This window comes from Idiomarina aquatica, assembly GCF_004362895.1.
Lineage (GTDB): Bacteria > Pseudomonadota > Gammaproteobacteria > Enterobacterales > Alteromonadaceae > Idiomarina.
In genome coordinates, this window is the sequence record NZ_SNXI01000008.1 from 1 (window position 1) to 57,435 (window position 57,435).

The window sequence follows — 57,435 nt, forward strand, 5'->3', positions numbered from 1 at the left end:
GCGCCTTTATCTGAGTCAAGGTCGCAGACTGACTATAAAACCTACGCCTTATATCCCCGCCCTCATCGGGCGAGGGTTTACGGCGAAACTGCTAAAAGGAACTGGCCGTTAGTCACCACTTGCTCACCGTCAACGAGGCCCGATGTAACCACAACCTCATCACCCACCCGCAGGCCGGTCTTTACTGCTTTGACGGCAAACGCCTGGTCCCTGACCTGCACTAACACGCGGTTATTTTGCGCCGTGGTAATTAAGCTTTTGACCGGAATCACCAGGGCGTTTGTTACCGGCGACAGCTCGACATGACCGGTCGCCCACAACCCCTCGCGAAGGCAATCTATCGAGCTATCAATCGGCACACGCGCGGTCAGTGTTTGAGTCTGAGGGTCTATTTGCGGATAAATGTAGTCAATGTTATTCATCCAGTGACCACTCACCTGTTCAGAACTTAAATGAACCATTTGGCCAACGCTTAGCTGGTCTGCGTAGCGTACTGGTATATCCAGCATAAACCAGAGCTGCTGGTCGTCAGTAATGGTCATTAGTTCCAAACCTGGTTTTACGTACATGCTCTGTTGAATGTTGAGTTCGGTGATATAACCGGATTGCGGTGCATAATAGTCCACTTCGTAGGACGCTTGTTTGGTCTTTTCCAGCAAGCTAATTTGCTGCGCACTCATGCCAAGTAACAGTAAACGCTGCTTACCGCGGCGTTTAAACTGTTGCTGGCTCTCGGCATCACCCACTTCATTAATTGAATTAAGCAGCTGAAGGTAGTCGTCTTGCGCAACGACTAAGTCCGGTGCGTACACACGGTAGAGTTTTTCGCCCTGTTCCACCCACTGACCTTCAACATCGGCATAAAGTTCTTCCACCCAACCCTCGGCGCGTGAATGCACATGATACTTGGCAGATTGTTGCCAGCGCACCTGCGCTTGTGCCTTAAGCATGGGTTGCAGATCTTTACGGGTTGCTGTGGCCGTGGTGACTCGTATCGCTTGTTGCTGGGCTTTGGGCACATGAAAGCTTTGTTCTATACTTGAGGCTCTTGCTTTTTCTCGCGCTCCACTAAGTCCATACCGCAGATGGGGCAAGTACCTGCTTCGTCTTTTACGATTTGACTATGCATCGGGCAAACATACTCAACTTGCGCGTCGTTAAAGGGGTCGTTGTCACTGCTTTGCTGATGTTGGCTATGATCCTGAACTAGCGCATGTGCCGCGCTGACACTAGTATTCAGCGCTAATACGAATAGCGCTAACAATAAAACTCGCATGGTATTCCACCTTCTGATTGTGCATAAAAAAACAGACTCCCGGTTATGCAACAACCCGTTTTGGTGGACGAATAAGGCGCTCACTGCGCTGCCAAAGCGCCATTTGCTGGTGCTTAAACACAGTGAAAAATGAGGGTGAATTAAATTCGGTCAGTAGATTAACCAAGCCAATTTGGCCAGCACAGTGCTGTTCACAATACTGGCAAAATAAGCCTTCCTCGTCGCAATGTTCTGCCATCGACGGTTGCTCGACTTCGTCGCAACAATCATGCATGCCACTGCCTTCGGAGCTAACAACACCTACGGTGTCTGTCATTGGCATAGCGTGCATTGCCGGCGCGGAAAACGTCCCCGCCAGCAGGCTCACCAACAATGTCAAAACAACCGTAAGTGTTTTCATACTCTTTAGTTTAACAGAGCTATTACCAGATGGTCACGCGGTTTTCCGGCGCCACATAAAGCTCGTCACCTTCCTCAACGTCAAAGGCTTCGTAAAACGCCGGTACGTTAACTACGGTACCGTTTACACGATACTCTGCCGGTGAGTGCGGATCGCTCATCACCTGTTCACGAATCGCATCTTCACGGTATTTACCACGCCATACTTGTGCCCAGCCAATAAATACCCGTTGCTCGCCGGTAAAGCCGTCCAGTTCAGGCGATGGTTCGCCGTTGAGCGACTTTTTGTACGCTTCATAAGCAATCGTCAAACCGGCTAAATCGCCAATGTTCTCACCTAGCGTCAAGTCACCGTTAATATTCAGCCCTTCGATAGGTTCATAAGCGCTAAACTGAGCAGACAACTGTTGGCCACGCTCGTCAAATGCTTCGCGATCGGCGTCAGTCCACCAGCTTTGCAGGTTGCCATCACCGTCATATTTCGAGCCCTGATCATCAAAACCGTGGCCCATCTCGTGACCGATAACCGCGCCTATGCCACCGTAGTTAACAGCCATTTCGGCATTCATATCAAAGAATGGAGGCTGCAAAATACCAGCCGGGAAGACGATTTCGTTGCGTACCGGGCTGTAATAAGCATTCACCGTTTGCGGTGTCATGCCCCAATCCTCTTCGTCAACCGGACCACCAATTTTCTCGATTTCTTCCTGGTAATTAAACTCGGCATACGCTTTGTAATTGCCAACCAGGTCAGTCGCCGAGATTTGCAGGTCGCTGTAATCACGCCATTCATTCGGGTAGCCAACTTTTGGATCAAACTTAGCCAGTTTTTCCAGTGCTTTTTGTTTGGTGTCTTCTGTCATCCACTCGAGGTTACGAATGGAGTCACCATAGGCCTCACGCAGGTTCTCGATCAGCACTTCCATTTTTTGCTTAGCTTCTGGTGGGAAGTACTCTTTAACGTAAACCTGGCCTAACACTTCACCCAGAATGCTGTTGGTCGCATCAACACCACGCTTCCAGCGGGGTTCCTGCTCGGGGATACCACGCAAGGTCGTACCGTAGAACGCAAAACGACGCTCGCCAAACTCTTCGCTCAGAATAGTGGCCGCATCGTTTACCATGCGGAAGCTCAGATAATCCTTCCACGCTTGTAATTCAACGTCGGTGAACATCGCACCAAAGTCTTCGAAATACGACGGCTGGCGAATCACCATGTTGTCGACATCGCTTAACCCGGCAGTTTCTACCCAGGCTGCAAAATCAAAGTCACCCAGCATTTCAGCCACTTCGTCAACCGACTTCTTGTTATAGGTTTTGTCCGCATTACGGCTTTCTACCCGTGACCACTGAATTTCAGCCAACTTAGTTTCCAGCTCAAGAATGCGCTCTGCAGCGGCTTCGGCATCTTCAACGCCGGCCATAGCCAAAATATCTGCTGCATAGTCTTGATACGCTGCACGGAACTCCTTGAATTTCTCTTCATCGTTCAGGTAGTAATCGCGATCCGGCAGGCCCAGTCCTGATTGCGATACATACATGGCGTTGGTTTGCGGATCTTTGGCGTCCGGATACACGTAAAAGCCGAACGGCGTTGAGACGCTTTGGCGACTAAAACGTGCCATATGCTCGGCTACAGCCGAGTGGCTATCCAGCGCTTTGATTGCATCTAAATCGCTTTGAATCGGTGAAACACCCAGTTCGTTAAGCGTTTCTACGTCCATAAAGGCGTTGAAGAAGTCACCGACTTTACGTTCGCTGCTGCCTGCTTCAGGGTTTGAGTTGGCTGCGTTTTCAATAATGTCACGCAGACGTTTTTGATTTTGCTCGCGCAAATCATAAAACGAACCCACCGACGAACGGTCTGACGGAATTTCAGTACGCTCAATCCAGGCGCCATTAACGTGGCGATAAAGATCATCCTGTGGCTTAACGCTGTGATCAAAGTTTTCTAACACAACACCTGACGGCATTTGCTGTTGAGCTTGTTGCTCGGCAGAGGATTGTTGTTGTTCAGCATTGGCTTGCGTGTTGCCCTCGCCCTGCTGCGGTGAGCAGGCAGATAAGGCTAGCGCCATTGAGACACTAGCCGCAACGGTAGCTAATTTTAATTTCATGTGAGTTCCCTGAGTTTTTGTTTTAATCATGTTTTAGTGATTTATCGGTAAACAAGTAATCTTTTAGCTCTTCATCAAACTTTGGATCTTTGCGACGGATCCATTCCAGCGTCATGGCCGCATGCTCTTTTTCTTCGTCACGATTATGGATTAACACCGATCGTAACTCATCGTCTTTGCATACATCGATACGTTGGTTATACCAGTCCATCGCTTCCAACTCTTCCATCAGCGAAATTATCGCGCGATGCATATCGCGGGTTTCGTCAGACAGCAGTTCGTATGGTTCATGATATCCTTCGTTCGCCATAACAGGCTCCTTGTTGTTTGTATGAGTCTAAATTAGACAACCCATTAAAATTATCGCATTGTTACCGGACACGCAAAGAAAAACGGCCGCATTCGCGATGAATGCGGCCGTTTTGCCGTTAACTTAACGTAACAGAGTACTACAACTGACTATTACTTTTTCTTCTTAGCCTTCGGGTTTGGCATATCAGTGATAGAGCCTTCCTGAATCTCCGCGGCCAAACCAACTGATTCATGCAATGTCGGATGCGCATGTACGGTCAATGCGATATCTTCTGCATCACAGCCCATTTCGATAGCCAGGCACACTTCACCCAGTAACTCACCGGCATTGCTACCACACATAGCGCCGCCGATAATGCGATTGTTCTTATCAAAGATCAGCTTAGTCATACCTTGCTGAGCATTTGAAGCAATCGCACGGCCCGATGCAGACCACGGGAAAGTCACTGCGTCATACTCGATACCTTTCTCTTTCGCTTCTTTCTCGGTTACACCGGCCCATGCAACTTCCGGGTCGGTATACATGATAGAAGGAATAACTTTAGGCTCGAAGAAGTGTTTCTTACCCGCGATAACTTCAGCTGCAACATGCGATTCATGTACCGCTTTGTGCGCCAGCATGGGTTGACCCACAATGTCACCAATAGCAAAAATGTGGTCAACATTAGTGCGCATTTGGCTGTCAACATTGATAAAGCCGCGGTCATCAACCTTAACACCGGCTTTGTCAGCATCGATTTTGTTACCGTTAGGCGCACGACCCACAGCAACTAAAACAACGTCATATTTAACCGGTTTTTCCGGCGCATTTTTACCTTCGAAGGTTACATAAACACCGTCTTTTTTGGCTTCAACGTTAGTCGCCTTGGTGTTTAACATAACGTTTTCGAAACGGCCTTTAATTTGCTTATTAAAGTTTTTGATGATGTCAGCATCAGCCGGCGGTACCAGCTGGTCGGTCATTTCGACCACGTCTACTTTTGAGCCCAGAGACGCATAAACCTGACCCATTTCCAACGCGATAATACCACCGCCTAACAGCAGCATTTTCTTCGGAATTTCTTTTAATTCCAGCGCATCAGTAGAGTCCCACACACGCTCGTCATCGTGCGGAATAAATGGCAACTTAATGGCTTGTGAGCCGGCTGCGATAATGGCGTTATCAAACTCAACCGTGGTGTTACCGTCGTCACCTTCTACCTCGATGGTGTTGCTACCGGTGAACTTGCCGTAACCATTAACAATTTTCACCTTACGCATTTTCGACATCTGGCCCAGACCACCGGTCAACTGGCCAACAACCTTTTCTTTATGCTTGCGCATTTTTTCCAGGTCAATTTTCGGCTCGCCAAATTCAATACCTTCAGCCGCAAGATTTTTGGCTTCTTCGATATGTTTGGTCATGTGCAGCAGTGCTTTTGACGGAATACAACCGACGTTAAGACAAACACCGCCTAAGGTGCTGTAACGCTCAATCAAAACAACATCCTGGCCTAAGTCTGCGGCGCGAAACGCTGCCGAATAGCCACCTGGGCCCGAACCTAACACTACTACCTGTGTTTTAATTTTGTCGCTCATGTTAACCCCTTATTTGCTACGGCCGGTTGAGCCACCGGCCGAGGTCAGTCAACGCTAAAAAGTGGCGCTATTGTAGCGCGAATTTTTTCGTATTTCTTGTCAAATTGATCGTAGCTCGTGCCTTGGGCACGAGGTTTACAATACCAATTTGCGGATATCACCCAGAACCTGGCTTAAGTAAGCGGTAAAGCGTGCGGCTTCAGCACCATCAATTACGCGGTGGTCGTACGATAACGACAACGGTAACGTCAAGCGTGGCTCAAACTCTTTACCATTCCACTTCGGCTTCATCTCATTGCGCGAAACGCCCAAAATAGCTACATCCGGCGCATTGACGATTGGTGTGAATGCGGTTCCACCGATGCCGCCCAGACTCGAAATCGAAAAGCATCCGCCTTGCATATCGGCAGCTTTCAATTTGCCATCGCGCGCTTTCGAGCTGATTTCAACCAACTCTTCTGACAATTCATAAATGCCTTTCTTATCAACATCACGAATTACCGGTACCACAAGCCCGTTCGGTGTATCAACGGCAATGCCGATGTGCACATATTTTTTCATGTACAGCGATTCGCCGGACTCAGACAAGCTCGAATTAAAGGTTGGGAATTCCCGTAACGCTTTAGCACAGGCTTTCATAATGAAAACCAATGGCGTGATTTTAAAGCCTAAGTCCTGCTTTTTCGCCACTTCGTTTTCGGCCTTACGGAAGTTTTCCAGCTCGGTAATATCGGCTTCGTCAAACTGCGTAACATGAGGGATCGTCACCCAGTTACGATGCAGGTTAGGTCCTGACTTACGCTGAATACGCGAAAGTTGCACTTCTTCGACTTCGCCAAACTTGCTAAAGTCGACTTTTGGCGCGTCAATTACCTGAAGGCCACCACCGCCCTGTCCTGTTGCACCAGCAACCGCTTTCGGACGCGATAACTCGTACTTAACGTAGTCCTGCACGTCTTCTTTCAGGATACGACCTTTAGGACCATTGCCTTTGACCTGCGACAAATCAACACCGAATTCACGTGCAACGCGGCGTACTGCCGGCGACGCATGAATAGTGTGCTTGTCTTTGCGCTCGGTTGGATGATCCGGTACCGGCGGCTGACGCTCGCTGGTAGGCTTAGCGCGTGAACTGCCGGAATCTTCTGATGACTCGTCTTTAGGTTTTTCCTTCGATTCGCTTTTTTCTGTGTTCTCTGAGGTTTGCTCTTGAGAACTCTCAGATGAACCCGAATCGTCAGAACCACCAGCCACTTTCAGCTTGGCAATCACCGAGCCCTGCGAAACTTTATCGCCCTCTTTAACCAACATTTCGACGATCTCGCCGTCATCCGGGCAAGGCACGTCCATGGTCGCTTTATCGGTTTCCAGCGTAATTAAGCCATCTTCTTTGGCAACTGAATCGCCTTTAGAGACCAGAATTTCAATGATCTCGACGTCCTCTTCGTCACCAATATCCGGTACTTCTACCTCAATCACTTTCGACTCAGTCGAGCCGGACTTGCTGTCAGCGTCCGATGCTTGTTCGGCCTCGTCCTGCTCGTCATCGCTCTTGGCTTCCGCTTTATCTTCGCTTTTTTGGCTGCTATCAGAGGTGTCCTCAGCGCTTTCTTCGGCCTCTGCATCATCACCGTCAGATGAATCCTCAGAGCCGGCATCTGCCGCTTCGACGATCGCCAGCACGTCACCTTCGCTAATGGTATCCCCTTCTTTTACCTTCAGCTCAACGATTTTACCGCCGGCTGAGGCAGGGATGTCCATCGACGCCTTGTCACTCTCGACCGTTACGATACCGTCTTCTTTCTCGACGGTATCACCCTTGCTCACCAAAATTTCAATGACTTCGACTTCTTCACCGCCCACGTCAGGGACTTTGAGTTCGATTGTATCGGCCATCTCAGTACTCCTTATGCTAAACGTGGGTTAAGTTTGTCGGTATCGATACCAAAATCTTTGATCGCTTTGGTTACCACTTTCTTATCGATATCACCGGCATCCGCCAATTCTTTAAGTGCCGCCACAACAATAAATTCGGGGCTTACCTCAAAGTGCTTGCGCAGATTACCGCGGCTATCAGAACGACCAAAGCCATCAGTGCCTAACACACGATAAGGCGTCGGTACCCAGGCACGAACCTGGTCAGCGTAAAGTTTCATGTAATCAGTCGCAGCAATTGCCGGTCCTTTAGCATCTTTCATTGCTTTGGTGATATAAGCTTCTTTTGCTTCTTTATCCGGGTTCAGCATGTTGTGACGATCTACATCCAGACCATCACGCGCCAGCTCGTTAAACGAGGTAACACTGTAAACCGTCGAGTTAACGTCAAACTGTTCAGCCAGAATATCGGCGGCTTCACGAACCTGCTGCAGGATAGTCCCGCTACCTAACAACTGTACGTCAGCCTTGGCTTTTTTCTTGGCTTTAACGTTATCCAGCACATACATTCCTTTCAGAATGCCTTCTTCCACGCCTTCCGGCATTTCCGGTTGCTGGTAGTTTTCGTTCATTACCGTTAAGTAGTAGAAAACGTTCTCCTGATCTTCGTACATGCGCTTAAGACCATCATGCACGATAACAGCAATTTCGTAGCCATAGGTTGGGTCATAGCTGATACAGTTTGGCACCGTGCCAAACAGAATATGGCTGTGTCCGTCCTGGTGCTGCAGACCTTCACCGTTAAGTGTTGTACGGCCGGCCGTGCCGCCAATCAGGAAGCCGCGGGTTTGGCTGTCGCCAGCAGCCCAGACCAGATCGCCCACACGCTGGAAGCCGAACATGGAGTAGTAAATGTAGAACGGGATCATTGGCTCATTGTTCAGAGAGTAACTAGTACCCGCTGCAACCCATGACGCCATTGCGCCCAACTCGTTGATGCCTTCCTGAATAACCTGGCCTTTTTTATCTTCACGATAATAGGCAACCTGATCAGCATCCTGCGGCGTATATTTCTGGCCGTGGTGCGCATAAATACCAACCTGGCGGAACAGGCCTTCCATACCAAAGGTACGGGCCTCGTCCGGAATGATCGGTACGACGCGTTTGCCAATTTTCTTATCCTTTAACAATGCCGTCAGTACGCGTACAAACGCCATGGTTGATGAGATTTCGCGGTCGCCCGAACCTTTCAGCACGGCGTCAAACGCTTTCAGTGACGGCATCTCCAGCTCAACGTCGCTGTTAGCGCGTCGCACCGGCATGTAGCCACCTAAGGATTCGCGACGCTCTTTCATGTACTTCATCTCGTCGCTTTCGTCTTCAAACTTGTAGTATGGCAAATCTTCAAGTTCTTCGTCTTTAAACGGAATATTAAAGCGGTCACGCAAATGTTTGATCGCGTCCATATCCATTTTCTTAACCTGGTGGGCAATGTTTTTGCCTTCACCAGCTGCGCCCATGCCATAACCTTTGACGGTTTTGGCTAAAATAACCTGTGGACGATTTTTGGTGTTCACTGCCTTGTGATAAGCCGAGTAAACCTTGACCGGATCATGACCACCGCGGTTCAGGCGCCAGATGTCTTCATCTGACAGGTTGGCAACCATTTCTTCGGTTTCCGGATATTTACCGAAGAAGTTTTCGCGCGTGTATTTACCGCCTTTTGCTTTAAAGTTCTGGTAGTCACCATCAACGGTTTCCTCCATTAACTGGCGCAGCTTACCTTCGGTATCACGGTAAAGCAGCGGATCCCAATAACGGCCCCAAATGACTTTGATGACTTCCCAGCCTGCACCACGGAATGTGCCTTCCAGCTCCTGGATAATTTTACCGTTACCACGCACCGGACCATCCAGGCGCTGCAGGTTACAGTTAATCACAAAAGTCAGGTTGTCCAGCTCTTCACGGGCCGCCATGTTGATGGCACCCAAGCTTTCCGGCTCATCCGTCTCACCATCACCCATAAAGCAATAGACGCGCTGGTTAGAGCAATCTTTTATACCGCGATCCGTCAGGTACTTAAGGAAGCGAGCCAGGTAAATAGCCTGGATGGGTCCTAAGCCCATGGATACAGTCGGGAACTGCCAGAAGTCCGGCATCAGGTTGGGGTGCGGGTACGATGGTAAGCCTTTACCTTCGACTTCCTGACGGAAGTTGTTTAACTGCTCTTCGGTCAAACGGCCTTCGATAAAGGCGCGACCGTAAATACCCGGTGACGCGTGGCCCTGAATAAACAGGAAGTCGCCGCCGTCGCCTTCACTCGGCGCACGGAAGAAATGATTAAAACCCACGTCATACAGCATCGCAGATGACGCGAAGCTGGCAATGTGACCACCCAGCTCTTCGCCTTTTTGCGAGGCGCGCAGCACCATCATCACAGCGTTCCAGCGGATCGCTGAGCGGATACGTGATTCCATGGTCTGGTTGCCCGGCATGGTCGGTTCCTGACTGGCCGGAATAGTATTCAGATACGATGTGGTCGGACGGTATGGCAAATACGCCCCGTTACGACGCGCCTTGTCGATTAACTGCTCCAACAAGAAATGCGCGCGCTCGGGACCTTCGGCGTCGAGCACACCCTCAAGAGCGTCTAACCACTCCTGAGTTTCCTGCTGGTCAACATCTTTGTTTAATTCTTCACTCATAGCTATTCCTTACCGTTAAGTTATTCAGGAACGACGCAGCGAGCGCTGGATGCGTGATTGCTCTTTGGTCATTTCCAGCAATGCCTGTTCAATATAGGACAAATGCTGATGACATGCATCCCGCGCCTGCTCCGGTTGCCCATCAATAATTGCAGCTGCAATTTGTGAGCGGTGTTGATTTAATTGCTCTAACACCTGCGGGTGTTGAGCCAGTATGTCTAAATTTTGTTTTATATTATCTGCGAGCAATTCTTTCATACCCATAACCACATGCAATAGCACGACATTATGGGAAGCCTCGGCGATACGCAGGTAAAACGCGACCAACGCGTCAACCTGTGAGTCTATATCACTCGCTTGTGATTCAATGATGTTATTGATACTGCATTTAATCCGATCCAGATCGGAATCGGTGCCACGCAGTGCAGCATAAAATGACGAAATCCCCTCGAGCGCATGACGAAACTCCAGCAGGTCAAACTGTGACTCGGGATGTTTAGCCAATAACTCAAACAAGGGCGTCGCCACTTTGTCATTTAGCGTATCGGTAATAAAGGTGCCACCGCCTTGACGACGATCAATCAACCCTTTGGCCTCAAGCTTCTGGATGGCTTCGCGCAGTGATTGCCGCGAAACATTGAACCGTTGTGCCAACTCACGCTCTGACGGCAGTTTTTCACCCGCGCTAAAACGACCATCGACAATCATTGCCTCAATTTCAGCAACAATTTGATCGGATATTTTCGCCACTTTTATCGGTTGAAATGCCATTCGGTAAATTGGTCTGACCAAAAGATGGGATCATTTTAGTAGAAGTAACAGCAAAACCCAAATTTTTCTGGTCTGGTATGACCTCGAGTTAACGACTCAGCTAGTAAAGTCCGCCTGACAATGTCATCAGCGCAATCACGCACAACCAGACAATTTGCTGGCGTTTCATGAGTTTTAGCTGTGCCCCGGCGGCATCAGTTTTATCATCCGGGTGATGTGTCATATCCTCTGCTTTATCAACAACTGCAGCCAACACGTCGCGCTGATCGCAACGCAGGTCAGTTAATGAACTGAGCCACACCGGCAGTGCCCGCGAAAAATGCCCAACGATCAACAAACCAAGACCCGCCAGCCGTACAGGAATAAAATCTAAAGCCCAGCGTAACCGCTGTAAGGGCAAGCTGTTAAAGCGCGCCGACTGATGCAGCTCCGCACTACGAATTGCCGCGTAAGCAAGAACGCCAAACACGCCAAATACAACATAAAAGAACATCACCGCCACGTAATACTGAAAATTTAACCAACAGACCGTTTGGTTAATGGGTCGCGATGCGTCGCTGCCTGCCAGGAGATTGAGTTGTTGCTGGTAATGCGCGACCGCTTCATGGTCACCTTTATTAGCTGCCTTTAGATAATTTTTATAAGCACTGCGTGCGTCCGGGCAACTCATGCCAACCAGCAAAGCAATGATACCCGCTATAAAGGTGACCAGGCTATTGTCCAACAAGGTAACCAACAAACCTGCCAGCAGCGCCGGCAGCAATAACCAAATTGCCTGCGGCACGGGTTTGTCGAGCTGTTGTTGTTTTCCCGGTGATAACTTTTGCTGGCTCCAGTCTAACCACCGCGCCAGCAAAAAGTCCATTTGCCAAAATGCCGGCAAGTGGACAACCCGTTCAATGCTAAAAGCGATTAGCAGGGCAATTAAGATCATAGTTTCTCCTGCTCGGGGCAGCTGTTTTCCATTGCTTGTAATTGGTTACGATAACGCTGCCAGTCAAAACCCCGGCCCGGATCAGTCTTGCGTCCCGGGGCGATATCCTCATGTCCGACGATACGGTCTCGCCGCAACTGCGGATAGTGACTTAATAAAGCTGCTGTTATCAATGCCAACTGTTGGTATTGTGCTTCAGTATAGCGATCTTGATCGGTTCCCTCTAGCTCTATCCCAATACTGAAATCATTACAGCGTGTGCGACCACAATAACTGGATTTACCGGCGTGCCAGGCACGTTGGTTAAAAGGCACATATTGCTCCACCGCGCCATCCCGGCGTATAACTAAATGCGACGAGACACGCAAACCATCAAGATAAGCAAAGTCGCTGCCGGGCGAGGTGTCTAAGCTGCCCAGAAAAAGCTGCTCGACATACGGACTCCCATAGCTGCCCTCGGGCAGGCTAATACAATGAATAACCAACAGGCTTATATCATCGGCGTCGGGGCGTGCGTCAAAATGCGGACTTGGTAACTGCCGCGCTGTCACTAACCGGTGGTCTGAAATCGACACTGTACTGTTCAGTTTTGGCTCCATCGTGCTCTTCGTTAATGAATGTCTTTTCACAGCTACCGCAAACAGGTAAAGTTTGCCCCCTAGTATCCTCATTGTGCAACCAAAGGTAAAGCCGGCATGGAAGTGATGTCCTCAATCGAATTGCAGTCGTTAAAACAACAAGTCGCTCAGGCATTGGCGGAAGATTTATCAGCCGTTGATGCTGAGCTCGATATTACCGCACAGTTGATCGCAAAGGATACCCGCTCAGAGGCAACGATTATTACCCGCGAACCAATGGTAATGTGCGGAATGGCTTGGGTTAACGAGGTATTTCAGCAGCTGGATCCTGAAGTAAACATCGATTGGCAGGTCACTGATGCCGACCATGTTGATAAAAACACCGTGCTGTGTCAGCTATCCGGAAGCAGTCGTTCCTTACTTACCGGCGAGCGAACTGCACTGAATTTTCTGCAAACATTAGCCGGCACAGCGACCTTAACGGCCCGTTATACCGAGCTATTGGCCGGCTCTGGCACACGCCTGCTGGATACCCGAAAAACCTTACCCGGGCTGCGTCTGGCACAAAAATATGCGGTTCGCTGCGGTGGCGGAAAAAATCATCGTATCGGGCTATACGACGCCTATTTGATCAAAGAAAATCATATTGCTGCCTGTGGCGGCATTGCCAATGCGGTTACGCAAGCACACAAACTTAACCCCGGTAAACCAGTCGAAGTTGAGGTGGAAAACCTGACTGAGTTTGGTCAGGCGCTGGCAGCTAAAGCCGACATCATCATGTTAGATAACTTTTCGCTGGATGATATTCATCAAGCGGTTAAACAAAACCAACAGCAGGGCAAAACGGCGCAATTAGAAGTATCTGGCAACATAACCGATGCCCGCCTTAGCGAATTAAAGGACACGGGGGTGGATTTTATTTCCTCCGGCGCGTTAACCAAACACGTGCAGGCTATTGACCTGTCGATGCGCATTAGTTGATCGCTTACAGGTTAATCTGTTTGCGCAGTTAGCGCTCATCAACCATGCTTGCGGCTTTTATTGACGAGAGCCGCCATGCACTACCCCAACTCCAGACAATTTGCTTTTAGCCTTATCGAGCTGATGGTCGTTATTGCCATTATCGCAATACTTTCGTCACTGGCTATTCCGGCTTACCATCAATATACACAGCGTGCAAAAGCGACGCAGGCACTGCAACATGCACAACCGCTGCAACTCGCTATCGCGCTATGCTGGCAACTGGAGGGTAATCTTGATGCCTGCGCCAGCCCCGGTGTAAACGGCATACCCGAGCTACCCACACCGCTGCCGGAATCACTCAGCGACTTATCCTTGCAGCCGGCAGGCGTAATAACTTTGCAACTCAAAGAAGTTAAAGTTGATAACCAGCCTGTTTCGGTGAGCTTAGTTCCGGCCGAGCAACAAGGCATGCTGGCCTGGCAAACCCAATGTTCTGACTTTAACAGTGGACGTTCGGTTATCGCCAATTGCAACGCAGGTTTGATGCCGTGAACTGCGCCGGACAGCTCGCCGACATGCCCCGTTCCGAATCCCCCGCAGAGGCAACACTGCGTTCAACCATGGGCTTAGCCGTGGGCAATTTCTGTATCCTGTATCAAAATGACGAAATTGCCTTAGTGGCACTGGCTAAAACCGCAATGACAAAGTCTGCGCAGCTGCATTTGGCGTGGCAAACCTTATCCACGGCACGCGTTGTTATCATTGAATTGTGTCATCAACACCAGTGCTTGATTGATACCCGGGCAGCCGTCACGGACTGGTTGACCCAATTGATTACTTATACGCTGAGGCAGCAAGCGTCGGACGTCCATCTGGAACCAACCATTAATAGCCTTCGTATTCGCATCCGCGTAGCCGGTGAGCTGATAACCCTGCAACATTTAAGCGCAGATAACGGCAAACAGTTGATTGCTCATATTAAGGTTCTGGCGGATTTGGATAGTAGTGAACAGCGACGTTCGCAGGACGGGCGTTTTTCTGTAGCTGTTACCGTTGATGATAAGCAGCCGCTAACTGCCTACGACTTTCGGGTCAGCACCTGCGCTGTCATGTCCGGAGAAAAGCTGGTACTTCGCAGCTTGGGTATGCTGGAGCAAGTCAGTGCACTTTCCCGCTTAGGGCTAACCCAGACACAGTTGATGGTTACCTCACGAGCACTTAAGAGCGCACAGGGGCTTATCTTAGTCACGGGACCAACCGGCAGCGGTAAAACCTCCACGCTATACAGCCTGCTGCAGCGACTTAATCAGCGTGCCTTAAATATCTGCACGGTAGAAGACCCTATCGAAATACGTTGTCCGGGGATAAACCAGGTACCGGTGCGGCAACAACAGCAACTGGACTTTGCTACGATTCTGCGAACCTTGCTACGGCAAGATCCGGACGTCCTGATGGTGGGTGAAATTCGTGACAGCGAAACCGCCCGGGTGGCACTTCAGGCAGCTCAAACCGGGCACCTTGTACTCGCCTCGCTGCACACCAGTGGCGCGCTGGCAAGCTTTCAGCGCTTACAGGCTTTAGGGATTCCGGAAGCGGAAATAGCCAGCGCGTTAAGCTTAATCGTAAGCCAACGGCTACTACGACGCTTGTGCAAACGCTGTAAGGGAGTTGGTTGCACACATTGTCACAGCGGGTATCAGGGTCAATTACCCTGCTTTGAGGTTACTCCCTGGCAAGCCGACACCTTACTTAAGCTCCGCACTCAATCGCTGGCAGGAATGCTTAACGCACAGCAACTTCCGACTTTGGCACAACACGCTAACCAGCTGGTCAAAGCGGGTAAAACATCGGCTCAACAGGCAGCGAGATTAGAGCATGCCAGCGCGTAGAAAACCGATGTGTTATAAGCACCAACAGTTATTAATGGCGGCGTTTGAACAGCTCTGTCTGCTGCTGGAAAGCGGTCTTCCGATGCGCAATGCGCTGCAGGTTACCACCGCACAAACAACAGATAAGCTGGTGCGACAGGTATTGATAAGGTTCTCGCAAACGGTTAACCAGGGTTTACCCTTATACCGTGCCGCGCCCGAGCTGCCGGCGAAAATTCCGGTAAGCTTTACTGGTTACCTGCAATTAGCTGAGCAAAGCGGTCAGTTTGTTACGGTGTTAAATCACATGGTGGATGAGTTTAACCACGCCCATGCACAGCGTCAGCATATCAAAGCGGCCGTGCGTTACCCGCTTGCCATTCTGGCCCTGTCGATTGTTATTAGCGTCGGCCTGTTAGTTTTTGTGTTGCCGAAGTTTACCGCTTTATTTGGTGCCGGCCAGCTGCCATTGCTGACACAAAAGTTATTGGCCTTTTCGTTGTTGCTCAGCAACTACGGCAACATGTTACTGACCGCCTGCCTGCTACTAGCATTGGGCGCATGGTTAAGCCGCCGCTATTACCGGGGTATCTGGCAACGCAGTTTACTGTACTTGCCGGTTATCGGAACTCTGACCGAGCAGGCACGTCAACAACAGATGTTTCAGCGGCTGGCCCTATTGCAGCGTTCAGGTATGGCGGCAGTAGCGGCCATAAAACTTTGCGCTCAAAGTAGTGCCTGGTTAAAAACGCGCGATGATTGTAACAAGTTGGCCGACTTAGTTGCGGACGGCAATGCCTGGTCAGTGGCGCTTAATCATATCGGCCTCAATCATCCGTTAATTACTGCCTATATCAGTACCGGTGAACAAACCGGCCGAATTGACTTTATGATGACCAAACTAGCCCAACAGCTCAGTAACGATTTACGTCGCCGCAGTCAACAACTGGTTGGCATGATACAGCCCTTGCTGATGCTGTCGTTAGGCGGCATTATAGGCGTGATTTTACTCGCCATGTACCTACCAATTTTTACATTGGGGCAGCAGTTTTAACAGGAAGACATAATGGAAACTCTCTACGCCGCCGGCCAATGGCCTGCTGTACTCATCGGTATTCTGCTTGGCGCCTGCGTCGGTAGCTTTTTGAACGTCGTCATTGTACGCCTGCCAAAGCAGTTACAGCAGCAGTGGCAACGCGAGTGCGCGGAACTTAACGGACAACCCGTTAAAGAATTGGATCGTTATAACCTCGCACACCCGCCGTCGCACTGTCCGCAATGTCAGCACCGTATCGCATGGTATGACAATATTCCACTGCTAAGTTATGTCGTATTGATGGGCCGCTGTCGACATTGCCGCGATACCATTCCGGTTGTTTACTGGCTGGTAGAATTACTCATGACTGCAGTAATAGGTTATGCAGCCTGGACACTGGGTATTACCTTAACCTGGCTGGTGCTGTTAGTCGCAACCGCGTTGTTAGTGGCAATGGTGGTTATAGATACACGTCATCAGCTGCTACCTGACCAATTGACTTACTGCCTGCTTTGGCTGGGCTTATTGTGGTCAATCAGCGGGCAATCCGCCATTACCCCAACAACCGCGTTAATTGGTGCCGCAGCCGGATACCTGAGCTTGTGGCTAGTCTACTGGGCATTTAAATTGCTCACCGGCAAGGAAGGCCTGGGTTATGGCGATTTTAAATTGCTTGCCGCTATCGGCGCATTTACCGGCGCAACTTTGCTACCGGTAACCATCCTGGCCAGTTCGCTGGTGGGTATCGTTGTCGGTGTTATCGCGATGCTTAAACGCGGCTATTCAGCCCCGATCCCATTCGGACCATTTTTAATTGGTGGCGGCTTAATCAGTTATTTTTACGGCAATGAACTACTACTTAGTTACTGGCAGTGGATAGGCTTCTAACGATGGCAAATTATATTGTGGGACTGACCGGCGGTATTGGCAGCGGCAAATCAGCCGCCTCGGATTATTTCGCGACACTCGGCATCGATATTGTTGATGCCGACGTCATAGCCCGTGAGGTTGTAAGTCCCGGAAGCCCCTGCCTGAAAGAAATCGTAAAACATTTTGGTGATCATCTGCTGGATGACCAGGGGGCGCTTAATCGCAAAGCTTTACGGCAACTCGTGTTTAACAACGAAGAACATAAGCAGTGGTTAAATAACTTATTGCATCCGGCTATTCGAACGCGAATACTCGAGCAATTAAGCCATGCCAGCTCGCCTTATGTCGTCCTGGTGGCGCCATTGCTATTAGAGAACAACCTCGACCGATTCTGTCAGCGGGTATTAGTGATTGACGTCCCCGAATCGTTGCAAGTACAGCGGACCCTTGAACGCGACCAAACCTCAGCGCAGCAGGTAGAAGCCATAATGGCGTCACAGGTAACGCGCGAACAACGGTTGGCTCATGCCGATGACATTGTCCGTAACGACGGTAGCCTTGCACAGCTGCAGCAACAAATTAATCACTTACACGGCCTCTATCAGCAACAGGCAAGTAGTTGGCAGCATGATTGATTACATTCGTTAACAGTCCGGCCATTGCACCCCGATACTATTCAGTTATCATACTCGGAATAATAAAGAGCAGGGTTCCGGGACAACCAAATGAGCAGCGAGCAACAAAGTAGCAGCGTCTATGAGTATCCACTTCAGGAGCGTTTTCGCACCTATCTGCGGCTGGAACATAGCTTCGTGGAACTGAACAATGCGTTGGCACTAGCTGAGCACGCCCCTTTGGCGTTTTTTAATACGCTATTTGCTACCCAGGAGCTGATCGAACGCAACGATATCAAAACTGAGCTGGCAAAAGACCTGGAACTGCAACGAGCGACTATGGAGCGCTGGCAGAACCACCCCCAGATCGATCAAAATGCGTTACAGGGCGCCCTGCAGAGCATCACCATGGCCTCAGATAATCTGCAATATATCGGTCGCGCATTGCGCCAACTAAAGGACGACCGGTTTTTAGCAAGTATTCGATCGCGCTTGATACAGCCCGGAATAACCGGCTTATTCGAGTTACCGCAATTACAGCGTTGGTTAAGTCAACCGCTGGCGCTACAACAGCAACATTGGGATTACTGGCACGAGGCAGTGCAGCCACTGGCTGCCGCTATTCAATTACAATTGGAATTAACCCGCCAACAGGGTGAGTTTGACACGGTGGTTGCCCGTAACGGATTTTGGCAGGAAAGTTGCGACCCGCTCGCGCTACTGCGCATTCGCATGCCACCCGACAGCCCTTATTACCCGATTGTTAGTGGCCACCGCCAACGTTTCACGCTGCGGTTTATGGCAATACCGACATCTACCGATGCCGATGCCGCCAACGAGGACATCACCTTCGAACTGGCGCGCAGTCCGCTGTTAAGTACCACCACCAGCTAACCATAAAGATAAACGAGGATATTATGCCAACAACCGTAGATTGTCCGACCTGCCAAACACAGGTTGAATGGAGTGACAATTCTCCTTACAAACCCTTTTGCAGTGAACGTTGCAAATTGATCGACTTAGGCGAGTGGGCGAACGAGGAAAAGTCGATTCCGGGAGAACCCGCCGTTGTTCCCGAACAAGTTCCGGGCAACGACGATATCTATTAATAACTATTGAGGGTGTCGACTAAGCGTTCGACGATGGGTTGATTGGCGTCAGGGAATTGAAACGCGTCCAGCTGCGCAATATCAACCCAAAGCCATTGCTGGCCTTCCAGTTGTTTTGCTTCACCACGATATTTTAGTACCCACCAAACATCGAGTAACACCCGCTTATCCTGGTATTGGTGTTCTACTACGGTCAGTGGAGCACAGTCCTCAACTTCTATATTGCATTCTTCTTTTAACTCACGAGCTAGTGCTTGTTGCACAGATTCACCAGGCTCTACTTTGCCGCCGGGAAACTCCCATTTGCCACCCTGGTGTTGCTCAGGCAGGCGTTGGGCAATAAAGATCTCGCCATTATCGTTTTCGATAACCCCAACCGCGACATGCACGGTTGGGAGCTGACTGTCTGCTTCACTCATGAGTTATAGTTTACCGTGGCAATGTTTATATTTTTTACCCGATCCACACGGGCAGGGATCGTTACGTCCAACTTTAGGACCGCGCTGCGCCGGTGCACCGGCATTAGCATTAGGTTGCTCAGCCTGACCCGTTGCACTCGCTTGCTCGTGCTTAAATTCCCGTGGTGCTGAATCTGCCGCTTTGCGTTGCTGATCAACCGCATCGACGTCTTCAGGCGCACGAACCTTAACTCGGCTTAGAATGGTAACCACGTCAAGCTTCAGGTTTTCCAGCATCTCACTGAATAACTCAAACGCTTCGCGCTTGTATTCCTGTTTTGGATTTTTCTGAGCGTAACCACGCAAATGGATACCCTGACGCAAGTGGTCCATCGCTGCAAGGTGCTCTTTCCAATGCTGATCCAGGCTTTGCAGCATAATCGACTTTTCAAAACGGCGCAGCGTTTCGGCACCGACCATGTCTTCTTTTTCCTGATACGCTTTGGTAAGCGCCTCTAACACCCGTTCGCGTAGTACTTCCTCGTGGAAGTGATCATCTTCCTCCAGCCATTGCTGTAGAGGGACTTCCACGTCAAAGTCTGCCCGCAAGCGCTCTTCAAGCGAGGCAAGATCCCAAAGTTCGGCCAAAGACTGCGGCGGAACATACTCGTCAATCACCGCATTGATGACATCTTCACGGATAACCTGAATCGTTTCAGAAATATCACCTTCATCCAGCAATTCATTACGCTGCTCGTAGACGACACGACGCTGGTCATTGGCGACGTCGTCGTATTCCAACAGTTGCTTACGAATATCAAAGTTACGCCCTTCGACTTTACGCTGTGCGTTTTCTATCGCTCGCGTCACCCAGGGGTGCTCAATCGCCTCACCTTCTTTCATACCCAGTCGTTTCATCATTGACGCCATCCGATCGGACGCAAAGATACGCATCAGCGAATCTTCTAACGACAGATAGAAACGTGACGAACCCGGGTCACCCTGACGACCAGAACGACCGCGTAGCTGATTATCGATACGGCGTGACTCATGACGCTCGGTACCAATAATATGCAGGCCCCCTGCTTCAATCACTTGATCATGAAGGGTTTGCCATTCTTGCTTTATTGCGTCAATTTTTTCGTTAGACGGCTCTTCAAGCTTTTCGACTTCAGCCATCCAGCTACCTCCTAACACGATATCGGTACCACGACCGGCCATGTTGGTAGCAATGGTCACCGCGCCGGGACGCCCGGCCTGCGCAATGATGTCGGCTTCGTGGGCATGGAATTTTGCGTTAAGTACCGCATGCGGTATCTTTTTCTTCTTCAGTAGCTGCGATAATAATTCCGAGTTTTCAATCGACACCGTACCAACCAGTACCGGTCGACCCTGCTTACGACACTCATGAATATCTTCTGCTATCGCCTCGTACTTTTCTTTGGTCGTGAGGTAGATGAGGTCAGCGCGGTCGTCACGCACCATCGGCTTGTTGGTGGGAATGACCACGGTTTCCAGACCATAAATTGATTGGAATTCGAATGCTTCGGTATCGGCTGTACCCGTCATACCGGCTAATTTGTCATACAAGCGGAAGTAGTTCTGGAAGGTAATCGAGGCCAGTGTTTGGTTCTCGTTTTGTATCTCTACGCCTTCCTTAGCTTCTACTGCCTGGTGCAGGCCTTCTGACCAACGTCGGCCTTCCATGGTACGGCCGGTGTGTTCGTCTACAATGACAATTTTGCCGTCTTTGACGATATAGTCGACATCTTTCTGGAACAAGTGATGCGCCCGTAACGCCGCATTAATATGATGCAAAAGCGTAATATTGGCGGCAGAATAAAGCGAATCATCCTCACCCAGCATTCCGCGTTCTTTAAGTAGTGACTCAACGTGCTCCTGACCGTGCTCGGTCAAGTGCAGCTGTTTCGCCTTTTCATCGATAGTAAAGTCGCCGTCACCCTTTTCTTCTTCGGTATCTTCTTTTTCCTGACGGGTTAATAGCGGTACCAGCTCATTCATTTTGGTGTACATCTCGGAGCTGTCTTCTGCAGGCCCGGAGATAATTAACGGTGTACGAGCTTCGTCAATCAGGATCGAATCAACTTCATCGACTAGCGCGTAGTAAAGCTCGCGCTGCACGCGATCTTCCGGTGAAAACGCCATGTTGTCGCGCAAATAGTCAAAACCAAATTCATTATTAGTGCCGTAAGTGATGTCGGCTTGGTAGGCTTCTTTTTTCTGTTGCGGTGGCAATCCGGGTATATTAAAGGCAACCGTCATACCCAAAAATTCAAATAATGGGCGGTTAAATTCAGCATCGCGGCGCGCCAGATAATCGTTAACGGTGATGATGTGAACACCTTTGCCCGCCAGCGCGTTCAAATAAGCCGGCAGGGTCGCGGTTAACGTTTTACCTTCACCGGTTTTCATTTCGGCGATGCGATTTTCATCCAGCACCATACCACCGACCATTTGCACGTCAAAATGGCGCATTTTAAACACACGCTTACTAGCTTCGCGCACTGTCGCGAATGCCTCCGTTAACAAACTCTGTAGGCTCTCGCCATCGGCTAAGCGCTTTCGAAACTCCGCTGTTTTGTCTTTGAGTTCTGCGTCGGATAACGCTTCGAATTCAGGCTCCAGCTGGTTAATTTGGTTAACCTTTTTGGATAGCGCCTTCAGAATGCGGTCGTTACGACTGCCAAATACTTTACTAAACAAACTGCCTAACATGAGTACGGAATTTCCTGTCTTGTAAAATTACAACAAAAGCGACGCCTACAGTACCGGCGTCGCTCGCGTTTATCTGTTTTTATTCATCGTCGAGTTTGCGATAAACAAACTGATTGGGGTCAATTTGCTGGTCATTGCGCAACACTTCATAATGTACGTGCGGTCCGGTTGAACGGCCCGTGTTACCCATTTCGGCAATCGCCTGGCCGCGCGTTACCACGTCACCGACTTCAACTAACAACGTGTCGTTGTGCCCATAGCGCGTTTTTAGCCCGCCACCATGGTCGATTTCAATGAGTTGACCGTAGCCCCATCTATCGCCGGCCCAGGTTACAACGCCGGCACCGGTTGCCACCACTTTGACGTCCTCGGCATAACTGGCAAAATCGAGGCCCTTATGCATTGCCGGTGTGCCGTTAAACGGATCTTTTCTTACTCCGTATTGCGATGATAGCCACCCCTCGCTAATGGGACGCCCAGCTATATAACTCGCATTAGAGACATTGTGGTTCATCATTACAGATTCAAGGAGGGAAAGCTGTTTTTGTTTATCCGAGATGTGATTCAATAACTGGTCGATTTCCGCTAATACATCGGTCCCCGACGCTTTGGGAAGCTCAGAGGTGACGGCTTCGGGGCCGCCCAGCGGAATGTCACTGTTAAAGTTAAACTCTCCGTTGCTGAGATTGGCTTTTTCTGCCAAACGCTCACCGAGCGCGTCTAAGCGACGCACCTGTGCTCGTAGTTCGCCTAAATAAACAGTCATTGCGCCTAATTTTTTTTCGGTTTTTTCGCGCATCTCGGCAACAACCTGCTGCTGAACCGCTAAATTACGCTGCTCAGCCGTTATTTTTTCTTGTGCCAGCTGTGGATCGATTCCCTGGTATTCCCACGGTGACCACGCAGCCAACAGTACGACACTCAGTAAACCAGTGTAAGATAACAAGCGTCGTCGCGTCAGACTAAAACGAAATCGTATTTTTGAGCCTCGGTAAAAGACTGATAAACTCATGAATACTCTCTTTTATAGGGTTCTTAATCGAGCGCCAGGTATAAACAACACCATGAGTCATAAACCCAAAACACCCAAACAATGGCTCCGTTCCAACGTCGAGCCGCAATCGCAAGCACTGCAACGATACGCACAGTTTGCCGTTCAACTGAAACAATGGCAACAATTGTTTGCTGAAGCGGCACAGCGACCGCTTATCGAACACTGTCAGCTGATTAACGTGCGCGATAACAAACTCATTGTTGAGGCCGATTCGGCTACTTGGGCAACCCAATTAAAGTTACAACAAGGGCGCATTATAACGCATTTCCAACAGGATGCGACGGTTGCTGTTCAGACAATCGAAATCAAGGTGAAGCCGCAATTGGATCGCAGTGCACTAGCCAGCAGCGAGAAGGCGTCGCGTCGCGAACGCATTTTACGTTTGGCGGAAAACAGCCAGGAGCCATTAAAATCGGAACTATTAAAGATGGCAGATAGGATGTGGTAGCCCGACTAATGCAGGCTACCGTAAATACATTAAGCCAGGCTTGGCGCCCAATAGGTGATTGGAGACTCGGCTTCAGCGTCATCAAATGTTACAAATTCCCAGGCTTCCTGCTGTTGTAACAGCGCTTGCAGTAGCTGGTTATTTAACGCATGCCCCGATTTGTATGCACGTAAGTGGCCTAAAATACTATGCCCACCCATATACAGGTCGCCAATCGCATCGAGCATTTTATGCTTAACAAACTCGTCGTCGTAACGCAGGCCATCAGTATTCAGCACACGGAACTCGTCTAACACCACGGCATTATCGAAGCTCCCGCCCAAGGCAAGATTGTTCTTACGCAAATACTCGATATCTTTCATAAAGCCAAAGGTACGCGCGCGGCTGATCTCTTTGATGAAAGCGCCGCTGTTGAAGTCCATTGACACTGCCTGACCCGTCTCAGCAATGGCCGGATGGTCAAAGTCGATGGCAAAATCAATGCGGAATCCATCGTAGGGTAGCAGTTCCGCCCATTTGCCATCTTCCTCTTCAACACGAATTGGCGATTTGATACGAATAAACTTCTTCGCCACAGACTGCTCTTCAATCCCCGCACTTTGTAGCAGGTAGACAAAGGGATGTGAGCTGCCATCCATAATCGGAATTTCGTGTGAATCGACTTCGATAATGCAGTTATCAATACCGACGCCGGCAAGCGCAGCTAATAGGTGTTCAACGGTCGATATGCGAACATTCTGTTCGTTTATCAAACACGTACACAACTGTGTGTCCCGCACCCAATCGGCTCGCGCAGGAATATCCACCGCCGGGTCTAAATCGACACGGCGAAATATCAAGCCAGTGTTTGCGGGTGCCGGGCGCAACGTCAAATTGACTTTATTGCCCTTGTGCAGCCCAACACCGGTCGTTGAGATCGCTTGTTGTAATGTACGTTGTTTTACCATTAGCTAAACTCACCTCTTTAAACAGCGACTGGCTATACTCAACGTCAATGCCAGCGCGGCCGCATAGTATACGACATTTGTCATGGTGCAAGCAAATTTTGCTTATTTTTTACGCATCAATCGACTTGTTTGCGCAAAAATGCCGGAATATCTAAATAATCCAGCTCTTTATCCTGCTGCTTTTTAGGCGCAGTTTTACGAGCTGCCTCGGCCTGCGGTTCCGCTTGTTGCTCCTCGACTTCTTCGTAACGCGGTGCTGCAGCGCTGCGATCAAGGTCTGCACGGTAACTTGGTGCCGCATCGCGCTTGGTAGCCTGACCGCTGTTTACCAGCGAGATATCAGGTTTGCGCTCAGCACCTATACCTGTGGCAACTACAGTAACACGCAACTCATCAGACATTTCGGTATCGATAACAGTACCCACAATGACGGTCGCATTATCAGAAGCAAAGGCTTTAACCGTATTACCTACGGTTTCAAATTCGTCAATGCTCATATCCATGCCGGCAGTCACGTTAACTAATACGCCGCGCGCACCAGAAAGATCGATGTCCTCAAGCAGCGGACTGTTGATTGCCATTTCAGCCGCTTCCTGCGCACGGTCTTCACCGCTGGCAACACCTGTTCCCATCATCGCGGTGCCCATTTCTTTCATCACCGCACGCACGTCGGCAAAGTCGACGTTGATAAGGCCCGGACGCGTAATCAGCTCAGCAATACCTTGTACCGCACCCAATAACACATTGTTAGCAGCACTAAAGGCATCCAGTAATGACGTACCCTTACCCATCACTTTGAGCAATTTTTCGTTTGGAATGGTGATTAACGAATCAACACTTTGCGACAAGGCGTTAATACCCTCGTCAGCAACTGCCATGCGCTTTTTACCCTCAAACGGGAACGGCTTAGTAACCACAGCAACCGTTAAAATACCCAGTTCTTTGGCGACTTCCGCAACCACTGGCGCGGCACCGGTACCTGTACCGCCCCCCATACCAGCGGCGATAAAGACCATATCCGCACCTTCTAATTGTGCTTTAATCGCTTCGCGATCATCTTCAGCAGACTGGCGACCCACTTCCGGGTTTGCGCCTGCGCCCAAGCCCTTGGTAATTTCACCACCTAACTGAATGGTGACATCGGCAGTATGGTTACGCAGTGCCTGTGCGTCGGTGTTAGCAGCAATAAACTGCACACCTTCGATAGACTCTTTAACCATGTGTTGTACGGCGTTTCCGCCACCACCACCAACACCGATGACTTTTATGACGGCTTCACTTTCGTAATTATCCATCAGTTCAAACATAAGATTTCTCCCTACCTGCTTTTCTTATTGTGCTACCCCAGCGTTAAAACTCACCTTTAAACCAGCTTTGGACTTTTTGCCAAAGACCGATCACGTCAGTTTTACTGCTTTCCTTTTGCACCGCCGTCGTACTCTCCTGCCCATAGCGTAACAGGCCAACCGCGGTCGCATAAACCGGATCCTCTACATAATCTTTTAAGCCCTTAACATTAAGTGGCTTACCGATGCGCACCGGCATCTGAAAAATTTCTTCTGCAAACTCGACACAACCCTGCATTTTGGCGCTACCACCGGTAATCACCACGCCGGCAGCAATTTGCTCGTCTAAGCCGCTCTGTACGATTTCGTCGCGCACCAGTTCAAATAACTCCTGGTAGCGTGGTTCAACCACCTCCGCCAGTGTGTGGCGTGACATCATGCGTGCCGGTCGGCCGCCTACCGATGGTACTTCGATGGTATCTTCCATACTGACCATTTGCCGCAACGCGCAGGCATGCTGTGTTTTAATCTGTTCCGCGTGATTGGTTGGTGTGCGGAAAATTTTAGCAATATCACTGGTGACCTGATTACCCGCAGCCGGGATAACCGCTGTGTGTCGCAACACGCCGCCGGCATAAATACAAATATCAATGGTTCCGCCGCCCAGATCCACCAGTGCCACGCCAAGGTCTTTCTCATCATCGGTTAACACCGAGATACTCGACGCCAATGCCGAAAAAATCAGTTTGTCTACCTGCAGTCCACAACGCTCAACTGCTTTGGTAATATTTTTTGCCATATCGTTGGCACACGTAATGATGTGAACTTTCGACTCCATGCGCACCCCTGACATGCCAATGGGGCTACGAATACTTTCCTGCGAGTCGATAACATATTCTTGTGGTAACACATGTAATATGCGCCGCTCTTTAGCAATCGGTACCGACTGTGCAGCATGGATAACATTATCAACGTCATCCTGAGTTACTTCGGCTTCGTTAATTGGCACCATGCCACTTTCGTTCTGGCAGGAAATATGGCGCCCGGAGATATTTAAAAATACCGAGGCAACACGGCAGTCTGCCATCAGTTCCGCTTCGTCAACTGCGCGCTGGATAGACTGCACCACTAAGTTAAGGTCATTAACCCCGCCTTTATCCATACCCCGGGCCGTCGTCACGCCTACCCCGACCACGCTAATTTCATCATCCGGCAGCAGTTCGCCGATGAGCGCGGTAACCTTACTGGTTCCGATATCCAGCCCTACTACCATTTGACGTTCTGTTGCTTTCGACATATTGATTTAGCTCTCTTTTTGCTCTTGTTTGCGCCAACTCACTGCCGCGCCGGTATCGTACCGCAAATCAACCGTTGCTAACGCGTTTTGTTCACTGTTTTTATGCGCTTCGATTTGCGGTAGCAAATCAATAAAGCGTTTAATTCGTTCTAACGTTGCCTCACGTCCAAGTTTTAACTCGATACCATTACCAAGCACCACACTCACTGCAAAACGTTCGGTCAGGCGCATCGCTGTCACCGACATGCCATTAACCTCTAGCATCTGCTGCACTCGGTTAAACTGTTCCAGCGTCGTTTCTACCGCGGTTTCCGGACCGAACAAGCGAGGCAATGGTTGCGCCAGTTTGTCGCTGTCCAGAGCTGCTTTAAACACATCGCCCGATGCCGTTACCAAACGGTCATTATTCCAATAGGCCAGCGGTTCTCGCTCGGTGATATATACCGAAAGCCGGTCCGGCCAAACTTTACGCAACGACGCTTTAGCTACCCAGGGCAACTGTTCTACCCGCTGCCGCAAGGCATTAACATCCGCGGTAAAAAAGCTGCCCAGCGGTTGTCGAGTCAATGCCGCACGTACTTCGTGCTCACTTAACTGCTGCAATTCTCCCTGCACGTTTAAACGTGCCAAGGGTACCTGTTGCTCATCCTTAAGCACCGTAATCAATTTCGCCAATCCCAGCCCAAAGGCGACCAATGTCACTATGCAGGTCAATAAACCGAGCCAAAAATTCCAACTCGGTAATGCACGTCGATTGACCTTGACGGACATCAGGCCTCCAGCGTCTGCGCCAAAATCGCCTCAACCAGTGCTGGAAAATCCATGCCCCGGGCTTGTGCCGCCATCGGAACCAGACTCTTTTCGGTCATACCCGGCACGGCATTAGCCTCTAGCAAATACCATTGGCCCTGCTCATCGCGCATGGCGTCAATACGACCCCAGCCATGACACCCCAAGGCATCGAATGCTTGTACTGCCAGCGTTTGTAACTGCTGTTCGTCACTATCATTTAAACCCGCCGGGCAGTGGTACTGAGTATCGGTCGCTTGGTACTTAGCATCAAAATCGTAAAACTCATGCGGTGTCTGTAGCCGAATCACTGGCAGTGCCTCTGCACCTAATAGTCCAACGGTATATTCTTTGCCCACAATCCAACGCTCAATCAACACCTGCTGGTCATAGTTGAATGCTTGTGACAGCGCTTGCGCCAGTTGCTCAGCATTGTTCGCCACGCTCATGCCAATCGACGAACCTTCGTTCGCAGGCTTAACAATCACCCGTCCGCCCAATTGATGAAGAGTCTGGGCACAATCAATATCGGTATGCTGGGGCTCAACGCTAATGCTGGCGGCAACCGGCAGTCCCATCGCCTGCCAAATTTGCTTCGTTCGAACTTTGTCCATGGCCAGTGCACAGCCAAGAATACCGCTCCCGGTATAAGGCAATCCCAGCGTTTGTAATGCACCTTGCATACTGCCATCTTCACCACCGCGACCATGCAAGGCGATAAACACCCGCTCAAAGCCCTGTTCAATCAATTGCTGCACCGGCTGCTCAGCGGGGTCAAAGGCGCTGGCATCGATACCGCGCTCTGTTAATGCCGCCAATACTGCAGCACCGGATTTTAACGACACCGCTCGTTCGGCTGAACTGCCGCCCATCAGCACTGCTACTTTACCAAAGCCCTTAGCCATCAGCGCCGCTCCTGTTCCAGTACATCAAACGCCAGACGCTTGGCCAGTGCACCAATATTGCCAGCCCCCTGAGTTAACAGCAGGTCATTAGGCTCGAGCATATCGCCAATAACGTTAACCAGTTCATCGGGCGAGCTCACATAAACCGGTTCAACCTGCCCGCGCTGACGAATACTACGACTCAACGAGCGGCTGTCGGCACCGGTCACAGCTGCCTCTCCGGCGCTATAAACTTCCAGCAATAACAGTGAATCCACCTGTGACAGTACGTTAACGAAATCTTCATACAGATCACGTGTACGCGAATAACGGTGCGGCTGAAATGCCATCACTAAGCGTTTGTCCGGCCAGCCCTCACGAGCTGCTTTTATCGTAGCCTCCACTTCCGACGGATGATGGCCGTAATCATCGACTAACATGACACTACCGCGTGCTTTTTTCTCAGCCGGCCATTGCGGCACAACAAATTGTCCATAATGCTGAAATCGACGGCCTATCCCTTCAAACTTATCCAGTGCGCGCTGCAACGCCGTATCAGGTACACCCTCGTCAGTCGCTACGGCAACAGCAGCCAGCGCATTCAAAACGTTGTGGCGCCCCGGCAAATTAAGCACTACAGCTAATGGTTCGTGGCCATCACGCAATACCGTAAAGCGGCTTTGGCCGCCTGACTGTTGATAATCTACCGCCCTTACATCCGCTTGTTCGTTAAAGCCATAAGTGATCGCCTGGCGACCAATGCGTGGTATCAGTTCGGCCACCACCGGATCATCAGTACACATAACGGCCAGCCCGTAAAAAGGCAGGTTATGTAAGAATTCAACGTAGGTATCCAGCAGTTTGCTAAAGTCACCTTCGTAGGTGTCCATATGGTCTGCTTCGATATTGGTTACCACTGCCACCATGGGTTGCAGATGCAAAAATGAGGCATCGCTTTCGTCTGCTTCGGCAATCAGGTATTTACTATTACCCAGCCGCGCATTAGCGCCGGCAGAGTTCAACAAGCCACCGATGACAAAGGTTGGATCAAGCTCAGCTTCGGCAAAAACGCTTGCTAACAGCGACGTAGTGGTCGTTTTACCGTGAGTACCGGCAACTGCAATACCGTGTCGAAAGCGCATCAATTCAGCTAGCATCTCGGCGCGACGCACAATCGGTAAGCGCTGCTCTTTAGCCGCCTGCAGCTCCTCATTGTTGGGGTTAATCGCGCTGGACACTACCACCACACTGGCCTCTTCAATATTGTGATGGCTATGGCCAATGACCACATTGGCTCCCAGCGATTGCAACCGCTCGGTATTGGCGTTGGTGGCAATATCAGAGCCCGAGATGCGGTAGCCTTGATTTAATAACACCTCAGCAATACCGGCCATACCGGCCCCACCAATACCAATAAAGTGAATACGTTTAACCCGGCGCATTTCCGGCACGTTCACTATGGTAAAAGGTTGCTGTTGTGCTGTTACTGTCATTTTATTTCACCTGCTACGCTGCTCGGTTCCGAGCGCTATCAATACATTTTTGCGCCACATTAAGTGCCGCCTGCGGACTTGCACACTGACGCGCGAAGCGCGCCATTTTCCACAGTTGGTCAGGGTCTTGCAATAAACTTTGCAGCTGCTTTGCAAGTTGCTCTGCAGTTAGTTCGGCTTGTGGCAGCAAAAGTGCAGCTCCAGCGTCCACTAACACGCGTGCGTTAGCTGTTTGATGGTCATCAACTGCATGTGGTAGCGGCACAAAGATTGCCGGCTTAGCTAATGCTGCAAGCTCTGATACAGTCAGTGCTCCGGCCCGGCAAATGACCAAATCCGCGTTGCAATATGCGCTTGCCATGTCGTCGATAAAGTCGCTAACCGAAAGGCTATGTTGCTGATTCCCGGCCCGGCTAGCGTACCCCTCCCGCACTGCAGGACTATTCCCTTCACCACACTGGTGTACCACGTTAACGGGCATGGCCAGTTTTGCTGTAGCTTGGGGCAGTACGTCATTTAAGACCTTGGCGCCCAAACTTCCGCCGACCACAAGAATCGACAGTTTTTCTGCCGTTTCGCTATTATTTTCTGCTGCTTGCAAGGCCAACCGTTCAATCTCTTCGCGCAGCGGATTACCAACCAGCTGTGCCTGCTTTAACGGTTTTTTAGCAAGCGGCAAACCCAGCATTACTAGCGACGCAATGGGCGCTAATAGCCGCGTTGTCATGCCCGCTACCGCATTTTGCTCGTGTACCAACAGCGGCACACCGGCCCAGCGCGCGGCCATACCCATTGGCGCACAAACATAGCCACCAAAGGTCAATACCACGTCGGGTTGTAATTGCTTTAACAATGCCCGGCACTGACGCACGGCCGACAGCAACGTCCACGGAGCTTTAAGCAAGCGCTTGGCTCCATGACCGCGCACGCCGGTCATACTAACCTGATGTAAAGCAATACCGTTGGCCGGCACCACTTTCGCTTCCAGTCTGGCTTCGCGGGTACCCACCCAGTCCACCTGCCAGCCCTCAGCAATCAACTTTTTCGCTACCGCCAATGCCGGGAACACATGCCCGCCAGTGCCTGCTGCCGCGATCACGATGCGCTTCATTCAGCACCTCCACGCGGCGTTACTTTGCGCCCTGACATACGACGTTCGTGATCAATACGCAGCAGAATCCCTACCGCCATCGCTGACACCACCAAGCTAGTGCCACCGTAACTAATCAACGGCAAGGTTAAGCCCTTGGTAGGTAAAGCGCCGGAGGCAACACCAATATTGACAAATGCCTGCAAACTAAACCAAACCCCAATACCGTACGCCAGATAGCCCCCGTACCGCTGTTCTATAGCCAGGCAACGGCGACCGATGACTAACGCGCGACTAACCAGCATAAGCACCAGGCTAATTACAGCAACAACACCAATAAAGCCAAGCTCTTCGGCAACTACTGACATAATAAAATCGGTATGCGCTTCGGGCAGGTACTGCAGTTTTTGAATACTATTGCCCAGCCCCAGACCACTAAACTGCCCCTGGCCAAAGGCAATAAGCGACTGCATTAATTGATAACCTGCGCCAAATGGGTCTTTCTCAGGCTCCAGGAATGTCAGCATTCGCTGCATCCGGTAGGGCTCGACAATAATGAGCAGAATCAATGCCAGCATAAACGTAATGAATACACCAAAGAACTGCCATAGTTTGGCACCGGCTAAAAACAGCATCGCGATAGTGGTCGCCGACATCACTGCGACAGTACCAAAGTCAGGTTGCATCAACAGCAGCACAGCAGCAATGAACAGCAACGCCAGCGGCTTAATAAAGCCTTTTAATGCTTCGCGGATCTCTTCTTCGCGACGCGCTAAATAACTCGCCATATAGATATAGAAAAACAGCTTGGCCAGCTCCGCCACTTGTATCGTGATCGGGCCCACTTTTATCCAACGCTGGGCACCGTTGACCGAATGTCCCGCCACCAGTACTAACACCAGCAGCGCCAGACCCACCAGCAACAGCTTGCCGCTATGTTGTTGCCAGGTTTGCATCGGCACCGCAAGTGTCAGTAGCAACGTAATTAGTCCGGCAACGACATAAACCGTATGGCGTATGGCAAAATGGAACGGATTACCGGTTAACTTTTCGGCCGTAGGGAGTGAAGCCGACGCAACCATCACGAAGCCGAATAGCAGCATGGTGATGGCTAACGTTAGTAACACCCGGTCGTAGAGGCTGCTGGAATAGCCCGGCCATAGCCAGTCCCGCAAAGCCAGTAAGGGGTTACGACCCGCAGCGGCAGCCATGTTAAGGTCGAGCTGCTGCTCATGCGCTTTGCTCATAACAGGCCTCCACCAGTTGCGCAAACTGCTCACCGCGCTGTTCAAAGTTGGCAAATTGATCAAAGCTAGCGCACGCAGGTGATAGCAGCACCATATCACCGCTTTCAGCTAACGAACTGGCCAGCCTTACCGCTGCGCTCAGGTCATTAAGTTGACGAGAGCCATTAAACAAGCGACCAATTTTAGGTCCGTCCTCGCCAATCGTTAGTAATACATCAACCTTGCTAAGGGCTGTGGTTAACTCAGTAAAGTCAGCGCCTTTACCAACCCCGCCGGCAATAACAATTAACTTACCGTGCACGATGGGCCGCATGCCTTCAATCGCGGCTTCGGTAGCGCCCATATTGGTCGCTTTAGAATCATTAACCCACTTAACGCCGTCACGTTCTTTGACTAACTGACAACGGTGCGCGAGCCCGTTAAATCGGGTTAAATGGCGAGCTGCTGCGTTCGGCTCAATATCAGCGGCCATGGCTAACGCAATGGCAGCCTGTGCATTGAGCAAATTATGAATGCCCTGCACACCAAGTTGATGCGCACCCAGCAGCAAGCGTCCGTTATGGGTTATCCAGGTTTCTTGCTGATGCTGAACCAAACCAAAATCTTGTGCTGCTGCGTCTGCACCAAAAAATCGCTGAACACAGCCGCTAGCGGCATTTACCGGCTGGCAGTCAGGTTGTTGGCGATTAATGACATGCTGCGCTGCGCGCTGGTATATACGTAATTTTGCGGCAGCGTAATCCTGCATGTCGCCATACCGGTCTAAATGGTCAGGGCTCAGGTTAAGCACCGTTGCCGCTATGGGAGCTAAGGTTTCAACCGTTTCCAGCTGAAAACTTGAAAGCTCCAGCACATAAAGATCAGCGCCTTGCTCCAGCGCATCAAGCGCCGGCAACCCGATATTGCCTGCAGCAATAGCCTTAATACCCTCTTGTTGGGCGATAAATTCAACCATTCGGGTAACCGTTGATTTGCCATTAGAACCGGTAATGGCGATGACGGGTTTATCAACCTGCTGTGCGAATAATTCAATATCACCCACAACCCGAACACCCGCTTGTCGCGCCAGCTCTAATGATTCATCGCGGGCATCGATGCCCGGACTCAGCACGATGACATCAGCAGCCAGCGTATCTTCAAGTCCCCATGGACCACAGATGACCTGCTCGTTGCCAAGTAACTGTATAGCTTCGTCTTTACCCGGTGCGTCGGCGCGTGAATCAAAAACATTTACCTGTAATTGTCCTGCTTCGATACGGCCGCTGAACTGGCGCAATAAAAAACGCAATACCGAGCAACCGGACTTACCTAAGCCCAGCACGGTTACTTGCTCTATCTGTTGCCAGTCTATCCGAGGCGGGAGTTGTTGCCCGCTAGCCGCTGCCATTATGAGTTCCTTATTGCTATCTCAGTTTGAGTGTTGCTAAGCCAATCAGTACAAAAATCAATGATAAAATCCAAAACCGCACGATTACCCGGGGTTCAGGCCAGCCTTTTAATTCGTAGTGATGGTGTATGGGTGCCATTCTGAAAATGCGCTTACCACGCAACTTGTATGAACCGACCTGCAACATGACCGAAACGGTTTCCATAACAAAAACACCGCCCATGATAAACAACACCAGTTCCTGCCGGACTAATATGGCCACAACGCCCAAGGTTGCGCCCAGCGATAGCGAGCCCACATCACCCATAAAAACCATCGCCGGATAGGTGTTGAACCACAAAAAGCCCAAGCCCGCACCGACGATCGCTGCACACACCACCAACAACTCGCCGGATAAAGGCAAGTGAGGGATTTGCAAATAATCGGCAAAATTAATATTACCCGACGCGTATGCAAATATGCCCAACGCGCCAGCAACCATGATAGTCGGCATAATGGCGAGGCCATCCAGGCCATCGGTTAAATTAACTGCGTTACTGGTACCGACAATTACGAAGTAACCTAACAGCAAATACATCAGCCCCAGCTGTGGTGCTACGTCTTTAAAAAATGGCACTAACAAGGCGGTTTCTGCAGCCATCGAACTGGACCAGTAAAGGTAGACAATGGCGACACTGGCAATAACCGACTGCCAGAAGTACTTCCACTTCGCAATTAGGCCTTTAGGGTCTTTACGAACGACTTTTCGATAATCATCAACAAAACCAATCAGTCCGAAACCCATAACCACAAACAGAACGACCCACACGTAACGGTTGTCGAGATCAGCCCACAATAAGCTTGAACCCACAATCGCAACTAAAATGAGTACCCCACCCATGGTTGGTGTACCGGTCTTACTTAAATGGCTCTGCGGGCCATCATCACGTACCGTTTGTCCTATCTGCAGACGTTGTAAACGGGCAATCATCCACGGCCCCAACCACAATGACAGCACTAGGGCTGTTAACACGCTTAATATGGCTCGCAAAGTCAGGTACGAAAACACGTTAAACGCGCTCTCGAATTGCGTCAGGTATTCAGCCAGCCAAACTAACATGCGTGTTGGTCCTCCGCTGCGGATAAGGTTATTTGTTGTTTTAACGCGTTTACTACGCGTTCCATTTGAGCCGAACGCGACCCTTTAACCAACACTGTGACCACTCGGTCGCTATGCTGTTGTGTAATGTTCTGTAAAATCGCTGCCACCAACTCATCGACTGACGAGAAATGACGCCCGCCCTTACCGTTAAAGACCTCACTTGCACTCTGACTCAGCACGCCTAAGGTGTATAAGTTATCAATGTCGCATTGCAGCGCGTGGTCACCGATTTCCTCGTGATAAGCACGCGAATCAGGACCCAGTTCCCCCATATCACCCAACACCATGATGCGGTAACCCTTATAGCCGCCGAGTAAGTCAAGTGCGGCCTTAGTTGATGCAACACTGGCGTTGTAGGTGTCATCAATCAAGCGCACCCGCTCGCTTAACTTACTGGTGGTCAAACGACCGGCAACGGGTTGAACGGCTTCAAGCCCGTTGATGATATCCACTAAACTAACTCCTAGTTCATAGGCTGCTGCACTTGCAGCAAGGGCATTAAGCACATTGTGCCGGCCGCTTAACTGCAAGCTAATGGAGGTGTGGTGTTCAAATAGATTTAAACTAAACGATGCACAGCCTTCGTCGTCCAGCTTCACATCGGTCGCATAAACATCAGCATTGTTATCCAGTCCAAACGTATGCCAACGCTTGCCTTCCCGATTGCGTTGCCAACACGGCAAAAATTCAGAGTGTATTGTTGTTATTGCCAAACCATCTTCCGGCAAGCCCCGGAATATCTCGGTTTTTGCTCTTGCAACACCCTGTATTGAGCCAAATCCTTCAACGTGGGCTGCACTCACGTTATTCAATATCGCCACATCGGGTTTGGTCAGCGCCGTGGTGTAAGCAATCTCACCGGGATGATTCGCACCGAGTTCGATAACGGCATACTCATGTTCGGGGGTTAAACGCAATAACGTTAATGGCACCCCGATGTCATTGTTAAAATTACCCTGAGTTGCCAACACTGAGTGGCGCTGCGACAAAATCGAAGCGAGCATCTCTTTAACCGTTGTTTTACCGTTACTACCAGTGATAGCAACTGTTTTAGGCCCGACTTCGGCTTTAACGGCGGCACCCAACTGCCCCAGTGCGTAGCGGCTGTCTTCCACAATTAGCTGCGGCACATCAACGTCGGCGGGCTTTTCACAAATAATTGCCCTAGCCCCCTGAGCCGCAGCTTGTTGAATAAATTCATGTGCATCAAAGTTATGCCCGCGCAAGGCAATAAACAACGCACCCTGGAGCGACTTTCGGGTGTCAGTGCTGACCGTATCAACAACTATCGATACCGCGTTATCAGTACCAATAATCCGGGCATCAATTTTTTCTGCAATCCACTGCAAGCTTACATTGATCATGCGCAATCCCCCCGCAGCCAGTCTGCTACTATGGCACGCTCGTTATAGTCAACCTGTTCGTCACCGATAACTTGATAGTCTTCATGCCCTTTGCCCGCCAATAAGACCACATCGTCGCTGCCGGCGCGCGCAATCGTGTCTAACACAGCTTCGCGTCTGCCGCGTAAAACACGGGTTCGTTTTTGGTTTCCGGTACCGGCTAGAATGTCGGCAATAATTTGTTCTGGAGGTTCTGTTCGAGGGTTATCATCTGTAACCACAACCTCATCCGCATATTCCACTGCAATCTGACCCATTTGTGGTCGCTTGCCACGATCGCGGTCGCCGCCACAACCGAATACGCACCACAACTTTCCGCGACAGTGCTTACGCAGAGCTTGCAGTACTTGTTGCAGAGCATCCGGCGTGTGGGCATAGTCGACAACAATTAATGCAGACTGACTGTTTTGAAAGGCTTCCATTCGGCCTGGTACCGGCTGCAGCTGACTACAGGCGTCAGCAAGTTTTGTTAATGCCTCGCCCTGGCTAACGCCAACCGCCAGCGCCGTCAGTAAGTTATAAACATTGAATTGGCCCAGTAATGGCGAGTGCACTGCCGCCGTTTCCTGTTCACCATCGGCGCGTGTGTAAACGGCGTCAAATGCGGTACCATCGGCATGGTAACGAATATTAGTTGCGACTAGCGAGGTCCCCTCTGGCGTTTTAAAAAGGCTGGTTGCAATAGCTTTCGGATTATCGTCACGCCATTGCTGCAACATCACATCGTCAACATTAAGTACTTGCCGGTGCGAATCAAAATCGGTAAACAAACGATATTTAGCGCGCACATAATTATCCATGGTGCCATGATAATCGAGGTGGTCACGGCTAATGTTGGTAGCCGCTACCGCACTAAAGGTCAGTGCCTCTACCCGACGCTGCACCAACGCATGCGAAGATACCTCCATGGCAATCCACTGGGCACCTTCAGCAACCAGAGTCGCCAGCCGTTGCTGCACGGTAACAGCATCAGGCGTGGTGTGCTTTTCCGGCAATAAATGGCCAATTAAGCCACTGCCGGTGGTTCCTATAACGGCTGCCTCGTAACCAATAAGTTTGGCTAGCTGCGCAACCAGGTGGGTCACTGATGTTTTACCATTAGTTCCTGTTACCCCAATAACCCTTGCTCGCTGCGAGGGGTGCTTAAAAAAGCGCCCTGCAATTGTCGATAGTTGTTCTTTAACGGCCGGCATTCTTATCACCGGTACGTTGTGTTGGTATGCTATCGCAACCGATTCTGCCTCTGCCAACACGGCGGCAGCGCCGCTTTCGATCGCCTGTTGAATAAAGTCACGGCCGTCAGATAAATAGCCGGGTACCGCAACAAACAAATCGCCATTGGCGACTTGTCGGCTATCTAATTTAATACCACTGACGGCGACTTGCGGCAGTGGCTTGTGAATCATTGCTAGTAGTTGGCTCAACATCATGGCGCCGACCCTCCCATGCTGGCGGCCTTCATTGGCTCGTTGTGCAAGTTATCGGGGGGAACATTTAATAAGCGCATGGTTTGGCCGACAATTTCCGAAAAAACCGGCGCTGCCGCCGTACCACCATAATAATCATCGGTACCCGGCTCATTAATGGTCACAACCACTACTACTTCCGGGTTCGATGCCGGCGCTACACCGGCAAATAAAGCAACATATTCGTCGCCGTAACCGCCTGCGGCTCGAATTTTCCGGGTAGTGCCCGTTTTACCAGCAATACGATAGCCGGGCACCTTAGCCTCTTTTGCCGTACCGTCGCTGACAACGCGCTCCATCATTCGTAAAACAGCGCGAGTGTTATCCGGGCTAAATACTTGTTCGGCCGGAAGCGGTGACTCTTGTCGGAAAATCGTTAACGGACGCAACATTCCGCCGCTGGCGATAGTAGTATAGGCGCGCGCCAGTTGTAGCGTGGTGGTCGACAAACCGTAACCGTAGGACAAGGTCGCCAATTCAAAATCTGACCAGCGACGACGATTACCAAATAGCCCCATACTCTCGCCCAGCAATGACACCCCGGTATCGTTGCCAAAGCCGACGTCAAAATATGTCTGTAGTAATTTATCGACGCCAAGTTCCAGCGCAATATTAGTGACACCGACATTCGAGGAATGCTCTAAAATACCGCCCAGACTTAACTCCCCATAGTTGCGTGGGTCACTGACGCGGCGACCGCCAATTCTCAGCCAACCCGGGCTGGTATCGATGCTATCGCCGGCCTTATAAAGGCCGTTTTCGAGCGCACTCAAGACCACCAGTGGTTTAACAGTGGAGCCCGGCTCATAGCTATCGGTAATCACCCGGTTTCGCATTTTAAAGCTTTGCAAATCCGCGCGATTGTTAGGATTAAAGGACGGGCTATTAACCATGGCCAGAATTTCGCCGGTATCGACATCGATGACCACCGCACTACCCGAGGTTGCCTGATTGTAGCGCACGGCTTTTTTCAACTCGGTGTAAGCAGTAGCCTGAATTCGTTGATCGATACTTAAGGTTAATTGTTTAGGTTGTTGGGCTTCAGTCTGGCTGATCTCCTCAATAACCCGTCCTTGCGCATCCTTGCGATAAACTCGTTTACCGGGCGTACCGGTTAAATGTTCGTCATAAAGTAGTTCAAGGCCTTCCTGACCCTGCCCGTCTATGTTAGTGATACCCAGTAAGTGAGCACTAATTTCGCCGGTAGGATAATAACGGCGTGATTCGGTTTTCAAGTACACGCCGGGGATGTTTAAGTCGCGAACGTATTCAGCCTCGCTGGGAGTAACCTTACGTTGCAGGTAAACAAAACGCCGCTCAGGATCGGAGACTTTTCCGATAAGCTCATCACGGTTCATACGGAAAGTTTCTGCCAATGCTTGCCAGCGACTGGTATCAGCAAGCGCATTATGTTCAGCAATACGCTGCGGATCAGCCCAGACTGTCTCAACCGGCACACTGACGGCCAGTTCACGACCATTGCGGTCGACGATCATACCGCGCTGAACACTAAGGCTGGCTGATCTCAGTGAGCGCATATCGCCCTGCATCGAGTAACGTTCAGGGCTAATAACCTGGATATAGGCCGCTCGCGCTATCAGTACGCTGAAAACAGAAAACAACACGCCGACAGCCACATAAAAGCGCCATTGGGTGCCAACAGGCTTGGTATTTTTGCGGTTACGTTTAACCGCTGGTTTGCGCCGCGGTGTCATTGCCATGGTACCACCACTTCGCGTTCCGGCGTAACTTCAACCATACCCAGCTGTTCTTGCGCAATACGTTCTACACGGCTGTGTTCAGTCAACGCATTCTGTTCGATCACTAAATGACGCCATTCACGGTCAAGCAAATCTCGCTGAGATAGTAATTGATCCCGGGCAGACGTTAACTGACGATTTTGATGTGCGATATAAATGACCGTCAATGCGGTTGCAATAACCAACAACATTAATGCGATCACATATTTATAGCGCCGCAAATCTTGCAATAGCATAACCGGTAAGGCTGGATAGCGTTGCTTAGCCATGAGCTAGTCTCCTCGCTATACGCAACACCGAACTGCGTGCTCGCGGGTTATGCTGAAGTTCAGCTTCGCTTGGCTTGATTGCTTTACCGACTAATTGCAGTGAGCGATCTTTATTTAATTCAGCCTCTGTCAGGGGTAACCCTGCCGGAACCTGTTTGCCCTGACTATGATGACGCATAAAGCGCTTCACAATGCGATCTTCAAGACTATGAAAACTTATCACTACTAGCCGGCCATCTTCTTTTAACGCCCGCAGCGATGCATCAAGCGCTTGTTCAATTTGTTCTAGTTCGCGATTAATATGAATCCGAATAGCCTGGAATGAACGCGTTGCCGGGTGTTTATGACGCTCTTTGTTCGGTGCCACGCGGCCGATTAGGTCGGCCAGCTGTTTGGTTCGGGTAAAAGGCTCCTGGTCACGGTCGTGAACAACAGCGCGGGCGATTTTACGCGCAAAGCGCTCTTCCCCATACACTTTCAAGACATAAACAATGTCGTCGAAGCTCGCTTTATTCAGCCACTCAGCTGCGGTTTCTCCGCGACTGGTATCCATGCGCATATCCAGTGGCCCGTCACGCATAAAGCTAAAACCGCGTTCGGCATCGTCGAGCTGTGGTGACGACACCCCTAAATCAAACAAAATGCCTGTCACTTGATGCTCAAGCTGGTGCTGAGTTATGACATCTGCTAACCGGGAGAATGGCGTGTGAATAATGCTAAACCGCGGATCATCTATTTGTTCAGCGGCGGCTATCGCTTGAGGATCTTGATCAAGTGCAATAACACGTCCGCTTTCGCCTAGTTTTTGTAACAACGCACGGGTGTGGCCACCGCGTCCGAACGTGGCGTCAATATAGGTGCCTTGTGGATCAATCACTAGTGCAGCGATGGATTCTTCCAGTAGCACCGAAACATGTTGCGGTGTCGTTGTTGTCATTATAATGAAAAATCTTCCAAGCGCTCATTCAAGATAAATTCGCCGTCGCGCTCGACATCCATATCCTGCGCGATTTGGTCGTGCCACGCGGCCTCGTCCCAAATCTCAAATTTGTTTAATTGCCCAACCAGCATTAATTTTTTATCTAGTCCTGCATGCTGGCGAAGTGGTGCAGAGAGTAACAGGCGACCATTTTTATCCATTTCACAGTCGTCTGCATGGCCGAGCAAAAGCCGTTGTAGCCGGCGTTCTGCTGGGTTCATACTGGATAATTGCGTCAACTTTTTCTCGATGATTTGCCATTCCGGTAACGGATACAACAATAGGCACGGTTGCTTAATATCAATCGTGCATACCATTTTACCTTCGCAGTCGATAGACAAGGCATTTCGATACTTAGCAGGTATCGCTAAGCGGCCTTTGCTGTCCAGACTGATCGTTGTAGCCCCTCGGAACATGATCCTCACCTGATCATTACGATCCACTATTATCCACAAATCCCCACAATGTTACAGTCTAGGTAGTTAAAGTTCCCACTGTCAAGTTAAAAACCACGCAAATAGCAGGCTTTTCGCGGGCTTTTCGAATCATTTACGACAAGTGGTTGAAGGGTAAAGGCATTTTAAAGAAGTAAAAAAGAAGAAGGAGGGAAGCCCGCCGATAAGCCGGGTTCTGTCGTGGACAATCATTCATCTAGCGATCACGTTGCCATGATCGTCAAGCAGTCTACCCGGGTTCAACGCGGGCCGCGCCAAAGAACCCCTATTTGACCTTGCTCCGGGTGGAGTTTACCGTGCCGTGAACTGTTACCAGCCACGCGGTGCGCTCTTACCGCACCCTTTCACCCTTACCTGTGCCGCAAGCGGCCATCGGCGGTATACTCTCTGTTGCACTAGTCGTCGGCTTGCGCCGCCCAGGCGTTACCTGGCACCCTGCCCTGTGGAGCCCGGACTTTCCTCCCCTCATGCATGCATGAGCAGCGATTGTCTGGCAGGCTTCCCAAGCGCGCAATCATACGCACTGTAGCGACAGAGCTCAATCAATTATTGAGGTTTTTAAGTCCCCACTGGTACAGTGCATTTTTTCGCTCGTCATAAAGCTGCGCTACGATCGCTGCCGCTTTTTTTAACGGTAATTCCTGTACCAATATCGCCAACGCTTTTTGCGCCTGCAGGTCAGGTTGATCGTCAGCGTCGACCGGCGCCACATAACCACTGATAATCAGCACCATTTCGCCACGCTGCTGGTTAGGATCGTCGGTCAGGCGTTGCAAGAGTTGTGAGGCATTACCATATAAATAGGTTTCGAATTGCTTTGTCAGCTCTCTTGCTAACACTAGCTCGCGGCCATCACCCAGCGTCTGATAAATATCCTCAAGGGTGTGCATAATACGATGTGGTGTTTCATAAAACACCATAGTGCGCGATTCTTCAGCCAGCGCCGCCAGCTGTTTTTTGCGTTGTTGTGGCTTAGCAGCCAAAAAGCCCTCAAAGCTAAAGCGGTCAGTCGCGACCCCCGCACCACTCAAGGCAGTGGTAATAGCACAAGGCCCGGGTAAGGCAACAACCGGTAAACCCTGCTGCCGACAACGGCTGACAATAATATAGCCGGGGTCACTAATTAATGGTGTGCCGGCATCACTGATCAGTGCAACATTGAGTCCGTTGCTTAATAATTCCATGACCGCTGCGGTCTTTTGCTTTTCGTTGTGTTCGTGTAAAGCAATAAGCCGGGCTTTAGAACCAACCTGTTGTAACAACGGCTTACTATGGCGAGTGTCTTCGGCAGCCACATAGTCCACTTCAAGCAGTGTTCGTATGGCACGCTCGGTCATATCGCTTAGATTACCGATAGGCGTTGGCACAATATAAAGGGTGCCGGGATTGTTTTGCGCTTCTTTTACACTCTGCTGTGCGGACATGGATGCCTTTGTTTGTTTCAATCAACCTAAGCATTATAGTATCATTCCGGTTAAAACTTTGGCAGAGGACAAACCCGTGACGGCTAAATTAACAACCCAAATTATGCGGTTAGCGCTGGCCTTATTATGCGTTCCTCTGCTGACGCAATGCTCCAGCGTTGAGCGCGCGGAAAAATCAACACCCCAGCAGCAACAACCTGCCACTGTTGAGGACAGCGCACAGACAACTGACAGAACCGCAGCTGATTGGCTGCAACAAGCTGCGGCAGGGGACTCAAACATCGACCAGCTACGCGCCCTGTTAAATGCCTCCGAGGCCTTCCAACAACAGCAACAGTGGCAACACGCTGCAGCAATTCTTAGCCAAATTGAGACAGCGCAGTTAACTCGCCAGGACAACGCGCGCTTCAAATTGATGCAGGCACGATGGTTTGCATACCAGCAACAGTGGCAAACGGCTATTAGTGAGCTGGAACCGCAAATACAATATTTTCAGACCCGGGAACGACGCTTACAGGGCCTTTCAATACTCGCCAAGAGTCATGCCGCATTAGAACAGTATTGGCAGGCCAGCCAGGCACAAATAGAAGCCGAACAATATAATGGTAATGCCTCTCCGGATCAGAGTCGGGCAGCCATCTGGGCCTATTTACGACAGGCCCGGGCTGACGAACTGCCCGCCACACGACCGTTAGCAAATCAACTAGCTGGCTGGTGGCGGTTAGCTAAGCTGTTCCACCAGCATGCGAGTAAGCCCACGTTATTAGCAGAATCTTTGCAACAATGGCAATCAAGTTACCCCGACCACCTGGCTGCTGACATGGTAGCAACCTGGCTGCAACAGCCTTGGCAAGATGCGAGCCATGTGGTAGCGCTATTACCTTTAACCGGCGATTACGCTAAACAAGGCATTGCAGTGCGCGATGGATTGCTGGCAGCGGCCAGCAAAAACGATTTGTCCGTAAGCTTTATAGACACCCAAACGACTCCGCTCGCTGAGCAGCAATCTGCCATTATTGAAGCCGGAGCAACACACATCGTTGGACCGTTATTAAAATCGCAGGTAGAGCAATGGAAAAATCAGCCGTTACCGGGGGTTTATCATTTATTGCTCAACGAAACCACGGTGCTCCCTTCCTCGATCATCGGTGCTGAACTGATCGAGTTTGCACTGGCACCTGAGGATGAAGCGCGACAATCGGCCCGCTACTTAAGCCGGCAGAGTATATTGACACCGCTAATTTTAGCTGCCAGCAGCCGCGGTAGCGAGCGTGTGGTGGAAGCTTTTCAGCAGCAACGCGAGTTATTAAATCAACAGCCCGCCGAGCTGGGCTGGTACCAAAGCCGTGACCAGATGCAAGCCGTGGTCGAACAAAAGCTGGGTATCGAAGCCAGTAAACAACGTATCAGAGAAGTCAAAATTGCTGCGGGTAAAATAATTGTAGACGAGCAAGAGCGCAGTCGAGCTGACCTCGACGCAGTTTATTTACCCGGCAACCTCGCACAGGTCAGACTGCTTAAGCCATTTATCGACGTGAATTTGTCACCCTTTGCACCACCGCTAACGGTCTATGCCAATTCCGATGTGCATCAACGTGCTAATCGCTTTGGCGATGCCGATTTACAGGGCGTAGTTTTTACCGAAACTCCGGGACTATTAAACAGAAACGGCGACAGTGAAAGCGTTGCGCAATGGCTTAACTTGCGTTCAGACGCCAACCTCAACGAAGCACGACTATTTGCGATGGGCTACGACAGCATTCCACTACTAAATCATTTAATGGCATTAATACGCTTCCCGGGGGTTCACTACCGTGGTGTTAGTGGCACACTTCAGGTACCCTTCGGTCGGGTTCAACGCACGTTAGATTGGGCTACCTTTACTCGAGAGTCCGTTCAAGCAATCGAGTAACTATGTCCAAAAAAGCCAAAGGCAACCGAGGCGAGGAAAGAGCTGCAGCCTTCCTGGTCGAAAATGGTTTGCGTATTGCCGCGCGTAATTTTCGTATTGACGGCGGAGAGATCGATATTGTCGCGACGTCGCCGGCAATGTTTATATTCGTTGAAGTTAAGTTCCGCAGTGAAGGAAGCTATATTGATGCCCTGGAGCGAATCAGTCCTGCACAGACAGCAAGAATTCGCTTTACCGCGCAGCACTATTTATTACAACACGGTCTAAACCAACATCAACTCAGATTACGATTTGATGTAATTACGATAACAGGGCCGAATGCGGACCTTTATTGGCTCAAGGATGCTTTTTAATCATGCAGTCAGAACAAGTGAAAACAGTTTTTACCGAGAGCATACAGACGCAGATTTCTGCCGTTGAAAGCCTTTCCGATATGCTTGAGGATACGGTCGGCTTACTCGTCAACAGCCTGCTTAACGGACAGCGGCTGTTCGTTCAGGGGAATGCATCGTGCCGCTGGATTAGTCGTCACTTTGCCGAGCAGATGAACAGCGGGATGCGTTTGGAACGGCCGGCTTTTCCGGTTATCCCACTGCAAAACTATGGTCACCAGCAGGTGGCCTCTTTGGGTCAGCGCAATGATATTTTAGTGGTTATAGCAGCAGCAGAAGGCGACGATAAGGCACTGCTCGAAACGATGGAAGTAGCACTAAGCCGCGAGATGATTATTGTTGCCTTAACCGGGCAGAATAATGAACTGGTGTCGGGTCTGTTGGGCGCTGACGATATAGAAATACAAATACCGTCACAAAACCCTGCACGCGTACTAGAGCATCAATTACTGATCTGTCATTGCCTTTGCGAACTTATAGAACAAACAATTTTTCCACAGGAGCACGACTGATGACAAAGTGGCTAACTAAACCTTTAAAGACAGGCTTCATGGCGGTTGCAGCGTTGGTTATGCTAAACAGCTGCGCGGTCGTAGCAACCGGCGCAGCAGCCGTTGGTATCAGCTCTGTTACTGACCCCAGAACTATAGGTAGCCAGTTAGATGACCAAACTATTGAAATGAAAGCCAATGCAAAATTAGGCAATGATGAACAACTTGGTGACTACCGTTTACGCGTTGTCAGTTATGACCAACAAGTTTTATTAATTGGCCAGGTTCCTAATGATGGCATGCGCCAACGAGCAGAAGAAGTTATCGCAGATACTAACGGTATTGAACGCATTTTTAATCAAGTTCGGGTTAGTTCGCAAGCTGGACTGTCGGTGCAAAGCAACGACGCCTGGATTACCAGTCAGGTTAAGCTCAAACTCGCTGCTAACGAACAGGTCAGTGCCAGCGACATAAAAGTTGTCACCGAAAACAGTGAAGTGTTTTTATTGGGAATCGTCGGCCGCGCGTCTGCCGAAATCGCTGTAAACATTGCCCGCAATGTTAAAGGCGTGAGCCGCGTAGTTAAGGCATTTAAAGCGCCACGTTAAATGGCGCCTTATGCTATTTAATGACTTTTAGATTGGGTCTTTTTGACTTGTTTTTTTCTTCGCTCTGGCCTGTGCCGCCTGATGACTCTTCAGGAGTCTCGTCGACTGGCATTTTGTCGAGTTGCGGCTCAGCCTCAAACATTGCGCCGGCACCATTCTCGCGAGCAAACAACGCCAGTGCAGCAGTCATCGGCACGATAACTTCCATCGGCTGGCCACTAAAGCGTGCATTGAAGCGAATCGCATCATCCAACAACTGCAAGCCAACAACAGCCGATGGTGAGATGTTAAGCGTTATCTGACCATCTTTGACAAACTGTTGAGGTACTTTGGTACCTACAATGGTTGCATCCACAACTAGATGAGGCGTGAGCTGGTTATCAACGATCCAATCATAAAGCGCTCTAAGTAAATAGGGCCTCTTAGGTGTCATTTCTGATACTTTCATCATCACCTCGATTAGTGTTTTAGCGTGCCAATTCTTTCTCGGCTTCGGTTAACGATTCCTGGAATGTTTTACGCTCGAAAACACGGATCATATAGGCTTTGATATCCTTAGAACCCTGACCGTCTAATTGAATACCATAAGCCGGCAGACGCCATAACAGCGGTGCTAAATAGCAGTCAACCAAGCTGAACTCTTCGCTCATAAAGTACGGCGAATCAGCAAAAATGGGTGCCAAAGACAATAGTCCCTCTTTTAGTTCCTGCCGCGCAGCATTATCGCCTGCGAGTATCTTATCGGCCAACGAATACCAGTCACGCTCGATACGATGCATCATTAAACGGCTTGTTCCACGCGCTACCGGATAAACTGGCATCAGTGGCGGGTGCGGGAAACGCTCATCCAGATATTCCATGATGATATGTGCATCGTAAAGCACCAATTCACGATCAACTAACGTCGGCGTCGCATCGGAGTATGGATTCAGTTGAATCAAATCTTCGGGACGTTCGTCTCCTTCAACGTAACTAATTTCTACTGTCACGCCTTTTTCTGCTAAAACTAAGCGAACTTGGTGACTTTTCAAGTCGTCCCGACCTGAATACAACGTCATCACTGAACGTTTATTTGCTGCAACCGCCATTTATTTCTCCAGATAATATCAACGGCAAAAGGGTGGCAAGCCACCCTTATAAACCATTACTCAACGTGCCGAATTACTTAAGATCTCGCCAGAACTCTTTCTTCAACAGCCAAGCTAAAATGGTGAATACCAATAGGAAACCAAAAGCAAACCAACCCATACGGCGTTGCTCCAGTAACATCGGTTCACCCATATAAACTAAGAACGAAGTCAGATCGAGCATCGCTTGATCGTATTCGCTTTCAGTTAATCGACCCGTGCCGTCAGCCTGTATGCCGGCGTACACTTGTTTCATTTCACCATCAATACGGCGTTCTTCGTAAGTCTCTGCAGGCATGCCCTGCAATTCTTCCAATACGTGTGGCATGCCGACGTTAGGAAAAACGGCGTTGTTAACGCCAAACGGACGACTATCATCTTTATAGAACGAACGTAGATAGGTGTAGATCCAATCTGCTCCGCGAACACGCGCAACGTTAGTCAAATCCGGTGGTGGATTACCAAACCAGTTGCCTGCAGCCTCCGGCGACATATTGATAGTGATCAAGTCACCCGCTTTGTCTCCGGTAAACTGCAAATACTTTTCGCCTAACTCTTGCGGGATTTCCAAATCACTAAACATACGGTTATAACGCGCATATTCCAGTGAGTGGCAGCCCAGGCAATAGTTCATGTACAACTGCGCACCGCGTTGAAGCGAAGCCTTATCGTGCAAATCTACTTTTGCTTCGTCTAACGGTACAGTTGGTCCCGCCGCAAACGTTAGCGACGGAATCAAGGTGATAAGAGCGATTAACAGTTTTTTCATTATGACGTCACCCTTTCTGGTACCGGTTTCGTTTTCTCGCGTCGACTGTAAAAGAACAGGAACACGAAGAAGGCGAAATACAGGAATGTGAAGATTTGCGCAAACAACGTTGCCACCGGCGTCGCTGGTTGAGTACCTAAGTATCCCAGCACCACAAAACTGATCACAAAGTTAACCAAGTTCAATTTGTGGAACATCGAACGATAACGAATCGAACGTACCTTGCCGCGGTCAATCCATGGTAGTAACGCAAGCAACACGATGGCCGCGAACATCAGGATAACGCCCAGCAGCTTGTCCGGCACCGCACGCAGAATTGCATAGAACGGCGTGAAGTACCATACAGGTGCAATATGCTGCGGTGTCTTCAACGGATTCGCTGGTTCAAAGTTCGGCGGCTCAAGGAAGAACCCGCCCATCTCCGGATTAAAGAAAATCACGTAGCAGAAGAAGAACAGGAAGATACCAATACCGATCAGGTCCTTAACGATGTAGTAAGGATAGAAAGGAATCGCATCGACGATGTCGTACTTCTTGGTAAACCGTTCGTGGAACTTAAATTTAGGTTTTTCTTCGTCCGGCACCGAGCCTTTTGGTTTCTTAATCGCGACACCATCAGGGTTGTTAGAACCAACCTCATGCAACGCAATAATGTGCAGAAATACCAAAATAACCAGAACCAACGGCAATGCAATAACGTGTAGAGCGAAGAAGCGGTTCAGAGTCGCTCCCGAGATAACATAGTCACCACGAATCCACAGTGTCAGATCGTCGCCAATAACAGGAATCGCACCGAACAGGGAGATAATAACCTGAGCACCCCAGTAAGACATTTGTCCCCAAGGCAACAGGTAGCCCATGAAGGCTTCTGCCATCAGTACCAGGAAGATAAACATACCGAACAACCACAGTAACTCTCGTGGTTTCTGGTAAGAGCCATACATCATCCCGCGGAACATGTGCAGATAAACCACCACGAAGAACGCAGACGCCCCGGTGGAATGCATGTAACGGAGTAACCAACCGTACTCAACGTCACGCATGATGTATTCTACCGATGCAAAGGCGCCTTCAGCACTTGGCACGTAGTTCATGGTAAGCCAAACACCTGTCAGAATTTGGTTTACTAACACCAACATCGCCAGCACACCAAAGATGTACCACATGTTGAAGTTTTTCGGCGCAGGATACTGAGCAAGGTGGATATTCCACGTCTTGGTCATCGGGATGCGTTCGTCCATCCACTGTATAAATTTGTTAGCCATTACGCTTGCCCCTTCTCTTCGCCAACTAAGATGGTGTTGTCATCTACGTAGTAATGAGGCGGAACCACCAGGTTCAATGGTGCTGGTACGCTTTGGAATACACGGCCGGCGATATCGAACTTGGAGCCATGACACGGGCAAAAGAACCCTGACGCAACGCCTTCGACGTGCTCGCCCATACCGCTTTGATAATAAGTCGGCGAACAACCCAAGTGCGTACAAATACCAACGGCAACAAAGAATTCTTCTTTGATGGCACGGTATTTATTAGCAGCGTATGAAGGCTGCTGTGGTTCTTGCGAATCAGGATCGCGTAAGCGGTCTGCGATGCCATCAAGTTCTTTCAGCATCTCAGGCGTACGACGTACGACCCAAACAGGTTTGCCTCGCCATTTAACACGGATCATCTGACCCGGCTCGGCCTTCGCGATGTTTACTTCAACCGGCGCTCCGGCGTTTTTGGCTCTCGCACTAGGGTTCCAGGAAGCAATAAAAGGAACGGCAACTGCCACCGCTCCAGCTCCACCGACAACCCCCGTCGCGACCGTCAAAAAACGACGGCGGCCTTTATCTACAGGCGCATTGCTCATCCATTTATTCTCCAGTTTTGGACGCTCCGCGGTGCATCGCCGCGAAGTCGGGAATTAGCTGCTGCGTTATCCGCCATACGGATTACAAAAAATGCCTTAGAATGATAAAGAAAACCCACAAAATTTACAAGACAAAAGGCGGGGCACGCCGTTGTTTATAGATTGCGTTAAGCGCAACGAAGCACCTGCAACAGGAAAACGCTTTTATTCGGCCTCGAGGGGGTCTGGGTCAGGAACCGCTCCAAGCACGTCCGTGTGGCTTGTGTCCGGGCATCCATGCCCTCCCACATTCCTGCCCCAGACCCCCTCGAGGCCAAATAGCGTTTCCCTGTTGCAGGCGCTTCGTTACGCAAAGCTCATACCCCATTAAAACTTTTGTACATTAATCATACTAACGAAAATTGTCGATGCCTTTGGTGTAAAGTTATCAGCGTTTGGTGGTGCGGTCACACCGGTGCCGCTTGGTGTGACGCTACCCCGTCAGGCGGGGGTGTTGGAGGCCATGGATGGCCGGAAACAAGCCTACAGGGACGTACTTGTGGCGTCCCCCGACTGACGGGGTAGCGTTACATCAAAAAGGCAACGGTGTAATCGCCTCGCCAAGCCGGTTCCCTTCGCGCCAAAGGCGCGAGCTACGGCCATAAAAAAACCCGGCGATGCCGGGTTTTTGATACAGTTTGGAAGCGGGAATTAACGCTTCGAGAACTGTGGACGCTTACGTGCTTTGTGTAAGCCGATTTTCTTACGTTCAACCTGACGAGCGTCACGCGTAACGTAGCCTTCTTTACGTAGAGGACCACGGAATGTTTCGTCGTACTGCATCAAGGCACGGGTGATACCGTGACGGATTGCGCCCGCCTGACCGGTAGTACCACCACCACTTACAGTGATGTACAGGTCGAATTTTTCAGTCATTTCTACTGCTTCTAATGGCTGACGAACAACCATTTGTGCAGTTTCACGACCAAAGTATTCGCCTAGTTCACGGTTGTTGATTTGGATGTTGCCGCTACCCGGACGCAAGAAAACGCGAGCCGTTGAGTTTTTGCGGCGACCAGTACCGTAGTATTGATTATCTGCCATAGTATTCTTGCTCCGTTAAATATCCAGTTGTTTCGGTTGTTGAGCAGTATGGTTATGCTCAGCACCTGCGTACACTTTCAGTTTACGGAACATGGCACGGCCTAGTGGTCCACGAGGCAACATACCTTTAACCGCTTTCTGAATGACCATTTCTGGTTTCTTAGCAATCAGCTTTTCGAAGCTGATTGATTTGATACCACCCGGAAATCCAGTGTGCGAGTAGTACATCTTGTCCTGAGCTTTGTTACCGGTTACGGCAACTTTCTCGGCGTTAACAACAACGATGTAATCGCCAGTGTCAACGTGCGGAGTATACTCAGCTTTATGCTTGCCGCGCAGGCGACGAGCGATTTCGGTAGCTAAACGACCTAAAGTTTTACCTTCTGCGTCTACTACATACCAGTCGCGTTTTACCGTTTCTGGCTTTGCTACAAATGTTTTCATGAGTTTAAAACCTAAATCAAAAAGTTCACGGACAGTAATTCCGGGCTTCCCCGCGAATCACAACAGTAAAATAACGAATAAAATCATTAAGTTACTTGCTGCAACCATTGGTTAAACAAAATTAACACAATGGACTGTAACGTGGGCTGCGCGGATTATAGGAAAAATGGCAGTAAAGATCACGTCTTTTTTGCAGAAACTTTAACCTATGCCTTGTGCTCTTCCGCCAAATATTGCTGACTTTGCATTTCTTGTAAGCGACTGACACAGCGTTTAAATTCAAAACTCAACTGCCCTTCGGTATAAAGCTGTTCAATGGGCACAGCTGCTGACAGAATAAGCTTTACTTTACGTTCGTAAAACTCATCAACCAATGCAATAAACCGCCGTGCGATATCGTCATTACCGCGCCCCATCTGTTCGACGTTACTGATAAGAACGGCATGATAAAGTTGACTGATTTCCATATAGTCGTTTTGTGACCGTGCAGTTTTGCAAATGGCACTAAAATCAAAAAACACAACGTCATCACTGACCGCACGCACAGCAATATCTCTGCCGAGGATATCGATAGTGGTCTCGTCATAGGCTTGTTTGTTTTCCGGGGCCAGTTGCGCGAAATACTCAATTAAATTTTTATCCGCCTGTTGATCGAGTGGCGAATGAAATATTTCAGCCTTACTTAAGGTACGCAAGCGATAATCAACACCACTATCAACGTTAATCACGCGACAATTTTCTTTAATCCGCTCAATCGCCGGTATAAAACGCTCACGTTGCAGTCCATTTTTGTAAAGATCATCAGGTACAATGTTAGACGTTGCCACCAGCACCACGTTGCGTTCAAATAAATACTCAAACAGCTTACCCAGCAACATAGCATCGGTAATATCCTGCACGAAAAATTCATCAAAACAGATAATCTGCGCTTGCTTGGCGATCCGTTCAGCGATGATCTCTAGCGGGTCTGACTGGTCTTTCAGGGTTTTCAATTCGCCGTGAACGCGGTGCATAAAACGGTGAAAATGCACTCGCCACTTGCGTTCAAGCGGCAACGCCTCAAAAAACGTATCCACCAGATAGGTTTTACCGCGACCGACGCCCCCCCAAAAATACAAACCTTTCGGTGGTTTCGGCGTTGAACTAAACAGCCGCTTCCAGAATGGCTGCTGCAACTGACGTTGATACATAACGAGTTGCTGGTAGAGGGTTTCTAATTGCTCAACCGCATGCGCTTGCGCCTCGTCATAACTAAAACCCGCTTGTTGCAGGTCTTTTTCATACTGCTGTTGGGGACTTAAGCCACGCGTTGTCACTACCTGTTACCCTCAGATCGGATTACCCATAAACGTGCAGATAGTTTATCATGATGCTAAGTTTGAGCAATCAGCCGCTATTGATACGATGCGGTTGTGGTTAAGTCACCATTCAGGAGTGAGTAATGAGTTGGATTATTGGTGTGCTGTTAGTAATAGCGGGTGCAATACTCGGCTTTTTTGTGGCTAAATTTTGGCTGTCCGGCGGCACCTCAGGTGATTTAGAAAGTCAGGTTGAACAAAGCCAGAAGCAATTAGCAGACTACAAACGTGAAGTTGCTGAGCACTTCGCAACAGCTAATGCACTAGTCGAGCAGCTTGCTGACACACAGGACAAACTGCACAACTACCTACAACAAAGCGCCGACTTACTGCAACAAAACGGTGGTCAGGACGACTTACCGTTTTTTTCCGAAGATACTTTACGGCAGCTGCGAGTGGCCAACACCGTGAATAAAGATTACCGTTCAGGGCAAACTGACGACGCCTCGCAGCAGGCGCCGCGTGATTACACCGAACAGCGCAGTGGGCTTTTTGAGAGCAACAAGGGCCGGGACGAGGATAATAGCTCAAAAACATCTTGAAACATTTTTAAGGTGAACTCATATAAAGAGTTAACAGTCTGAACCTGCAAGTTGTAATCCCCTGTTACTTGGAGAAAAAAGTAATATGAACAAATTGTTGACTCTTTTTGCTGCTTCACTTTTAGTCATTACCAGTGCCTCGAGCAACGCACAGGTAAGCATTCCATTTTTCGGCGACAGCGACGAGACCCCTACACTCGCTCCAATGCTGGAGGAAGTGACGCCGGCTGTGGTTAATATTTCGGTTAAAGGCAAACGTGAAGTCCGCCAGCGTATGCCGGATGCGTTGCGTTTTTTCTTCGGCCCCAACGCCCCGCGCGAGCAAGTACGTGAACGCCCCTTTCAAGGCTTAGGTTCCGGCGTCATTATTGACGCAGAAAAAGGTTATGTGGTTACCAATAACCATGTCATCGACGACGCCACAGAAATCTTAGTTACATTAAAAGATGGACGCGAGTTTGACGCCGAGGTCATCGGCACTGACGAGCGCTCAGACATTGCACTAATTAAGATTAAGAATGGTGAAAACCTGACTGATATCGAGATTGGCCAGTCTTCTGACCTGCGCGTTGGCGATTTTGTCGTTGCGATTGGCAACCCGTTCGGGTTGGGTCAAACCGTTACCTCAGGCATTGTCAGCGCGCTCGGACGCAGTGGTCTGGGTATTGAAGAGTTAGAAAACTTTATCCAAACGGATGCAGCCATTAACAGCGGTAATTCAGGCGGCGCATTGGTCACCCTGGATGGTCAGTTGGTCGGTATTAATACTGCCATCCTGGGTCCAAATGGCGGCAACATTGGTATTGGTTTCGCTATTCCTTCGGATATGATGAATAACCTGGTACTTCAGCTAATTGAATTTGGCGAAGTTCGTCGCGGCGTACTGGGTATTCGTGGTCACGACTTAACCCACGACATCGCTCAGGCTCTGAATATCGACGCCAGTAATGGCGCGTTCGTTGCCGAGTCTATTCCGGGCGGTTCAGCCGACGAGGCCGGAATCAAATCCGGTGATGTTATTTTGTCGGTCAATGGTTCAGCTATAGCCTCTTTTTCGGAGTTGCGCGCGCTTGTTAGCAGCATGGGACAAGGCAAAACCATTACCCTGGGCGTAGTTCGCGATGGCGAAAGCATGGAAATTGACGTTACGCTGGGTTCACAGGATGTCGAGGTTACAGCTTCTTCAATACATCCGGCTCTGGAAGGCGCTACACTAGCTGTATCCAGTGACCCTACTGGTATCGAAATCACGCAGCTTGAGGACGGTTCACCAGCAGCTCGGGTAGGTCTTGAAGAAGGCGATATTATCCGCGGTGTTAATCGCAGAGCAGTCAGTTCAATGGGCGATTTACGCAGTGTCATCGAAGACACCACCGGTGTCGTGGCATTAAATATACAACGCGGTAGTAGCTCGTTATATTTAGTCCTGCGTAACCCGGGTTAAGATCATTTGACGTAACTTCAAGCGCTTACAAAAAGGTGACAGCAGTGATAAGCTGATGTCACCTTTTTTTCAGGAATAATACCATGAGTTCAGCCCAGTCCATGTTTCGCTTTTTGATTCAGTCCGTCGGACTGGGGCTTGTTGTGGCAGCAATTGTGGTGCTAATGATGCCGCTTATCTCGCCACAGCAAAATACCTTGAACCCCGATAGCGCTCCCTTAAGCTTTAATCATGCGGTTGATCGGGCTGCACCCGCCGTCGTCAACATCTACAGCCTGGGCGAGATCGAAGGCTCCTATTATCAACCTCAAACATCACGTGTATGGCGCCTGGGGTCAGGTGTCATCATGGATAGTCGCGGCTATATCCTGACGGCGCAACACGTGGTTGATAACGTTGACCAAATATTGGTGGCGCTGCAGGACGGCCGTCAATACGGGGCGCAATTAATTGGCAGCGATTATTATACCGATCTGGCGGTGTTAAAAATAGAAGCCGATAACCTACCTGTCATACCAACCGCCGATAAACCTCAGCCACGTGTCGGAGATATTGTATTGGCGATAGGTAACCCCTATAACATTGGCCAAACAATTACCCAGGGTATTATCAGTGCAACAGGTGGACGCGTCGGCGTTAGCCGCAGTTCTTATTCCGATTTAATTCAAATGGATGCCGTTATTAACCAGGGCGCATCAGGCGGTGCGTTGGTGAATACCGCAGGTGAGCTCATTGGCATTAATAACGCCCGTTTCAATAACGCCTTTGGTGACGGTATCGAAGGCATTTATTTTGCCGTACCATACAGTAATGCCCGCGAAATTATGCAAACCCTTATCGCCGAAGGTAAGGTCGTTCGGGGCTGGATTGGCATTAGTGTGGACCCCAACTCCAGCGACCAACTTGCGCAGCAAGGTATTCAGGTGACTGCCGTTGAACCCGGCAGCCCTGCTGCTGTCGCCGGTATGCGCCAGGGAGATATTATTACTCGTATCGGTGGAAAGCCGGTTCGCTCCGCGTCAGAAGGTATGCGAGAAGTGGTTAATGCTAAACCGGGTTCAGCCTTAGACATTACGATTTATCGTAACGGCGAGCCACAACAACTCACCGTTACGACCGCCGAACCACCGAGTGGCTAGACGTACCAGGCGTTAACTACCAACGCGTTCAATGTCAGCGCCTAACTGACGTAATTTGTTTTCGATGGACTCATAGCCCCGGTCGATATGGTAAATGCGTTCCACGACCGTTTGGCCTTTTGCAACCAGCCCCGCAATAACCAGTGACGCCGACGCGCGTAAATCAGTACACATCACTTCCGCGCCGGTTAGCTCAAGAACGCCTTTACTAATCGCGGTATTACCTTCTAATTCGACCTGAGCCCCCATACGGCGTAGTTCGGGAATATGCATGAAACGATTTTCAAAAATCGTCTCGCGGATCCATCCACTGCCGTCAGCGATACAATTTAACGCGCAAAATTGTGCCTGCATATCGGTTGGAAATGCCGGGTGAGGTGCAGTAATAATGTTAACCGGCTGCGGACGCTTATCAGCACGTATACGGATCCAGTCTTCTCCCTTTTCGATGTGCGCGCCGGCTTCGCCAAGCTTCTTTAACACGGCATCAAGGCAGTCCGGATCGGTATTTCGACAGGTTACGTCACCCTGAGTTGCTAGCCCTGCCACCAAAAACGTACCTGTTTCGATGCGATCGGGCATAACGGAGTAGCTACCACCGTGAAGTCGTTCGACCCCATTGATGGTAATAGTGTCAGTACCGGCTCCTTTAATGTCGGCGCCCAGCGTATTTAGAAAGTTGGCCAGATCGATAATTTCCGGCTCTCTTGCCGCGTTCTCAATCACCGTCTTGCCGTCAGCCAGGGTTGCGGCTGTCATCAGGTTTTCAGTGCCGGTTACACTAACCGTATCCATCAAAATCTGTGCGCCCTGCAGACGCCCGTCAACCTGCGCCTTGATATAGCCATTTTCAACCGTGATCTGTGCGCCCATTCGGCGCAGTCCTTCAATATGCAGGTTCACTGGCCGAGCCCCGATAGCGCAGCCGCCGGGAAGAGATACTTCCGCCTTACCGGTACGAGCCAGTAACGGGCCTAATACCAGAATCGACGCGCGCATCGTCTTGACTAACTCGTATGGTGCAATAGTTTGCTGCAGTGACGCCGGCGAGATGGTCACCTGACCTTGTGTAATGCCACTGTGCTCAATGCCCAGCGTCTGTAACAATTTAAGTGTCGTTTTAACGTCATGTAACTGCGGTACATTGCTGATGGTGACGGGTTCGCTTGCGGCAACCGTCGCTAGCAAGATTGGCAATGCTGCATTCTTGGCACCGGATATGGTGACATCGCCAACCAAGCGATGCCCACCATTAATATGAAATTTGTCCATGCGTGCAGTTAACCCTGTGGCATGACGAGCTTTTTATCGCG

Annotated in this window: 57 protein-coding genes and 1 other RNA gene (1 of these 58 only partly in view); 16 read left to right on the forward strand and 42 right to left on the reverse strand. The window is 50.0% G+C overall.

Going from position 1 to position 57,435, the window contains the following annotated elements; genetic code table 11:
* Positions 1-77: 77 nt before the first annotated feature.
* From DEU29_RS07380 to ampD, 11 genes are all read right to left on the reverse strand, one after another.
* Positions 78-1,019: an efflux RND transporter periplasmic adaptor subunit gene (locus DEU29_RS07380; RefSeq protein WP_243734511.1), complete on the reverse strand. Its 942-nt coding sequence runs from the start codon at positions 1,017-1,019 to the stop codon at positions 78-80.
* A 14-nt stretch (positions 1,020-1,033) separates the two neighbouring features.
* Positions 1,034-1,276 (reverse strand): heavy metal-binding domain-containing protein, encoded by a 243-nt coding sequence (locus DEU29_RS14110; RefSeq protein ID WP_243734512.1) that lies wholly within the window; start codon positions 1,274-1,276, stop codon positions 1,034-1,036.
* A 43-nt stretch (positions 1,277-1,319) separates the two neighbouring features.
* The gene (locus DEU29_RS07385) at positions 1,320-1,676 is read right to left on the reverse strand and encodes a hypothetical protein (protein ID WP_133539654.1); all 357 of its coding nucleotides are present in this window, start codon (positions 1,674-1,676) and stop codon (positions 1,320-1,322) included.
* Between the two features lie 22 nt (positions 1,677-1,698).
* Positions 1,699-3,792 (reverse strand): M13 family metallopeptidase, encoded by a 2,094-nt coding sequence (locus tag DEU29_RS07390; protein WP_133539656.1) that lies wholly within the window; start codon positions 3,790-3,792, stop codon positions 1,699-1,701.
* Between the two features lie 22 nt (positions 3,793-3,814).
* Complete coding sequence (locus tag DEU29_RS07395) at positions 3,815-4,102, reverse strand: encapsulin-associated ferritin-like protein (protein WP_133539658.1); 288 nt, start codon at positions 4,100-4,102, stop codon at positions 3,815-3,817.
* A gap of 152 nt (positions 4,103-4,254) precedes the next feature.
* A complete protein-coding gene (gene lpdA, locus DEU29_RS07400) occupies positions 4,255-5,682 on the reverse strand; it encodes a dihydrolipoyl dehydrogenase (protein WP_133539659.1) in 1,428 nt (475 codons plus the stop codon).
* Between the two features lie 135 nt (positions 5,683-5,817).
* On the reverse strand, positions 5,818-7,578 hold the full coding sequence (aceF, locus tag DEU29_RS07405) for a dihydrolipoyllysine-residue acetyltransferase (RefSeq protein ID WP_133539661.1): 1,761 nt from the start codon (positions 7,576-7,578) through the stop codon (positions 5,818-5,820).
* Between the two features lie 11 nt (positions 7,579-7,589).
* Positions 7,590-10,262, reverse strand: coding sequence for a pyruvate dehydrogenase (acetyl-transferring), homodimeric type (aceE, locus tag DEU29_RS07410; RefSeq protein ID WP_133539663.1), 2,673 nt, complete (start codon positions 10,260-10,262; stop codon positions 7,590-7,592).
* 24 nt (positions 10,263-10,286) lie between these two features.
* Positions 10,287-11,033 carry a pyruvate dehydrogenase complex transcriptional repressor PdhR gene (gene pdhR, locus DEU29_RS07415; RefSeq protein WP_133539665.1) on the reverse strand — a complete coding sequence of 249 codons (747 nt, stop codon included), beginning with the start codon at positions 11,031-11,033 and terminating at the stop codon, positions 10,287-10,289.
* A 100-nt stretch (positions 11,034-11,133) separates the two neighbouring features.
* Entirely contained in the window at positions 11,134-11,967 is an 834-nt protein-coding gene (gene ampE / locus DEU29_RS07420) for a regulatory signaling modulator protein AmpE (RefSeq protein WP_133539667.1), read from the reverse strand.
* On the reverse strand, positions 11,964-12,566 hold the full coding sequence (gene ampD, locus DEU29_RS07425; protein WP_243734513.1) for a 1,6-anhydro-N-acetylmuramyl-L-alanine amidase AmpD: 603 nt from the start codon (positions 12,564-12,566) through the stop codon (positions 11,964-11,966). Before ampD ends, ampE begins: the two co-directional genes overlap by 4 nt.
* Positions 12,567-12,671: 105 nt before the next feature.
* Here ampD and nadC point away from each other — a divergent pair, with 105 nt between their 5' ends.
* From nadC to yacG, 8 genes are all read left to right on the forward strand, one after another.
* Positions 12,672-13,526 carry a carboxylating nicotinate-nucleotide diphosphorylase gene (gene nadC, locus DEU29_RS07430; RefSeq protein ID WP_133539823.1) on the forward strand — a complete coding sequence of 285 codons (855 nt, stop codon included), beginning with the start codon at positions 12,672-12,674 and terminating at the stop codon, positions 13,524-13,526.
* Positions 13,527-13,601: 75 nt separating this feature from the next.
* Positions 13,602-14,060: a pilin gene (locus DEU29_RS07435; RefSeq protein WP_133539671.1), complete on the forward strand. Its 459-nt coding sequence runs from the start codon at positions 13,602-13,604 to the stop codon at positions 14,058-14,060.
* Positions 14,061-14,083: 23 nt separating this feature from the next.
* The gene (locus DEU29_RS07440; protein ID WP_133539673.1) at positions 14,084-15,397 is read left to right on the forward strand and encodes a GspE/PulE family protein; all 1,314 of its coding nucleotides are present in this window, start codon (positions 14,084-14,086) and stop codon (positions 15,395-15,397) included.
* A complete protein-coding gene (locus DEU29_RS07445) occupies positions 15,384-16,430 on the forward strand; it encodes a type II secretion system F family protein (RefSeq protein ID WP_133539675.1) in 1,047 nt (348 codons plus the stop codon). The genes DEU29_RS07440 and DEU29_RS07445 overlap by 14 nt, the downstream gene beginning before the upstream one ends.
* A gap of 12 nt (positions 16,431-16,442) precedes the next feature.
* The gene (locus tag DEU29_RS07450) at positions 16,443-17,300 is read left to right on the forward strand and encodes a prepilin peptidase (protein WP_133539677.1); all 858 of its coding nucleotides are present in this window, start codon (positions 16,443-16,445) and stop codon (positions 17,298-17,300) included.
* A 2-nt stretch (positions 17,301-17,302) separates the two neighbouring features.
* Positions 17,303-17,917, forward strand: a complete 615-nt coding sequence (gene coaE / locus DEU29_RS07455) for a dephospho-CoA kinase (protein ID WP_133539679.1) — start codon at positions 17,303-17,305, stop codon at positions 17,915-17,917.
* A 90-nt stretch (positions 17,918-18,007) separates the two neighbouring features.
* Entirely contained in the window at positions 18,008-18,790 is a 783-nt protein-coding gene (locus DEU29_RS07460) for a cell division protein ZapD (protein ID WP_133539681.1), read from the forward strand.
* 23 nt (positions 18,791-18,813) lie between these two features.
* Positions 18,814-19,005, forward strand: coding sequence for a DNA gyrase inhibitor YacG (gene yacG / locus DEU29_RS07465; protein WP_133539683.1), 192 nt, complete (start codon positions 18,814-18,816; stop codon positions 19,003-19,005).
* Here the strand turns inward: yacG and mutT are convergent.
* The 3 genes from mutT to DEU29_RS07480 all read right to left on the reverse strand — a co-directional run bounded on the left by mutT (position 19,002) and on the right by DEU29_RS07480 (position 23,151).
* A complete protein-coding gene (gene mutT / locus DEU29_RS07470; protein WP_133539685.1) occupies positions 19,002-19,424 on the reverse strand; it encodes an 8-oxo-dGTP diphosphatase MutT in 423 nt (140 codons plus the stop codon). The two genes, yacG and mutT, sit on opposite strands and share 4 nt — an antisense overlap.
* Before the next feature lie 3 nt (positions 19,425-19,427).
* Entirely contained in the window at positions 19,428-22,139 is a 2,712-nt protein-coding gene (gene secA, locus DEU29_RS07475) for a preprotein translocase subunit SecA (RefSeq protein WP_133539687.1), read from the reverse strand.
* 79 nt (positions 22,140-22,218) lie between these two features.
* Positions 22,219-23,151, reverse strand: coding sequence for a M23 family metallopeptidase (locus DEU29_RS07480; RefSeq protein WP_133539689.1), 933 nt, complete (start codon positions 23,149-23,151; stop codon positions 22,219-22,221).
* Between the two features lie 52 nt (positions 23,152-23,203).
* Here DEU29_RS07480 and DEU29_RS07485 point away from each other — a divergent pair, with 52 nt between their 5' ends.
* Positions 23,204-23,641: a DUF721 domain-containing protein gene (locus DEU29_RS07485; protein ID WP_166635891.1), complete on the forward strand. Its 438-nt coding sequence runs from the start codon at positions 23,204-23,206 to the stop codon at positions 23,639-23,641.
* 29 nt (positions 23,642-23,670) lie between these two features.
* Here DEU29_RS07485 and lpxC read toward each other — a convergent pair whose 3' ends face one another.
* From lpxC to rsmI, 18 genes are all read right to left on the reverse strand, one after another.
* A complete protein-coding gene (gene lpxC / locus DEU29_RS07490; protein ID WP_133539693.1) occupies positions 23,671-24,588 on the reverse strand; it encodes a UDP-3-O-acyl-N-acetylglucosamine deacetylase in 918 nt (305 codons plus the stop codon).
* Positions 24,589-24,704: 116 nt separating this feature from the next.
* Positions 24,705-25,895 carry a cell division protein FtsZ gene (gene ftsZ, locus DEU29_RS07495; RefSeq protein ID WP_133539695.1) on the reverse strand — a complete coding sequence of 397 codons (1,191 nt, stop codon included), beginning with the start codon at positions 25,893-25,895 and terminating at the stop codon, positions 24,705-24,707.
* A gap of 43 nt (positions 25,896-25,938) precedes the next feature.
* Complete coding sequence (gene ftsA, locus DEU29_RS07500; protein ID WP_133539697.1) at positions 25,939-27,171, reverse strand: cell division protein FtsA; 1,233 nt, start codon at positions 27,169-27,171, stop codon at positions 25,939-25,941.
* A 6-nt stretch (positions 27,172-27,177) separates the two neighbouring features.
* On the reverse strand, positions 27,178-27,942 hold the full coding sequence (locus DEU29_RS07505; protein ID WP_133539699.1) for a cell division protein FtsQ/DivIB: 765 nt from the start codon (positions 27,940-27,942) through the stop codon (positions 27,178-27,180).
* On the reverse strand, positions 27,942-28,868 hold the full coding sequence (locus tag DEU29_RS07510) for a D-alanine--D-alanine ligase (RefSeq protein WP_133539701.1): 927 nt from the start codon (positions 28,866-28,868) through the stop codon (positions 27,942-27,944). The genes DEU29_RS07505 and DEU29_RS07510 overlap by 1 nt, the downstream gene beginning before the upstream one ends.
* On the reverse strand, positions 28,865-30,337 hold the full coding sequence (gene murC, locus DEU29_RS07515) for a UDP-N-acetylmuramate--L-alanine ligase (protein WP_133539702.1): 1,473 nt from the start codon (positions 30,335-30,337) through the stop codon (positions 28,865-28,867). Before murC ends, DEU29_RS07510 begins: the two co-directional genes overlap by 4 nt.
* A gap of 13 nt (positions 30,338-30,350) precedes the next feature.
* Positions 30,351-31,448: an undecaprenyldiphospho-muramoylpentapeptide beta-N-acetylglucosaminyltransferase gene (murG, locus tag DEU29_RS07520; protein WP_133539704.1), complete on the reverse strand. Its 1,098-nt coding sequence runs from the start codon at positions 31,446-31,448 to the stop codon at positions 30,351-30,353.
* Entirely contained in the window at positions 31,445-32,674 is a 1,230-nt protein-coding gene (ftsW, locus tag DEU29_RS07525) for a putative lipid II flippase FtsW (protein WP_133539706.1), read from the reverse strand. The genes murG and ftsW overlap by 4 nt, the downstream gene beginning before the upstream one ends.
* Complete coding sequence (gene murD, locus DEU29_RS07530) at positions 32,658-34,061, reverse strand: UDP-N-acetylmuramoyl-L-alanine--D-glutamate ligase (protein ID WP_133539708.1); 1,404 nt, start codon at positions 34,059-34,061, stop codon at positions 32,658-32,660. The genes ftsW and murD overlap by 17 nt, the downstream gene beginning before the upstream one ends.
* A 16-nt stretch (positions 34,062-34,077) precedes the next feature.
* Positions 34,078-35,160 (reverse strand): phospho-N-acetylmuramoyl-pentapeptide-transferase, encoded by a 1,083-nt coding sequence (gene mraY / locus DEU29_RS07535; RefSeq protein ID WP_133539710.1) that lies wholly within the window; start codon positions 35,158-35,160, stop codon positions 34,078-34,080.
* Positions 35,154-36,566: a UDP-N-acetylmuramoyl-tripeptide--D-alanyl-D-alanine ligase gene (locus tag DEU29_RS07540; RefSeq protein ID WP_133539712.1), complete on the reverse strand. Its 1,413-nt coding sequence runs from the start codon at positions 36,564-36,566 to the stop codon at positions 35,154-35,156. The genes mraY and DEU29_RS07540 overlap by 7 nt, the downstream gene beginning before the upstream one ends.
* Entirely contained in the window at positions 36,563-38,035 is a 1,473-nt protein-coding gene (gene murE, locus DEU29_RS07545; protein WP_133539714.1) for a UDP-N-acetylmuramoyl-L-alanyl-D-glutamate--2,6-diaminopimelate ligase, read from the reverse strand. Before murE ends, DEU29_RS07540 begins: the two co-directional genes overlap by 4 nt.
* A complete protein-coding gene (locus DEU29_RS07550) occupies positions 38,032-39,792 on the reverse strand; it encodes a peptidoglycan D,D-transpeptidase FtsI family protein (protein ID WP_432206876.1) in 1,761 nt (586 codons plus the stop codon). The genes murE and DEU29_RS07550 overlap by 4 nt, the downstream gene beginning before the upstream one ends.
* Positions 39,783-40,100: a cell division protein FtsL gene (gene ftsL / locus DEU29_RS07555; RefSeq protein WP_133539716.1), complete on the reverse strand. Its 318-nt coding sequence runs from the start codon at positions 40,098-40,100 to the stop codon at positions 39,783-39,785. The genes DEU29_RS07550 and ftsL overlap by 10 nt, the downstream gene beginning before the upstream one ends.
* Positions 40,093-41,037 carry a 16S rRNA (cytosine(1402)-N(4))-methyltransferase RsmH gene (rsmH, locus tag DEU29_RS07560; RefSeq protein WP_133539718.1) on the reverse strand — a complete coding sequence of 315 codons (945 nt, stop codon included), beginning with the start codon at positions 41,035-41,037 and terminating at the stop codon, positions 40,093-40,095. Before rsmH ends, ftsL begins: the two co-directional genes overlap by 8 nt.
* A complete protein-coding gene (gene mraZ / locus DEU29_RS07565; protein ID WP_133539720.1) occupies positions 41,037-41,495 on the reverse strand; it encodes a division/cell wall cluster transcriptional repressor MraZ in 459 nt (152 codons plus the stop codon). Before mraZ ends, rsmH begins: the two co-directional genes overlap by 1 nt.
* A gap of 187 nt (positions 41,496-41,682) precedes the next feature.
* An RNA gene (gene rnpB / locus DEU29_RS07570) (RNase P RNA component class A) lies at positions 41,683-42,036 on the reverse strand.
* Between the two features lie 40 nt (positions 42,037-42,076).
* Positions 42,077-42,958, reverse strand: a complete 882-nt coding sequence (gene rsmI / locus DEU29_RS07575) for a 16S rRNA (cytidine(1402)-2'-O)-methyltransferase (RefSeq protein WP_133539722.1) — start codon at positions 42,956-42,958, stop codon at positions 42,077-42,079.
* A gap of 76 nt (positions 42,959-43,034) precedes the next feature.
* Here rsmI and DEU29_RS07580 point away from each other — a divergent pair, with 76 nt between their 5' ends.
* From DEU29_RS07580 to dolP, 4 genes are read left to right on the forward strand one after another with little or no spacing between them, the layout of a single operon-like run.
* Complete coding sequence (locus DEU29_RS07580) at positions 43,035-44,870, forward strand: penicillin-binding protein activator (RefSeq protein ID WP_166635893.1); 1,836 nt, start codon at positions 43,035-43,037, stop codon at positions 44,868-44,870.
* A 2-nt stretch (positions 44,871-44,872) separates the two neighbouring features.
* Positions 44,873-45,223 carry a YraN family protein gene (locus DEU29_RS07585; RefSeq protein WP_133539726.1) on the forward strand — a complete coding sequence of 117 codons (351 nt, stop codon included), beginning with the start codon at positions 44,873-44,875 and terminating at the stop codon, positions 45,221-45,223.
* A 2-nt stretch (positions 45,224-45,225) separates the two neighbouring features.
* Positions 45,226-45,774 (forward strand): SIS domain-containing protein, encoded by a 549-nt coding sequence (locus tag DEU29_RS07590; protein WP_133539727.1) that lies wholly within the window; start codon positions 45,226-45,228, stop codon positions 45,772-45,774.
* A complete protein-coding gene (dolP, locus tag DEU29_RS07595) occupies positions 45,774-46,361 on the forward strand; it encodes a division/outer membrane stress-associated lipid-binding lipoprotein (RefSeq protein WP_243734514.1) in 588 nt (195 codons plus the stop codon). Before DEU29_RS07590 ends, dolP begins: the two co-directional genes overlap by 1 nt.
* Before the next feature lie 13 nt (positions 46,362-46,374).
* Here the strand turns inward: dolP and DEU29_RS07600 are convergent, their stop codons facing one another.
* The 8 genes from DEU29_RS07600 to zapE all read right to left on the reverse strand — a co-directional run bounded on the left by DEU29_RS07600 (position 46,375) and on the right by zapE (position 52,955).
* On the reverse strand, positions 46,375-46,809 hold the full coding sequence (locus DEU29_RS07600; RefSeq protein ID WP_432206877.1) for a ClpXP protease specificity-enhancing factor: 435 nt from the start codon (positions 46,807-46,809) through the stop codon (positions 46,375-46,377).
* A 19-nt stretch (positions 46,810-46,828) separates the two neighbouring features.
* A complete protein-coding gene (gene sspA, locus DEU29_RS07605) occupies positions 46,829-47,449 on the reverse strand; it encodes a stringent starvation protein SspA (protein ID WP_133539729.1) in 621 nt (206 codons plus the stop codon).
* A 73-nt stretch (positions 47,450-47,522) separates the two neighbouring features.
* Complete coding sequence (locus DEU29_RS07610; protein WP_133539730.1) at positions 47,523-48,257, reverse strand: cytochrome c1; 735 nt, start codon at positions 48,255-48,257, stop codon at positions 47,523-47,525.
* The gene (locus tag DEU29_RS07615) at positions 48,257-49,522 is read right to left on the reverse strand and encodes a cytochrome b (RefSeq protein ID WP_133539732.1); all 1,266 of its coding nucleotides are present in this window, start codon (positions 49,520-49,522) and stop codon (positions 48,257-48,259) included. The genes DEU29_RS07610 and DEU29_RS07615 overlap by 1 nt, the downstream gene beginning before the upstream one ends.
* Entirely contained in the window at positions 49,522-50,112 is a 591-nt protein-coding gene (gene petA, locus DEU29_RS07620) for a ubiquinol-cytochrome c reductase iron-sulfur subunit (RefSeq protein ID WP_133539734.1), read from the reverse strand. Before petA ends, DEU29_RS07615 begins: the two co-directional genes overlap by 1 nt.
* 690 nt (positions 50,113-50,802) lie before the next feature.
* Entirely contained in the window at positions 50,803-51,195 is a 393-nt protein-coding gene (gene rpsI / locus DEU29_RS07625; protein ID WP_133539736.1) for a 30S ribosomal protein S9, read from the reverse strand.
* Positions 51,196-51,210: 15 nt separating this feature from the next.
* Entirely contained in the window at positions 51,211-51,639 is a 429-nt protein-coding gene (gene rplM, locus DEU29_RS07630) for a 50S ribosomal protein L13 (RefSeq protein WP_133539738.1), read from the reverse strand.
* A 206-nt stretch (positions 51,640-51,845) separates the two neighbouring features.
* Positions 51,846-52,955 carry a cell division protein ZapE gene (zapE, locus tag DEU29_RS07635; protein ID WP_133539740.1) on the reverse strand — a complete coding sequence of 370 codons (1,110 nt, stop codon included), beginning with the start codon at positions 52,953-52,955 and terminating at the stop codon, positions 51,846-51,848.
* A 125-nt stretch (positions 52,956-53,080) separates the two neighbouring features.
* On the opposite strand from zapE, the gene DEU29_RS07640 reads away from it, so the two are divergent.
* From DEU29_RS07640 to DEU29_RS07650, 3 genes are all read left to right on the forward strand, one after another.
* Positions 53,081-53,539 carry a YhcB family protein gene (locus DEU29_RS07640; RefSeq protein ID WP_133539742.1) on the forward strand — a complete coding sequence of 153 codons (459 nt, stop codon included), beginning with the start codon at positions 53,081-53,083 and terminating at the stop codon, positions 53,537-53,539.
* Positions 53,540-53,624: 85 nt separating this feature from the next.
* Positions 53,625-54,983, forward strand: a complete 1,359-nt coding sequence (locus DEU29_RS07645) for a DegQ family serine endoprotease (protein WP_133539743.1) — start codon at positions 53,625-53,627, stop codon at positions 54,981-54,983.
* Positions 54,984-55,066: 83 nt separating this feature from the next.
* A complete protein-coding gene (locus tag DEU29_RS07650) occupies positions 55,067-56,122 on the forward strand; it encodes a trypsin-like peptidase domain-containing protein (protein WP_208107618.1) in 1,056 nt (351 codons plus the stop codon).
* Positions 56,123-56,134: 12 nt separating this feature from the next.
* On the opposite strand, the gene murA is transcribed toward DEU29_RS07650, so the two are convergent.
* Both murA and DEU29_RS07660 read right to left on the reverse strand, forming a co-directional pair.
* Entirely contained in the window at positions 56,135-57,394 is a 1,260-nt protein-coding gene (murA, locus tag DEU29_RS07655) for a UDP-N-acetylglucosamine 1-carboxyvinyltransferase (RefSeq protein WP_133539745.1), read from the reverse strand.
* An 8-nt stretch (positions 57,395-57,402) separates the two neighbouring features.
* On the reverse strand, positions 57,403-57,435 hold the final stretch of the coding sequence (locus tag DEU29_RS07660) for a BolA family protein (protein WP_133539747.1). The gene runs 228 nt beyond the window's last position; 33 of the gene's 261 nt are visible here — the last part of the coding sequence; its start codon lies beyond the right edge, outside the window; the stop codon is at positions 57,403-57,405.

Excerpts from the sequence above, each read along its gene's own strand:
- DEU29_RS07440 (WP_133539673.1), top strand. The coding sequence starts at position 14,084 with ATGCCCCGTTCCGAATCCCCCGCAGAGGCAACACTGCGTTCAACCATG.
- DEU29_RS07390 (WP_133539656.1), bottom strand. The coding sequence starts at position 3,792 with ATGAAATTAAAATTAGCTACCGTTGCGGCTAGTGTCTCAATGGCGCTA.
- lpxC (WP_133539693.1), bottom strand. The coding sequence starts at position 24,588 with ATGGTAAAACAACGTACATTACAACAAGCGATCTCAACGACCGGTGTT.
- coaE (WP_133539679.1), top strand. The coding sequence starts at position 17,303 with ATGGCAAATTATATTGTGGGACTGACCGGCGGTATTGGCAGCGGCAAA.
- sspA (WP_133539729.1), bottom strand. The coding sequence starts at position 47,449 with ATGGCGGTTGCAGCAAATAAACGTTCAGTGATGACGTTGTATTCAGGT.
- petA (WP_133539734.1), bottom strand. The coding sequence starts at position 50,112 with ATGAGCAATGCGCCTGTAGATAAAGGCCGCCGTCGTTTTTTGACGGTC.
- rpsI (WP_133539736.1), bottom strand. The coding sequence starts at position 51,195 with ATGGCAGATAATCAATACTACGGTACTGGTCGCCGCAAAAACTCAACG.
- DEU29_RS07435 (WP_133539671.1), top strand. The coding sequence starts at position 13,602 with ATGCACTACCCCAACTCCAGACAATTTGCTTTTAGCCTTATCGAGCTG.
- ftsZ (WP_133539695.1), bottom strand. The coding sequence starts at position 25,895 with ATGTTTGAACTGATGGATAATTACGAAAGTGAAGCCGTCATAAAAGTC.
- rsmH (WP_133539718.1), bottom strand. The coding sequence starts at position 41,037 with ATGACAACAACGACACCGCAACATGTTTCGGTGCTACTGGAAGAATCC.
- rsmI (WP_133539722.1), bottom strand. The coding sequence starts at position 42,958 with ATGTCCGCACAGCAGAGTGTAAAAGAAGCGCAAAACAATCCCGGCACC.
- dolP (WP_243734514.1), top strand. The coding sequence starts at position 45,774 with ATGACAAAGTGGCTAACTAAACCTTTAAAGACAGGCTTCATGGCGGTT.
- mutT (WP_133539685.1), bottom strand. The coding sequence starts at position 19,424 with ATGAGTGAAGCAGACAGTCAGCTCCCAACCGTGCATGTCGCGGTTGGG.
- DEU29_RS07505 (WP_133539699.1), bottom strand. The coding sequence starts at position 27,942 with ATGTCCGTCAAGGTCAATCGACGTGCATTACCGAGTTGGAATTTTTGG.
- murG (WP_133539704.1), bottom strand. The coding sequence starts at position 31,448 with ATGAAGCGCATCGTGATCGCGGCAGCAGGCACTGGCGGGCATGTGTTC.
- yacG (WP_133539683.1), top strand. The coding sequence starts at position 18,814 with ATGCCAACAACCGTAGATTGTCCGACCTGCCAAACACAGGTTGAATGG.
- aceE (WP_133539663.1), bottom strand. The coding sequence starts at position 10,262 with ATGAGTGAAGAATTAAACAAAGATGTTGACCAGCAGGAAACTCAGGAG.
- pdhR (WP_133539665.1), bottom strand. The coding sequence starts at position 11,033 with ATGGCATTTCAACCGATAAAAGTGGCGAAAATATCCGATCAAATTGTT.
- ftsL (WP_133539716.1), bottom strand. The coding sequence starts at position 40,100 with ATGGCTAAGCAACGCTATCCAGCCTTACCGGTTATGCTATTGCAAGAT.
- lpdA (WP_133539659.1), bottom strand. The coding sequence starts at position 5,682 with ATGAGCGACAAAATTAAAACACAGGTAGTAGTGTTAGGTTCGGGCCCA.
- DEU29_RS07590 (WP_133539727.1), top strand. The coding sequence starts at position 45,226 with ATGCAGTCAGAACAAGTGAAAACAGTTTTTACCGAGAGCATACAGACG.
- DEU29_RS14110 (WP_243734512.1), bottom strand. The coding sequence starts at position 1,276 with ATGCGAGTTTTATTGTTAGCGCTATTCGTATTAGCGCTGAATACTAGT.
- DEU29_RS07550 (WP_432206876.1), bottom strand. The coding sequence starts at position 39,792 with ATGGCAATGACACCGCGGCGCAAACCAGCGGTTAAACGTAACCGCAAA.
- DEU29_RS07450 (WP_133539677.1), top strand. The coding sequence starts at position 16,443 with ATGGAAACTCTCTACGCCGCCGGCCAATGGCCTGCTGTACTCATCGGT.
- ftsW (WP_133539706.1), bottom strand. The coding sequence starts at position 32,674 with ATGAGCAAAGCGCATGAGCAGCAGCTCGACCTTAACATGGCTGCCGCT.
- DEU29_RS07645 (WP_133539743.1), top strand. The coding sequence starts at position 53,625 with ATGAACAAATTGTTGACTCTTTTTGCTGCTTCACTTTTAGTCATTACC.
- DEU29_RS07385 (WP_133539654.1), bottom strand. The coding sequence starts at position 1,676 with ATGAAAACACTTACGGTTGTTTTGACATTGTTGGTGAGCCTGCTGGCG.
- murE (WP_133539714.1), bottom strand. The coding sequence starts at position 38,035 with ATGATGTTGAGCCAACTACTAGCAATGATTCACAAGCCACTGCCGCAA.
- DEU29_RS07395 (WP_133539658.1), bottom strand. The coding sequence starts at position 4,102 with ATGGCGAACGAAGGATATCATGAACCATACGAACTGCTGTCTGACGAA.
- ampD (WP_243734513.1), bottom strand. The coding sequence starts at position 12,566 with ATGGAGCCAAAACTGAACAGTACAGTGTCGATTTCAGACCACCGGTTA.
- ampE (WP_133539667.1), bottom strand. The coding sequence starts at position 11,967 with ATGATCTTAATTGCCCTGCTAATCGCTTTTAGCATTGAACGGGTTGTC.
- DEU29_RS07640 (WP_133539742.1), top strand. The coding sequence starts at position 53,081 with ATGAGTTGGATTATTGGTGTGCTGTTAGTAATAGCGGGTGCAATACTC.
- DEU29_RS07600 (WP_432206877.1), bottom strand. The coding sequence starts at position 46,809 with ATGAAAGTATCAGAAATGACACCTAAGAGGCCCTATTTACTTAGAGCG.
- murC (WP_133539702.1), bottom strand. The coding sequence starts at position 30,337 with ATGACAGTAACAGCACAACAGCAACCTTTTACCATAGTGAACGTGCCG.
- aceF (WP_133539661.1), bottom strand. The coding sequence starts at position 7,578 with ATGGCCGATACAATCGAACTCAAAGTCCCTGACGTGGGCGGTGAAGAA.
- ftsA (WP_133539697.1), bottom strand. The coding sequence starts at position 27,171 with ATGTCGAAAGCAACAGAACGTCAAATGGTAGTAGGGCTGGATATCGGA.
- DEU29_RS07615 (WP_133539732.1), bottom strand. The coding sequence starts at position 49,522 with ATGGCTAACAAATTTATACAGTGGATGGACGAACGCATCCCGATGACC.
- DEU29_RS07460 (WP_133539681.1), top strand. The coding sequence starts at position 18,008 with ATGAGCAGCGAGCAACAAAGTAGCAGCGTCTATGAGTATCCACTTCAG.
- nadC (WP_133539823.1), top strand. The coding sequence starts at position 12,672 with ATGTCCTCAATCGAATTGCAGTCGTTAAAACAACAAGTCGCTCAGGCA.
- DEU29_RS07610 (WP_133539730.1), bottom strand. The coding sequence starts at position 48,257 with ATGAAAAAACTGTTAATCGCTCTTATCACCTTGATTCCGTCGCTAACG.
- DEU29_RS07485 (WP_166635891.1), top strand. The coding sequence starts at position 23,204 with ATGAGTCATAAACCCAAAACACCCAAACAATGGCTCCGTTCCAACGTC.
- DEU29_RS07540 (WP_133539712.1), bottom strand. The coding sequence starts at position 36,566 with ATGATCAATGTAAGCTTGCAGTGGATTGCAGAAAAAATTGATGCCCGG.
- mraY (WP_133539710.1), bottom strand. The coding sequence starts at position 35,160 with ATGTTAGTTTGGCTGGCTGAATACCTGACGCAATTCGAGAGCGCGTTT.
- mraZ (WP_133539720.1), bottom strand. The coding sequence starts at position 41,495 with ATGTTCCGAGGGGCTACAACGATCAGTCTGGACAGCAAAGGCCGCTTA.
- DEU29_RS07585 (WP_133539726.1), top strand. The coding sequence starts at position 44,873 with ATGTCCAAAAAAGCCAAAGGCAACCGAGGCGAGGAAAGAGCTGCAGCC.
- DEU29_RS07650 (WP_208107618.1), top strand. The coding sequence starts at position 55,067 with ATGAGTTCAGCCCAGTCCATGTTTCGCTTTTTGATTCAGTCCGTCGGA.
- DEU29_RS07445 (WP_133539675.1), top strand. The coding sequence starts at position 15,384 with ATGCCAGCGCGTAGAAAACCGATGTGTTATAAGCACCAACAGTTATTA.
- murD (WP_133539708.1), bottom strand. The coding sequence starts at position 34,061 with ATGGCAGCGGCTAGCGGGCAACAACTCCCGCCTCGGATAGACTGGCAA.
- murA (WP_133539745.1), bottom strand. The coding sequence starts at position 57,394 with ATGGACAAATTTCATATTAATGGTGGGCATCGCTTGGTTGGCGATGTC.
- secA (WP_133539687.1), bottom strand. The coding sequence starts at position 22,139 with ATGTTAGGCAGTTTGTTTAGTAAAGTATTTGGCAGTCGTAACGACCGC.
- DEU29_RS07480 (WP_133539689.1), bottom strand. The coding sequence starts at position 23,151 with ATGAGTTTATCAGTCTTTTACCGAGGCTCAAAAATACGATTTCGTTTT.
- rplM (WP_133539738.1), bottom strand. The coding sequence starts at position 51,639 with ATGAAAACATTTGTAGCAAAGCCAGAAACGGTAAAACGCGACTGGTAT.